At 49.0% G+C, this 57,671-nt stretch carries 54 protein-coding genes, 1 riboswitch and 1 other annotated feature (1 of these 56 only partly in view); of the genes, 48 read left to right on the plus strand and 6 right to left on the minus strand.

Annotated features, from left to right (window positions below):
- The 16 genes from KNQ05_RS03355 to KNQ05_RS03430 form a co-directional block, all read left to right on the plus strand.
- Positions 1 to 314, plus strand: the 3' portion of a protein-coding gene (locus KNQ05_RS03355) for a YlmH family RNA-binding protein (RefSeq protein ID WP_029330902.1). The gene continues 460 nt to the left of window position 1, outside the view; the window shows 314 of its 774 coding nt (coding positions 461-774); the start codon falls outside the window, past its left edge; it ends in the stop codon at positions 312 to 314.
- A 23-nt stretch (positions 315 to 337) separates the two neighbouring features.
- Positions 338 to 859 (plus strand): DivIVA domain-containing protein, encoded by a 522-nt coding sequence (locus tag KNQ05_RS03360; protein ID WP_088837425.1) that lies wholly within the window; start codon positions 338 to 340, stop codon positions 857 to 859.
- Positions 860 to 1,086 (plus strand) — a binding site (T-box leader).
- Between the two features lie 58 nt (positions 1,087 to 1,144).
- Positions 1,145 to 3,880 carry an isoleucine--tRNA ligase gene (gene ileS / locus KNQ05_RS03365; protein ID WP_088837424.1) on the plus strand — a complete coding sequence of 912 codons (2,736 nt, stop codon included), beginning with the start codon at positions 1,145 to 1,147 and terminating at the stop codon, positions 3,878 to 3,880.
- A 72-nt stretch (positions 3,881 to 3,952) separates the two neighbouring features.
- Positions 3,953 to 4,426: a signal peptidase II gene (gene lspA, locus KNQ05_RS03370; protein WP_088837423.1), complete on the plus strand. Its 474-nt coding sequence runs from the start codon at positions 3,953 to 3,955 to the stop codon at positions 4,424 to 4,426.
- Positions 4,426 to 5,349: an RluA family pseudouridine synthase gene (locus KNQ05_RS03375; protein WP_088837422.1), complete on the plus strand. Its 924-nt coding sequence runs from the start codon at positions 4,426 to 4,428 to the stop codon at positions 5,347 to 5,349. Before lspA ends, KNQ05_RS03375 begins: the two co-directional genes overlap by 1 nt.
- Positions 5,350 to 5,586: 237 nt before the next feature.
- Positions 5,587 to 6,117 (plus strand): bifunctional pyr operon transcriptional regulator/uracil phosphoribosyltransferase PyrR, encoded by a 531-nt coding sequence (gene pyrR / locus KNQ05_RS03380; protein ID WP_029330897.1) that lies wholly within the window; start codon positions 5,587 to 5,589, stop codon positions 6,115 to 6,117.
- A 52-nt stretch (positions 6,118 to 6,169) separates the two neighbouring features.
- The gene (locus KNQ05_RS03385; RefSeq protein ID WP_214801892.1) at positions 6,170 to 7,486 is read left to right on the plus strand and encodes a uracil-xanthine permease family protein; all 1,317 of its coding nucleotides are present in this window, start codon (positions 6,170 to 6,172) and stop codon (positions 7,484 to 7,486) included.
- A 122-nt stretch (positions 7,487 to 7,608) separates the two neighbouring features.
- Positions 7,609 to 8,523 (plus strand): aspartate carbamoyltransferase catalytic subunit, encoded by a 915-nt coding sequence (locus KNQ05_RS03390; RefSeq protein ID WP_214801889.1) that lies wholly within the window; start codon positions 7,609 to 7,611, stop codon positions 8,521 to 8,523.
- Position 8,524: 1 nt separating this feature from the next.
- Entirely contained in the window at positions 8,525 to 9,796 is a 1,272-nt protein-coding gene (locus KNQ05_RS03395; protein WP_214804408.1) for a dihydroorotase, read from the plus strand.
- A complete protein-coding gene (locus KNQ05_RS03400; protein WP_214765207.1) occupies positions 9,789 to 10,877 on the plus strand; it encodes a carbamoyl phosphate synthase small subunit in 1,089 nt (362 codons plus the stop codon). Before KNQ05_RS03395 ends, KNQ05_RS03400 begins: the two co-directional genes overlap by 8 nt.
- Positions 10,870 to 14,082, plus strand: a complete 3,213-nt coding sequence (gene carB, locus KNQ05_RS03405; protein ID WP_214765205.1) for a carbamoyl-phosphate synthase large subunit — start codon at positions 10,870 to 10,872, stop codon at positions 14,080 to 14,082. The genes KNQ05_RS03400 and carB overlap by 8 nt, the downstream gene beginning before the upstream one ends.
- On the plus strand, positions 14,079 to 14,810 hold the full coding sequence (locus KNQ05_RS03410; protein ID WP_214765203.1) for a dihydroorotate dehydrogenase electron transfer subunit: 732 nt from the start codon (positions 14,079 to 14,081) through the stop codon (positions 14,808 to 14,810). Before carB ends, KNQ05_RS03410 begins: the two co-directional genes overlap by 4 nt.
- Positions 14,807 to 15,736: a dihydroorotate dehydrogenase gene (locus KNQ05_RS03415; RefSeq protein WP_214765201.1), complete on the plus strand. Its 930-nt coding sequence runs from the start codon at positions 14,807 to 14,809 to the stop codon at positions 15,734 to 15,736. Before KNQ05_RS03410 ends, KNQ05_RS03415 begins: the two co-directional genes overlap by 4 nt.
- Positions 15,711 to 16,409, plus strand: coding sequence for an orotidine-5'-phosphate decarboxylase (gene pyrF / locus KNQ05_RS03420; protein ID WP_214801883.1), 699 nt, complete (start codon positions 15,711 to 15,713; stop codon positions 16,407 to 16,409). The genes KNQ05_RS03415 and pyrF overlap by 26 nt, the downstream gene beginning before the upstream one ends.
- Positions 16,406 to 17,038: an orotate phosphoribosyltransferase gene (gene pyrE / locus KNQ05_RS03425; protein ID WP_214765197.1), complete on the plus strand. Its 633-nt coding sequence runs from the start codon at positions 16,406 to 16,408 to the stop codon at positions 17,036 to 17,038. The genes pyrF and pyrE overlap by 4 nt, the downstream gene beginning before the upstream one ends.
- A 152-nt stretch (positions 17,039 to 17,190) precedes the next feature.
- Positions 17,191 to 18,003 (plus strand): GNAT family N-acetyltransferase, encoded by an 813-nt coding sequence (locus KNQ05_RS03430; protein WP_214765195.1) that lies wholly within the window; start codon positions 17,191 to 17,193, stop codon positions 18,001 to 18,003.
- A gap of 206 nt (positions 18,004 to 18,209) precedes the next feature.
- Here KNQ05_RS03430 and KNQ05_RS03435 read toward each other — a convergent pair whose 3' ends face one another.
- A complete protein-coding gene (locus KNQ05_RS03435; protein WP_214765193.1) occupies positions 18,210 to 19,181 on the minus strand; it encodes a zinc-binding dehydrogenase in 972 nt (323 codons plus the stop codon).
- 2 nt (positions 19,182 to 19,183) lie between these two features.
- Positions 19,184 to 19,675, minus strand: a complete 492-nt coding sequence (locus KNQ05_RS03440; RefSeq protein WP_029330885.1) for a lactoylglutathione lyase family protein — start codon at positions 19,673 to 19,675, stop codon at positions 19,184 to 19,186.
- Positions 19,676 to 19,782: 107 nt separating this feature from the next.
- On the opposite strand from KNQ05_RS03440, the gene KNQ05_RS03445 reads away from it, so the two are divergent.
- The 4 genes from KNQ05_RS03445 (at position 19,783) to KNQ05_RS03460 (ending at position 23,350) form a co-directional block, all read left to right on the plus strand.
- Complete coding sequence (locus KNQ05_RS03445; RefSeq protein WP_214765190.1) at positions 19,783 to 20,085, plus strand: winged helix-turn-helix transcriptional regulator; 303 nt, start codon at positions 19,783 to 19,785, stop codon at positions 20,083 to 20,085.
- A 35-nt stretch (positions 20,086 to 20,120) separates the two neighbouring features.
- Entirely contained in the window at positions 20,121 to 20,810 is a 690-nt protein-coding gene (locus KNQ05_RS03450) for a metal-dependent hydrolase (RefSeq protein ID WP_214801880.1), read from the plus strand.
- 732 nt (positions 20,811 to 21,542) lie between these two features.
- Positions 21,543 to 22,442, plus strand: coding sequence for a DUF4097 family beta strand repeat-containing protein (locus KNQ05_RS03455; RefSeq protein WP_214804410.1), 900 nt, complete (start codon positions 21,543 to 21,545; stop codon positions 22,440 to 22,442).
- The gene (locus tag KNQ05_RS03460; RefSeq protein WP_214765184.1) at positions 22,439 to 23,350 is read left to right on the plus strand and encodes an FUSC family protein; all 912 of its coding nucleotides are present in this window, start codon (positions 22,439 to 22,441) and stop codon (positions 23,348 to 23,350) included. Before KNQ05_RS03455 ends, KNQ05_RS03460 begins: the two co-directional genes overlap by 4 nt.
- Before the next feature lie 112 nt (positions 23,351 to 23,462).
- Here the strand turns inward: KNQ05_RS03460 and KNQ05_RS03465 are convergent, their stop codons facing one another.
- On the minus strand, positions 23,463 to 25,157 hold the full coding sequence (locus KNQ05_RS03465) for an Rqc2 family fibronectin-binding protein (RefSeq protein WP_214804412.1): 1,695 nt from the start codon (positions 25,155 to 25,157) through the stop codon (positions 23,463 to 23,465).
- A 169-nt stretch (positions 25,158 to 25,326) separates the two neighbouring features.
- Between KNQ05_RS03465 and gmk the strand changes: the two genes are divergently transcribed.
- The 12 genes from gmk (at position 25,327) to KNQ05_RS03525 (ending at position 38,106) form a co-directional block, all read left to right on the plus strand.
- Positions 25,327 to 25,944 (plus strand): guanylate kinase, encoded by a 618-nt coding sequence (gene gmk / locus KNQ05_RS03470; protein ID WP_200872407.1) that lies wholly within the window; start codon positions 25,327 to 25,329, stop codon positions 25,942 to 25,944.
- A gap of 1 nt (position 25,945) precedes the next feature.
- Positions 25,946 to 26,149, plus strand: coding sequence for a DNA-directed RNA polymerase subunit omega (gene rpoZ, locus KNQ05_RS03475; protein WP_029330878.1), 204 nt, complete (start codon positions 25,946 to 25,948; stop codon positions 26,147 to 26,149).
- Between the two features lie 56 nt (positions 26,150 to 26,205).
- Complete coding sequence (coaBC, locus tag KNQ05_RS03480; protein ID WP_214801877.1) at positions 26,206 to 27,396, plus strand: bifunctional phosphopantothenoylcysteine decarboxylase/phosphopantothenate--cysteine ligase CoaBC; 1,191 nt, start codon at positions 26,206 to 26,208, stop codon at positions 27,394 to 27,396.
- Positions 27,393 to 29,717, plus strand: coding sequence for a primosomal protein N' (gene priA / locus KNQ05_RS03485; RefSeq protein WP_214765178.1), 2,325 nt, complete (start codon positions 27,393 to 27,395; stop codon positions 29,715 to 29,717). Before coaBC ends, priA begins: the two co-directional genes overlap by 4 nt.
- Positions 29,718 to 29,726: 9 nt before the next feature.
- Entirely contained in the window at positions 29,727 to 31,112 is a 1,386-nt protein-coding gene (gene fmt, locus KNQ05_RS03490) for a methionyl-tRNA formyltransferase (protein WP_214801874.1), read from the plus strand.
- Positions 31,109 to 32,437: a 16S rRNA (cytosine(967)-C(5))-methyltransferase RsmB gene (gene rsmB / locus KNQ05_RS03495; RefSeq protein ID WP_214801871.1), complete on the plus strand. Its 1,329-nt coding sequence runs from the start codon at positions 31,109 to 31,111 to the stop codon at positions 32,435 to 32,437. The genes fmt and rsmB overlap by 4 nt, the downstream gene beginning before the upstream one ends.
- A gap of 61 nt (positions 32,438 to 32,498) precedes the next feature.
- The gene (locus KNQ05_RS03500; RefSeq protein WP_088837400.1) at positions 32,499 to 33,233 is read left to right on the plus strand and encodes a Stp1/IreP family PP2C-type Ser/Thr phosphatase; all 735 of its coding nucleotides are present in this window, start codon (positions 32,499 to 32,501) and stop codon (positions 33,231 to 33,233) included.
- Positions 33,234 to 33,235: 2 nt separating this feature from the next.
- On the plus strand, positions 33,236 to 35,152 hold the full coding sequence (pknB, locus tag KNQ05_RS03505) for a Stk1 family PASTA domain-containing Ser/Thr kinase (protein WP_088837399.1): 1,917 nt from the start codon (positions 33,236 to 33,238) through the stop codon (positions 35,150 to 35,152).
- Between the two features lie 36 nt (positions 35,153 to 35,188).
- Complete coding sequence (gene rsgA, locus KNQ05_RS03510) at positions 35,189 to 36,094, plus strand: ribosome small subunit-dependent GTPase A (RefSeq protein WP_088837398.1); 906 nt, start codon at positions 35,189 to 35,191, stop codon at positions 36,092 to 36,094.
- A 1-nt stretch (position 36,095) separates the two neighbouring features.
- Positions 36,096 to 36,752 carry a ribulose-phosphate 3-epimerase gene (gene rpe / locus KNQ05_RS03515; RefSeq protein WP_029330870.1) on the plus strand — a complete coding sequence of 219 codons (657 nt, stop codon included), beginning with the start codon at positions 36,096 to 36,098 and terminating at the stop codon, positions 36,750 to 36,752.
- Positions 36,753 to 36,772: 20 nt separating this feature from the next.
- Positions 36,773 to 36,879, plus strand: a riboswitch (TPP riboswitch).
- A 64-nt stretch (positions 36,880 to 36,943) separates the two neighbouring features.
- Positions 36,944 to 37,504, plus strand: coding sequence for an energy-coupled thiamine transporter ThiT (gene thiT / locus KNQ05_RS03520; RefSeq protein WP_029330869.1), 561 nt, complete (start codon positions 36,944 to 36,946; stop codon positions 37,502 to 37,504).
- Positions 37,505 to 37,506: 2 nt separating this feature from the next.
- On the plus strand, positions 37,507 to 38,106 hold the full coding sequence (locus tag KNQ05_RS03525) for a thiamine diphosphokinase (protein WP_214801865.1): 600 nt from the start codon (positions 37,507 to 37,509) through the stop codon (positions 38,104 to 38,106).
- Positions 38,107 to 38,323: 217 nt separating this feature from the next.
- Here KNQ05_RS03525 and KNQ05_RS03530 read toward each other — a convergent pair whose 3' ends face one another.
- Together KNQ05_RS03530 and rpmB are read right to left on the minus strand one after the other, a co-directional pair.
- Entirely contained in the window at positions 38,324 to 39,736 is a 1,413-nt protein-coding gene (locus KNQ05_RS03530) for an amino acid permease (RefSeq protein WP_214765172.1), read from the minus strand.
- Between the two features lie 139 nt (positions 39,737 to 39,875).
- A complete protein-coding gene (gene rpmB / locus KNQ05_RS03535; RefSeq protein WP_023468758.1) occupies positions 39,876 to 40,064 on the minus strand; it encodes a 50S ribosomal protein L28 in 189 nt (62 codons plus the stop codon).
- A gap of 284 nt (positions 40,065 to 40,348) precedes the next feature.
- On the opposite strand from rpmB, the gene KNQ05_RS03540 reads away from it, so the two are divergent.
- The 11 genes from KNQ05_RS03540 to rnc all read left to right on the plus strand — a co-directional run bounded on the left by KNQ05_RS03540 (position 40,349) and on the right by rnc (position 50,525).
- Positions 40,349 to 40,711 carry an Asp23/Gls24 family envelope stress response protein gene (locus KNQ05_RS03540; protein WP_029330866.1) on the plus strand — a complete coding sequence of 121 codons (363 nt, stop codon included), beginning with the start codon at positions 40,349 to 40,351 and terminating at the stop codon, positions 40,709 to 40,711.
- A gap of 25 nt (positions 40,712 to 40,736) precedes the next feature.
- Positions 40,737 to 42,410: a DAK2 domain-containing protein gene (locus KNQ05_RS03545; RefSeq protein ID WP_369834716.1), complete on the plus strand. Its 1,674-nt coding sequence runs from the start codon at positions 40,737 to 40,739 to the stop codon at positions 42,408 to 42,410.
- 92 nt (positions 42,411 to 42,502) lie between these two features.
- Positions 42,503 to 43,165 carry an L-serine ammonia-lyase, iron-sulfur-dependent subunit beta gene (gene sdaAB / locus KNQ05_RS03550; protein WP_088837393.1) on the plus strand — a complete coding sequence of 221 codons (663 nt, stop codon included), beginning with the start codon at positions 42,503 to 42,505 and terminating at the stop codon, positions 43,163 to 43,165.
- Between the two features lie 4 nt (positions 43,166 to 43,169).
- A complete protein-coding gene (gene sdaAA, locus KNQ05_RS03555; RefSeq protein WP_088837392.1) occupies positions 43,170 to 44,066 on the plus strand; it encodes an L-serine ammonia-lyase, iron-sulfur-dependent, subunit alpha in 897 nt (298 codons plus the stop codon).
- The gene (recG, locus tag KNQ05_RS03560) at positions 44,050 to 46,080 is read left to right on the plus strand and encodes an ATP-dependent DNA helicase RecG (RefSeq protein ID WP_214765170.1); all 2,031 of its coding nucleotides are present in this window, start codon (positions 44,050 to 44,052) and stop codon (positions 46,078 to 46,080) included. The genes sdaAA and recG overlap by 17 nt, the downstream gene beginning before the upstream one ends.
- A gap of 85 nt (positions 46,081 to 46,165) precedes the next feature.
- A complete protein-coding gene (fapR, locus tag KNQ05_RS03565; protein ID WP_029330861.1) occupies positions 46,166 to 46,732 on the plus strand; it encodes a transcription factor FapR in 567 nt (188 codons plus the stop codon).
- Positions 46,732 to 47,718: a phosphate acyltransferase PlsX gene (plsX, locus tag KNQ05_RS03570; RefSeq protein ID WP_029330860.1), complete on the plus strand. Its 987-nt coding sequence runs from the start codon at positions 46,732 to 46,734 to the stop codon at positions 47,716 to 47,718. The genes fapR and plsX overlap by 1 nt, the downstream gene beginning before the upstream one ends.
- A 19-nt stretch (positions 47,719 to 47,737) precedes the next feature.
- Positions 47,738 to 48,661 (plus strand): ACP S-malonyltransferase, encoded by a 924-nt coding sequence (gene fabD / locus KNQ05_RS03575; RefSeq protein ID WP_088837390.1) that lies wholly within the window; start codon positions 47,738 to 47,740, stop codon positions 48,659 to 48,661.
- On the plus strand, positions 48,658 to 49,389 hold the full coding sequence (gene fabG, locus KNQ05_RS03580; protein WP_088837389.1) for a 3-oxoacyl-[acyl-carrier-protein] reductase: 732 nt from the start codon (positions 48,658 to 48,660) through the stop codon (positions 49,387 to 49,389). The genes fabD and fabG overlap by 4 nt, the downstream gene beginning before the upstream one ends.
- A 68-nt stretch (positions 49,390 to 49,457) precedes the next feature.
- Entirely contained in the window at positions 49,458 to 49,697 is a 240-nt protein-coding gene (gene acpP, locus KNQ05_RS03585; RefSeq protein ID WP_012370777.1) for an acyl carrier protein, read from the plus strand.
- A 57-nt stretch (positions 49,698 to 49,754) separates the two neighbouring features.
- Positions 49,755 to 50,525 (plus strand): ribonuclease III, encoded by a 771-nt coding sequence (gene rnc, locus KNQ05_RS03590; RefSeq protein WP_088837388.1) that lies wholly within the window; start codon positions 49,755 to 49,757, stop codon positions 50,523 to 50,525.
- Between the two features lie 59 nt (positions 50,526 to 50,584).
- Here rnc and KNQ05_RS03595 read toward each other — a convergent pair whose 3' ends face one another.
- Positions 50,585 to 50,785, minus strand: coding sequence for a DUF1128 family protein (locus KNQ05_RS03595; RefSeq protein ID WP_029330856.1), 201 nt, complete (start codon positions 50,783 to 50,785; stop codon positions 50,585 to 50,587).
- A 126-nt stretch (positions 50,786 to 50,911) separates the two neighbouring features.
- Here KNQ05_RS03595 and smc point away from each other — a divergent pair, with 126 nt between their 5' ends.
- The 5 genes from smc to rpsP all read left to right on the plus strand — a co-directional run bounded on the left by smc (position 50,912) and on the right by rpsP (position 57,638).
- Entirely contained in the window at positions 50,912 to 54,481 is a 3,570-nt protein-coding gene (smc, locus tag KNQ05_RS03600; RefSeq protein WP_214765168.1) for a chromosome segregation protein SMC, read from the plus strand.
- Positions 54,478 to 55,482: a signal recognition particle-docking protein FtsY gene (gene ftsY / locus KNQ05_RS03605; protein ID WP_214765165.1), complete on the plus strand. Its 1,005-nt coding sequence runs from the start codon at positions 54,478 to 54,480 to the stop codon at positions 55,480 to 55,482. Before smc ends, ftsY begins: the two co-directional genes overlap by 4 nt.
- Before the next feature lie 101 nt (positions 55,483 to 55,583).
- Entirely contained in the window at positions 55,584 to 55,904 is a 321-nt protein-coding gene (locus tag KNQ05_RS03610; protein WP_088837385.1) for a putative DNA-binding protein, read from the plus strand.
- 12 nt (positions 55,905 to 55,916) lie between these two features.
- Entirely contained in the window at positions 55,917 to 57,269 is a 1,353-nt protein-coding gene (ffh, locus tag KNQ05_RS03615; RefSeq protein ID WP_214765163.1) for a signal recognition particle protein, read from the plus strand.
- A 93-nt stretch (positions 57,270 to 57,362) separates the two neighbouring features.
- Positions 57,363 to 57,638, plus strand: a complete 276-nt coding sequence (gene rpsP, locus KNQ05_RS03620; RefSeq protein WP_012370770.1) for a 30S ribosomal protein S16 — start codon at positions 57,363 to 57,365, stop codon at positions 57,636 to 57,638.
- Positions 57,639 to 57,671: the final 33 nt, after the last annotated feature.

Below are 57,671 nucleotides of genomic sequence, written 5' to 3' on the forward strand. Positions count from 1 at the left end.
TATCTCGCGTCGAACTAGAAGACCAACTGAAGATCAAAGAACAGGAATGGCAAGAAGAACTTGGATTCGTCAGTTCGCTCCGCTTTGATACTGTCGTCAGCGAAGTGCTTGGTTTTTCGAGACAAAAAGCACAGAGTTTGATTAAACAAGGGGAAAGTAAAGTGAATTATAAAATCGTCGAAGATCCAAGCTTCATGCTTGAAGAAGGCGATTTGCTTTCGCTCCGTGGAACAGGCCGCGTCAAATTGACGGCTATTTTAGGGTCGACGAAACGCGACCGGATTAAATTACAGTACGGATTATTAAAAGGTTAAAAAATGCTGAGGAGGATTTCATCATGCCATTGACGCCACTTGATATTCATAATAAGGAATTTACACGTAAGTTTCGCGGCTATGACGAGGATGAGGTCAACGAATTTCTTGATCAAGTCATCAAGGATTTTGAAATGTTGTTGCGGGAAAACCGTCAACAGCAAGAAGTGATTCAAAACATGCAATCGCGTGTCGATTACTTCAGTTCGATGGAAGAGACGTTAAACAAGTCAATCATCGTTGCCCAAGAAGCAGGAGAAGAAGTCAAGGCCAATGCGACGAAAGAAGCAAGCTTGATTTTAAAACAAGCCGAGCGTGAAGCGGAACAACTGCAAGATTCCGCACAGCGTCGAGCGCAACGGACAGACTTTGAAGTCGAACAGATGCGTAAGAAAATCGAATTGTACCGTAATCGTTTTAAAGTCTTGATCGATGCGCAGATGGAGTTATTGGCAAGCCATGATTGGGACGCGTTTGATAGTTCGACCCGTGGTGCGCTTGACGAGATTCCGGCAGTTGCGTATAATGACGACGATGTCATATAACTTAAATCAATGACAAGGACACGTCTTAATCAGACTGCTGCAAGCGAATCGGGGACTGGTGTGAGCCCGAACAGTAAGTGAGAATGGATATCCCCTTCGAGTGTGAGACTGAACCATTAAGTAAGTCGCACCGATTCGCCCCCGTTATCGGGCTCTTAAGTGGTAGTTCGTACGGTTGAACTACTAGTAGGGTGGTACCGCGAGTTCAAGCCAAGCTCGTCCCTATACCAGGGATGTGTTTGGCTTTTTTTGTATGTTAAATTAAAAGAAGTGAGGGAATGCCAGATGGAGTACAAAGATACATTACTGATGATGAAAACTGAATTTCTAATGCGAGGTAACTTGCCGAAACGTGAGCCGGACATGCAGGCACGTTGGAACGAGATGAACTTATATCAAGCAGTTCAAGAAAAAAATGCTGGGAAACCAACCTTCATCCTTCATGATGGACCACCATACGCAAACGGTGATATCCACATGGGGCACGGATTAAACAAAGTCTTAAAAGATATCGTCGTCCGTTACAAATCGATGAATGGTTTCCGTTCACCGTACGTACCGGGTTGGGATACACACGGTTTACCGATTGAAACAGCGCTCCAAAAATCAGGTGTCGATCGGAAGACGATGTCGGTCGCTGAGTTCCGTGAGTTGTGTGCGAAATATGCGCTCGAACAAGTCGATCATCAGCGTGAACAGTTTAAGCGTTTAGGTGTTCTCGGTGATTATGATAATCCATACATCACGCTCCAACCGGAATTTGAAGCGGCGCAAATTCGCCTCTTCGGTGACATGGCGAACAAAGGCTATATCTATAAAGGAAAAAAACCAGTCTACTGGTCACCTTCTTCTGAGTCGGCACTGGCAGAAGCCGAAATCGAATACCATGATAAACGTTCTGCTGCCATCTATGTTGCGTTCCCTGTCTTAGAAGGAAATAACATCTTAGAGCCAACCGATCACTTCGTCATCTGGACGACGACGCCGTGGACGATTCCTGCAAACCTCGGAATCTCTGTCAGTGCGGAACTCACGTATGCCCGGATCGAGTACGAAGGAAAAGGTTATATCGTCGCAGAGGCGCTTGTTCCTGAAGTCATCGAGGCACTCGGATGGGAAGACGCGACAGTCGGTCGTGTCTTCAATGGAGCAGATTTCGAATACATGAAAGCCAAACACCCGCTCTATGACCGTGAATCACTCGTCATGCTCGGTGATCATGTTACGGCGGAAGCGACCGGCGTCGTGCATACGGCACCTGGACACGGGGAAGATGACTATCGCATCGGACAAGCATACGGACTCGATGTCCTCTGCCCGGTCGATGATAAAGGGGTCATGACGGCGGAAGCACCAGGATTCGAAGGCATGTTCTATGAAGATGCGAATAAAGAAGTCGGTCTTGCGTTAGAAAAAGCGGGCGCATTGTTGAAACTATCGTTCATCAAACACTCGTATCCGCACGACTGGCGGACGAAAAAACCGGTCATCTTCCGGGCAACACCACAATGGTTCGCGTCGATTAAAGACTTCCGTGCGGAAATCCTTGACGAAATCAAAGATGTGCAGTGGGTACCGGCATGGGGAGAAACACGTCTTCACAACATGTTTAAAGATCGTGGCGACTGGGTCATCTCGCGTCAACGTGCATGGGGCGTGCCCCTTCCAATCTTCTATGCAGAAGACGGAACAGAAATTGTTACACCGGAAACAATCGACCATATCGCGAACTTGTTCGCAGAGCACGGTTCGAACGTCTGGTATGAACGCGAAGCAATCGACTTATTGCCGGAAGGCTTTACGCACCCGGCAAGTCCGAATGGTCAGTTCAAAAAAGAAACAGACATCATGGATGTCTGGTTCGATTCCGGCTCGTCACATGCCGGTGTGCTGGCGACGCGTCCAGAACTAGAGCGTCCGGCTGATCTTTACCTCGAAGGTTCAGACCAATACCGTGGCTGGTTCAACTCGTCGCTTTCGACAGCTGTTGCGACAACGGGAAAAGCACCGTATAAAGCAGTCGTCAGTCATGGTTTCGTATTAGACGGTCAAGGACGGAAGATGTCGAAGTCAATCGGGAATACGATTGCCCCAATCCAAATCATGCAACAATTCGGTGCTGAGATTCTTCGTCTGTGGGTTGCGTCAGTCGATTATCAGTCAGATGTCCGGGCATCGATGGACAACTTTAAACAAGTTTCAGAATCATACCGTAAAATCCGGAACACGGTCCGTTTCCTGCTCGGGAACTTGGATCAATTCGATCACACGGCACATCGTGTTGCGTTTGAAGATTTACCGGAAGCAGACCGTTTCATGCGGACGAAGCTCGATCAATTAGTCGGTAAAGTCAAAAAAGCCTATGATGCGTATGATTTCATGGCAGTTTACCAACTGTTGCATAACTTCTGTGTCCTTGACCTGTCTTCGTTCTACCTCGACTACACGAAAGACATCTTGTATATCGAACAAGCAGATGCACCGGCGCGTCGTGCCGTTCAAACGGTCATGTATGATACCGTCGTGACATTGTTACAATTGATGGCACCTGTCTTACCGCATACGGCAGACGAAGCATGGGAATTCGTTCCTGGTGTCGAGACGGCAAGTATCTTCTTGACGGATTTACCGGAAGCAGTCGACGTATCGGAAGAAGGACTTGCACTGATCGCGAAATGGAACGCGTTCCTCGTCTTCCGCGATGATGTCTTGAAGGCGCTTGAAGAAGCACGGGCAGAGAAGCTCGTCGGGAAAACGCTCGAAGCCAAACTCGAGCTCGCACCGAACGAAGCGACGAAGAACTTGCTTGCGACAATCGACCATCTTGAACAACTGCTTCAAGTCTCACACATCGATTTTGTCGACTCGGCAGAACGTAACTATGAGACGACAGCAATCACTGTTTTGAAAGCGGACGGCGAGAAATGTGAACGTTGCTGGACATATTCGACTGAACTTGGTCAAGATCCGGCTCATCCGACACTTTGTCCTCGTTGTACTGCGGTCGTCAATTCTTTATAATGAATAAGGGGAGGGGCGGCTACTGCGACTTCGTAGCTACCCCTCATTATTTTTGATGTGGGGGAAAACAGGATGTGGCTTTACTTAGTGATTGCTGCTTTACTCGTAGGAGTGGATCAATTGACGAAATGGATCGTCGTTCAGCAGATGACGATTGGTCAAGCGATTGAAGTCATTCCAAATTTCTTTTATCTCAATTCATACCGCAACCGTGGAGCGGCATGGGGAATGCTTGAAGGAAAATTCGGCTTCTTCTTCATCGTGACGGTTCTCGTCGTTGTTGGTCTGATTTATTTTCTGTACAAAGAAGGAACAAAAAACAAAGTATTTGCTTGGAGTGTCGCTTTACTACTGAGTGGAGCGATCGGAAATTTTATTGACCGGATGGCGCGTGGGGAAGTCGTTGATTTCTTACACTTTTATCCGTTCGGCTATAATTTTCCGATCTTTAATGTCGCAGACGTCTGCTTGACATTTGGAGTGATTTTGATGCTGATTAGCGTCATGTTCGAAGAGCGTTTGACGAAGAAGGGAACGATTGATTAATGAATGAACAACAAGTATGGACGGTCGAAGCAAAAGGCGCGACAGGGCGAATCGATAAATGGTTGGCTGAACAACAAGAGTGGTCGCGTTCGCAAGTGCAAGACTGGTTAAAGGCGGGGCACGTCGAAGTAGACGGACGCATCGTGAAACCGAACTATAAGATGACGGGAACGGAAAGCATCACCGTGCATATCCCGGAAGCCGTCGAACTCGAAATCTTACCGGAAGACATTCCGCTAGATGTCGTTTACGAAGACAGCGATGTCATCGTCATCAATAAACCAAAAGGCATGGTCGTCCACCCGGCAGCAGGACATGTGTCAGGAACACTCGTTAATGCGTTGCTTCATCACTGTCAAGACCTCTCAGGCATCAATGGGGTCAAACGACCAGGAATCGTTCACCGGATCGATAAAGATACATCGGGTCTCTTGATGGTCGCTAAAAATGATTTAGCCCATGAATCGCTTGCGCAACAATTAAAAGATAAGACGACGGAACGTCTTTATATCGCGCTTGTCCATGGCGAGATTCCCCATGAACTCGGAACGATTGAAGCACCGGTCGGCCGTGATAAAAATGACCGTCAACGGATGACGGTCACGGACAAAAACTCAAAAGCAGCGGTCACGCATTTCCGTGTCCTCGATCGGTATGAAGGCTTTACGGTCGTTGAGTGTAAACTCGAAACAGGACGGACTCACCAAATTCGTGTCCACATGCGCTATATCGGATTCCCGCTCGCAGGTGACCCGAAATATGGACCGCGGAAGACGATGAAGATGAATGGTCAAGCACTCCACGCAGCGGTTCTCGGATTTGAACATCCACGGACCGGCGAATGGTTGACGTTCGAAGCACCACTCCCGGAAGAGATGACGTTTGAGATCAGTCAGTTGAAAAAACTTGAATTAGAGTCTTGACGTTTTTCTGATAAAACGGTAGAGTAACACCTAGAGAGCGATGCGAGACATCAGCCTCACCAAATCGGTCGTCCGCGTGACGATCCTACAAAATTAGAACACCTTTAATCGAGTCCGGAGAGGCTACGAAAGGGAGACACCGTAACGCGTGTAAACACATGGCTTTGCTATGTACACATCTGTCTTCAACAACCTCCTGCCGATTAAGCAGGAGGTTTTTTTATGAAAGGAGAAGCCATGAAACCAGCCATCATTTTAGATGAAGCGGCAATCAGTCGTGCCTTAACACGAATCGCCCATGAAATCATCGAGCGCAACAAAGGGATTGAAGAATTGATGATCGTCGGTATCAAGACGCGGGGCGAAACACTTGCGAGACGCCTTGCCCGGCGGATTGAAGAGATTGAAGGAAAAGCCGTGTTACTTGGTGTCGTCGACATCTCGATGTACCGCGATGATCTCTCGAAGAAAAGCCTCGAGCCGGAAATCAAAGGGTCCGAGATGCCGGAAGACGTCACAGGAAAAATCGTTGTGCTCGTCGATGATGTCCTGTACACGGGACGGACGGTCCGCGCGGCAATGGACGCACTCGTCGATCATGGTCGACCAAGCATGATTCAGTTAGCTGTCCTTGTTGACCGAGGTCACCGGGAACTCCCGATTCGACCAGATTTCATCGGCAAGAACGTTCCGACGTCACGCGAAGAACAAGTCGTCGTCGCCTTATCAGAAGTCGACGATGCTGATCAAGTATTCATTAAACGTTAAATCAAAAATACCTTTAACGTGGTCCAGAGAGACCAGAAAGGGAGATGCTCTCATGTCAAAACATAAAGCAATTCTTGAAGTCCGTGAATTACCGAAACATCCTCTTCAATGGCTGATGCTCAGCCTCCAACATGTCTTCGCGATGTTTGGTGCGACCGTGCTCGTTCCGTTACTTACGGGATTAAACACATCTGTCGCACTCGTCGCGAGCGGAGTCGGCACGTTGATTTTCCTCGCCGTCACCCGTTTCAAAGTCCCCACATACCTTGGTTCTAGTTTTGCCTACATCGTCCCAATCATCGCCGTCAGCGAACGCTGGGGTGTCGAAGATGCACTTGTCGGCGGGATGGTCGCTGGACTTGTCTACGGACTTGTCTCCTTAATCATCATGTACACAGGTGTCTCCTGGTTGATGAAACTGCTTCCGCCGGTCGTCATCGGTCCAGTCATCATGGTCATCGGTCTATCGCTTGCCCCAACGGCTGTCAGCATGGCAATGAACGGAGCGGATGGCACATATAACGGCTTGTTCTTCTTCGTCGCCTTGACGACGCTCGCTGTTACGCTCCTCGCGATGACGTACTTTAAAGGCATGTGGAGTACGGTGCCGATTTTGTTCGGTATTCTCGCCGGATACCTCGTCGCAGCAATTAGCGGGATCGTTGATTTTGCACCACTGCGCGAAGCAACATTCTTCCATCTACCTGACTTTACGATTCCGTTCCTCGACTATTCACCGACCTTGAACTGGGCAGCACTCGCCTTGATCGTCCCGGTCACACTCGTCACGTTGACGGAACATATCGGTGAACAAAAGGTCACTTCCCGCATCATTGGGCGCGAGACGCTCCTTGATCCGGGAATGCACCGGACAGTGCTTGGAGACGGGATTGCCAAGGCAGTCGCTTCGATGCTCGGTGGACCACCTGTCACGACATACGGCGAAAATAACGGTGTCATGGCGATTACGCGTGTCTACAGCGTGTTTGTCCTCGGTGGCGCAGCATTACTTGCAATCAGCTTCGGATTCCTTGGATACGTCGAAGGCTTCATTAAAACGATTCCGACACCCGTCATGGGCGGCATCAGCATCCTCTTGTTCGGGGTCATCGCCTCGAACGGTCTCCGGACGATCGTCGAAAGTAAGGTCGATTTAGCAGATAAACGAAACTTGACGATCACGGCCGTCATCTTGGTCATCGGCATCGGCGGTGCAGCTTTGAAAGTGGGGAACTTCTCGTTAGAAGGAATGGCGCTCGCCACCATCCTCGGAGTTGTCTTGAACTTGATTTTACCGAAGGCGGCACAGGAAGAAGTCGACATCGAAGAAACACCTTTACAACCGAAACGAGCAGCTAACGACTTTTAAGACGTTCCCGAGAGGACGATAAAGTGGAGGCCCTTGTAGATCGCAGATGTTCATCTGCTTTCTTCAGCGCACCTTCACATCAGAAGGTGCGCTTTTTTGCGGCCGAAAAAGGAGTGAACGAGATGAAAACCCAACCAGTGAGTCCCGATTTCGTCAGTCTCGACCAGCTCTCGATTCTAGAAATCGAGCAGTTGATTGAGCGGGCGCTTGAATTGAAACATGGACAACCGTCAAATACCTTTGCGAATAAAACGATCGCCAACCTGTTCTTTGAAAATTCGACACGGACACGCTGTTCATTCGAGATGGCGGAACATCGCTTAGGAATGCATGTCCTGCCGTTTGAGACGACGACATCGTCCGTCCAAAAAGGAGAAACGTTACTTGATACATGTAAAACACTTGAAGCACTCGGGGTCGAAGCACTTGTCATTCGCCATCACGAGACAGGTTATTACCACGCGCTGATTGAGCAGTTGACGATTCCGGTCATCAATGCGGGCGATGGGAGTGGTCAACATCCATCCCAGTCTTTACTCGATTTAATGACGATGTTTGCCGAATTCGGTCATATTCACGGCAAAACGGTTGTCATCTGTGGTGACCTGCGACACAGCCGGGTCGCCCGGTCGAACGCGGACGTGTTGCAACGGCTCGGGGCGACCGTCATCGGTTCCGGTCCATCGGAATGGTTTGACGAGACGATGGGGATTGCCTATGTCCCGATTGACGAGGCAATCGAGCAAAGTGACATCATCATGTTACTCCGGGTTCAGCAGGAACGGCACAGTCAGGCGATGGAGCTCGAAGAAACGTATCACGAACAATATGGTTTGACACTCGACCGGATGCGGCGGATTCGACCGGAAGCAATCATCTTACACCCGGCACCCGTCAATCGCGGGATCGAGATTGCGGACGAACTGGTCGAACATACCCAGTCACGAATCTTCGAGCAGATGAAAAATGGTGTGTTCGCCCGAATGGCGATTTTAGAACGTGCGTTTCATCCTAACTCAACTGAAGGAGAGATTTAATATGACACTACGTATCGATCACGCAACATGGTATCAAAACGGACAATTGCAACAATCAAGCATTCGCATCGAGGATGGCTTGATTACGGATCTCGATGCTGCGCCGCGGGCGGACGAGCAAGTCATCGATGCAAGTAACCGCTTGTTAGCACCAGGCTTCGTCGATATTCATGTCCATCTCCGCGAACCGGGTGGCGAACATAAAGAAACGATTGCAACAGGTACGGCCGCAGCCGCAGCCGGCGGATTCACGACAATCTGTCCGATGCCGAATACGCGTCCTGTTCCGGATGACCGCGAGACGTTAGACGCCTTGTTCAAGAAAATCGAAGAAACGGCGTCTGTCCGGGTTTTGCCTTATGCGGCGATTTCAAAAAATCAGCTAGGACAGGAACTCGTCGCGTTTGAAGAATTAACGAATGCCTTTGCGTTTACAGATGACGGCGTCGGCGTTCAAAGTGCCGCCGTCATGCGGGAAGCGATGCGACGCGCCGCGAAACTCGGGAAGGCGGTCGTCGCCCATTGTGAGGACGATACGTTGAAAGCCGGCTGTGTCCATGAAGGTGCGTATAGTGAACGGGAAGGACTGCAGGGGATTCCGTCACTAGCGGAAAGTATCCACATCGCGCGCGACGTCTTAATCGCAGAAGCGACCGGCTGCCATTATCATGTCTGTCATGTCTCGACAAAAGAATCAGTCCGGGTCATTCGTGACGCCAAACGGGCAGGAATCCGTGTCACGGCAGAAGTGACACCGCACCATCTCGTCCTGACGGAAGATGACATCGAGGGGCAGGATCCGAACTTTAAAATGAATCCGCCCCTTCGGAGTAAGGCAGACCGGGCGGCACTGCTCGAAGGGTTACGCGATGGCACGATTGATTGTATCGCAACGGATCATGCGCCGCACGCAGCCGATGAAAAAGCGCTCGGCATCGAGCGGGCACCATTTGGAATTACGGGCTTCGAGACAGCCTTTCCACTACTTTATACGAAACTTGTTCAAACGAACCAGATGACGCTAAGCGACTTAGTCGATGCCTTGGCACGCAAGCCGGCCGCCTTGTTCGACTTACCGTATGGTCGCTTGGAAGTCGGGGCACCGGCAGATCTCGTGTTGCTTGATTTAGAGACCGTCCGACCGGTTGAACCAGAACGCTTTTATTCAAAAGGAAAAAATACACCGTTCGCGGGGCAGTTACTGACAGGATACCCGGTCATGACACTCGTCGGTGGAAAAATCGTATTCAAGGGGGAAACGGCACATGTCTAAACGGACACTCATTTTAGAAGATGGTATGACGTTCGAAGGGACAGCATTTGGCGCAACACGCGTCACGATGGGGGAGGTCGTCTTCCAGACAGGGATGACGGGATACCAGGAAATGTTATCTGATCCATCCTATTGTGACCAGATGATCGTCTTGACGAATCCCTTGATCGGGAACTATGGCATCAACCGGGAAGATTACGAAACGACGCGACCACTTGCGAAAGCACTCATCGTCCGTGAAGTCTGCCATACTCCGTCGAACTTCCGCTCCCAATCGTCGTTAGCAGAGGCCTTAGAAGAATTCGATATTCCGGGCTTAACCGGCGTCGATACACGTCAACTGACGCGCCACTTACGATCAAAAGGCGTCATGCGGGGATTGCTCGTCGATGGTGAATTTAATCTCGCCGACCAATTAGAGCGTTTGCACAACATGCCACTCGCAACGGATCAGGTGCAACGTGCTTCGACGGAACGGGCGTACATCATCCCGGGTGCCGGTCCGCGGATTGTCCTCGTCGACTTTGGTGCAAAGCTCGGCATCGTCCGTGAACTCGTCCGCCGCGGTTGCGAAGTTGTCGTCGTACCGTACAATGTTACGGCGAAGGAAGTCTTGCGTTATAAACCGGACGGCATGATGTTATCGAACGGTCCCGGGAATCCGAAAGACGTTCCAACAGCGATTCCATTGATTCAAGAGCTGACAGGGAAAATCGTCATCTTCGGCATTTGTCTCGGTCATCAATTGATTGCGCTTGCGCACGGCGCCGATACGTTCAAGTTACCGTTCGGTCATCGCGGTGCCAATCACCCGGTTCAAGATCTTCAAACCGGTCACGTCAGCATCACCTCACAAAATCATGGCTACGCCGTCGACGAACAGTCATTGAAGGGATTCGAGTTAATCGTCACACACGTCGCGATCAATGATGGGACGGTCGAAGGTGTCAGACACCGGACGGAACCTGTCTTCTCTGTTCAATATCATCCGGAAGCATCACCCGGTCCAATGGACGCCAATGATTTATTCGATCAGTTTTTAACAGAAATCACGAACCAACAGGAGGTCACTCATGCCTAAACGTCAAGATATCCAGAAGATTCTCGTTATCGGATCAGGTCCAATCGTCATCGGACAAGCAGCAGAGTTTGATTATGCCGGAACCCAAGCGTGCCAAGCACTCAAGGAAGAAGGTTACGAAGTCATCCTCGTGAACTCGAACCCCGCAACGATCATGACAGACCCGACTGTCGCGGACCGGGTTTACATCGAACCGCTCCAAGCGGAGTTCGTGTCCCGGATCATCCGCAAGGAACGTCCGGATGCCTTGCTTGCGACACTCGGTGGGCAGACTGGATTGAATCTAGCGGTCGAACTCGACCGACTCGGCGTTTTGGCTGAATATGGTGTCGAACTGCTCGGAACGAAACTGTCCGCGATTGAAGAGGCAGAAGATCGTGATTTGTTCAGAAAATTGATGTTCAGACTGGGACACGGTGTCCCGGAGAGTGAAATCGTTCATACAGTAGAAGAAGCGGAACAATTTTGCGCGAAAATCGGTCTGCCGATCATCATTCGACCGGCTTACACGCTCGGTGGTACAGGCGGCGGGATTGCTGAGACGATGGACGAGTTCGTCCGAATCGTCGAGGGCGGTATCAAAGCGAGTCCGGCGAACCAAGTATTGCTCGAGAAATCGATTGCCGGGATGAAAGAAGTTGAGTTCGAAGTCATGCGTGACGCGACGAACCAAGCGATCATCGTCTGTGCGATGGAAAACTTTGACCCGGTCGGCGTCCATACGGGCGACTCGATTGTCTTTGCACCGACCCAGACACTGTCCGACCGCGATTATCAAATGATGCGAAATGTTTCACTCGACATCATCCGTGCCCTTGGCATCGAAGGCGGATGTAACATCCAGTTTGCACTTGATCCGCATAGTTTCGACTACTATGTCATCGAAGTGAACCCGCGCGTTTCGCGCTCGTCGGCCTTGGCGTCGAAGGCGACAGGCTACCCGATTGCAAAACTTGCGGCAAAAATTGCTGTCGGTTATGCCTTATCGGAACTGAAGAACCCGATCACGGAAACGAGTTTTGCCTCGTTTGAACCGGCACTCGACTATGTCGTCGCGAAGATTCCGCGCTGGCCGTTTGATAAGTTCGAATCGGCAGACCGGACGCTCGGGACGCAAATGAAGGCGACAGGTGAAGTCATGGCGATGGGACGGACGATGGAAGAAGCCTTGCTGAAGGCAGTCCGCTCGCTCGAAATCGGGATGTCGGATCTCCGGATGGACCGTTTTCTCGACATGGATGAAGTGACACTCAACCAGTACATCGTCAAAGCAACGGATGAACGGCTATTCGCCCTTTACGCGGGAATGGAGCGGGGTTATTCGGTCGAACAAATTCACGAATGGACCAGCATCGACCGGCTGTTTTTAGAGAAGTTACACCATATCTTCCGGATTGAACAGGAGTTGGCACGCGAAGAGCTGACACGCGAGCGTTTATTACACGCAAAACGTTACGGCTTCAGCGATGCGATGATTGGCCGGATCACGAAGAAAAGTGAGACCGTGATTCGCCACACGCGAAATCAAGAACAGATTCATCCCGTCTACAAGATGGTCGATACGTGTGCAGCAGAGTTCGCTTCCGATACACCGTATTACTACGGGACGTATGAAGTCGAAAATGAAGCGGCACCGACGACACGCCCGTCGATTCTCGTACTGGGTTCCGGGCCGATCCGGATTGGACAAGGGGTCGAATTCGATTATGCGACGGTCCACTCGATTCAAGCGATTCGCGAAGCGGGTTATGAAGCGATCATCGTCAACAATAACCCGGAAACGGTCTCGACGGACTTCTCGATTTCGGACCGGCTCTACTTTGAACCACTGACGACGGAAGATGTTCTCGAAGTCATCCGAAATGAACAACCGATCGGCGTCATCGTCCAGTTCGGCGGGCAAACCGCCATCAACTTAGCTGAGTCGCTCGCTGACGAAGGGGTCAAGATTCTCGGAACGGCGTTAGAAGATCTTGATATGGCAGAAGACCGGAAACAATTCGAAGCCGCTTTGACAAAACTTGAGATTCCACAACCGCCCGGAAAAACAGCGGTCACGGTCGAAGAAGCGACGGCAGCGGCAGCGGGTCTCGGCTATCCTGTCCTCGTCCGTCCGTCTTATGTCCTCGGTGGACGTGCAATGGAAATCGTCTACGGGCAACAAGAGCTCGAACATTACATGAAACATGCCGTCATCGCCTCGCCGGAACGACCGGTCCTCGTCGACCGTTACTTGACGGGAATGGAGCTTGAAGTGGATGCGATTTGCGACGGTGAAGATGTCGTCATCCCGGGTATCATGGAGCACATCGAACGTGCGGGAGTACACTCCGGGGACTCGATCGGGGTGTATCCCCCGCAACGTGTCGCACAAGCAATCAAAGATCAAATCGTTGATTACACGACGCGTATCGCAAAAGCATTCCGCATCAAAGGATTGCTCAACATCCAGTTCGTCTTCGCTGACGGGGAACTCTATGTGCTTGAAGTCAACCCGCGGGCGAGTCGGACTGTACCGTTCATCTCAAAAGTAACGGGATTACCGGTCGCACGTCTCGCGACGAACGTCATCTTAGGTGAGACACTCGCGTCTTACGGACTGATAAGCGGTCTCCTGCCGGAAGAGAAGCTCGTGTCCGTCAAAGTACCGGTCTTCTCATTCGCGAAACTGAAGGAAGTGGATCCGTCACTCGGACCGGAAATGAAGTCGACCGGTGAAGTCATCGGAACGGACCGGACGCTCGAGAAAGCACTGTATAAAGGGTTACTCGCTTCCGGAATGGCGATTCCTGAACATGGTCGTATCTTGATGACGGTCGCTGATCAAGATAAACAAGAAATGCTGGGTCTCGCCAAGCGGTTTGCAACACTCGGATTCACATTGCTCGCAACAGCCGGAACAGCAAGCTTCTTGACAGAACATGAGTTAGCCGTCCAGGTCGTCGGAAAAATTGGTTCCGATCAAGGGTCAATGCTTGATTTAATCGAAAAAGCGGAAGTCGAGTATGTCATCAACACGATGAGTCGGGACTCCCAAGTGACGAAAGATGGTTTCATCATTCGCCGGGCAGCCGCAGAAAACAATGTCGTCTGTCTGACATCGCTCGATACGGCAGAAGCGTTACTCCGAGTCATTGAAAGTCTCTCGTTCGAAGCAAGTTCGATTCAAGCATTCACGCATATGAAAAAGGCGGTGACGCGATGATTGAACTACTAACGGTCGTCTCAACGAAGAAGGTCGCAGTTAATGCGACAGAGTTGATTTGTCGGATGCCGGAGGTAAAAAAGATTGAGCCGGGTCGCTTCATGCACCTGCGTGTCGGCCCGTTATTACGGCGTCCGATTTCAATCGCAAACGTCGAAGGCGATCTAATCACTTTTTTATTCAAAGAGATTGGTCAAGGAACAAAAGAACTCGCTTCCTTACGGCCTGGGGATTTCGTCGATGCCCTCGGACCACTCGGGAACGGTTTCCCGGTGAACTTGATTGAGCCGACGAGTTGCGTTGTCCTCGTTGGTGGGGGAATCGGTGTTCCGCCACTGTATTATACGATGCGTAAACTTGTCGAACGTGGGGTGACGTGTGAAGCGATTCTAGGGTTTGATACGGCAGACAGTGTGTTTTATGAAGAGGCGTTTAAAAAGCTCGGGCCGACGACGATTACGACGGTCGACGGGACAGCGGGTGTTCAAGGATTTGTGACGGCGGCACTGACACCAGAGCGGTTCGATACGTTACTCGCGTGTGGTCCGGAACCGATGTTACGTTCCTTGCAAACGGTCCCGATTCAAGATCGTTTCCTGTCGATTGAAAACCGGATGGGTTGTGGGATTGGTGCTTGTTTCGCCTGTGTCTGTAAGACACCGGACGGAAACTACGTGAAGACATGCTCCGATGGTCCTGTCTTTCGGGCGGAAGCGGTGATTTTATGAATCGATTAGCGGTCACGTTACCGGGATTGAATTTGAAAAATCCAATTATGCCAGCATCCGGTTGCTTCGGCTTCGGGGAAGAGTTTGCCAAGTTCTACGATTTATCTGTCCTTGGCGGAATCATGATTAAGGCAGCGACAGGCGAGGAACGGTACGGAAACCCAACCCCACGCGTCGCGGAGAGCGGAATGGGGATGTTGAACGCAATCGGGTTGCAAAACCCAGGCGTCGAGGGCATCATCGAAACGAAGTTACCGTTCTTAAGCCAGTTCGACACGGAAATCATCGCGAATGTCGCCGGATCAACACCGGAAGAATACGAAACGGTCACCCGGTTAATCAGTCAAAATCCGGTCGTCAAAGCAATCGAGTTAAATATTTCTTGTCCGAACGTCAAATCCGGCGGACTGCAGTTCGGAACAGACACACGGATGGCAGCAGAATTGACGCGACGCGTCAAAGCAGTGTCGGATAAACCCGTCTACGTCAAACTGTCACCGAACGTCACGTCAATCGTCGAGATGGCACAGGCCGTCGAACAGGCAGGAGCGGACGGGCTGACGATGATCAACACGCTAGTCGGGATGCGAATTGATGTCCGGACTGGTCAACCGATTCTTGCAAATCGGATTGGCGGTCTATCTGGCCCCGCCATCAAACCCGTTGCAATCCGGATGATTCATGATGTCGCACAAGTCGTCGAGATTCCGATCATCGGGATGGGCGGCGTCATGGAGGTCGATGATGTGCTGGAAATGATTTATGCCGGTGCGTCGGCTGTAGCGGTCGGGACGGCGAACTTCGTCAATCCGTTCATTTGCCAAGAGTTGATTGCGGCACTCCCGAAACGGATGGACGAATTCGGGATCGAACATATTTTAGACATTAGGGGGAACGCATATGGGGCAGCTTTACATCGCGCTTGATTTTCCGTCAGGATTACACGTTACTCGATTTTTAGAAAAATTCGGCCCAGTCCGACCTGCCGTCAAAGTTGGCATGGAACTCTATTATGCCGAAGGTCCAACATTCGTCCGACAATTGGTCGAACGGGGACATGCCGTCTTTTTGGACTTGAAGGTCCATGATATCCCGGAAACGGCGCGACGAACACTTCGCGTCATCGGTCAGCTCGGCGTTGAGTTGACGAACGTTCATGCTGCGGGAGGACTCGAAATGATGCGCGCGGCACGGGAAGGATTAGACGAAACAGCTGCGGGCACCCGGTTGATTGCCGTGACACAATTGACGTCGACGGATCAGGCGATGGTCGAACAATTACTGATTCATGAGGAATTGGATACCGTCGTCGTCGCATATGCACAACTAGCCGAACAAGCTGGTTTAGACGGAGTTGTCTGTTCAGCACTCGATGTTGAAAAAATCAAGCCGAGTTGCCGCGACAGATTTCAACTCGTCACACCGGGGATTCGACCGGCAGGGACAGCGGCGCATGATCAAAAACGAATCGCAACGGTTGAATTTGCCCGCGATGCGGGAGCGACGGATCTTGTCATCGGACGCGCCATCACGCAGGCGGATGATCCGGCAGCGATGTACGAAGACTTACTGGCACAATGGAAGGGGATCCGACAATGAATCAATTAGCGACTGCATTACTCGAAATCGAAGCCGTCACACTTTCACCGAGTCAACCGTACACATGGGCGAGCGGACTCCGTTCACCGATCTACTGTGATAATCGTCTGACATTGTCGAGTCCGGATGTCCGTTCGATGATTGCCGATTTATTGGCGCAGCAAGTCAAATCGTTACAAGTCGACGTCATCGCAGGGACGGCGACAGCGGGTATTCCACACGCCGCGCTCGTCGCGGACCGACTCAACTTACCGATGGTCTATGTCCGCGGTAGTGCCAAACAACATGGAAAAGGGAATCAAATCGAAGGGCGCATTAAACCGGGCCAACGCGTCGTTGTCATCGAAGATTTGTTATCGACAGGTAAATCATCGATTGATGCGGCTGAAGCTTTGCAACAGGCAGGGGCGGAAGTCGTGCAGATTCAAGCCATCTTCTCCTATGGCATGAGTCGTTTGCAAGCTAATTTAACGGCAGCGAATCTGAAGGCAACATCGCTACTGAATTTTTCGGAGTTACTCGAAACGGCAGTTGCGACAAGTGCGATCTCGAGAGACGAACAGAAACAACTGCTCGCGTGGTCAATTGATCCAGTTGCTTGGAGTGACCGTTTCACAGCGACGATTTGATTGAGTGAATCAAATACCAGAGTGTAAATAGAGGCTCCTTATCCGGACGGGTAAGGAGCCTTGACGATTTTAGATGAATGTTTTTTGACTTGTCGTATGGGGTGGAAACTTTTTTTGTTACACTAGTTGTAGAACAAAGGAGGTCGCTTCAGATGGTAACGCATTATCGGGATTATGAGAGTTTTAAACGCGTGGCTGTTCCTTTCCTTGAACAGCGCAGTGAGGTCCACCAATTGCCGCTCGGTATCTTGGAACGGGGGGATACGCCACTTTTGATGGCGATCGCTGAAGAAGACGACCGAAAAATCATCATCCTACAAACGATTGAAGAACAGGCGATTTTGGCAGGTGAAGCATTTTCGGATCCAAGCATGCGAAAACTTGCCCGGATTTTTGACTGTAAGGGATATGTCGGAGAACATGCGCTCGTCAAGCCGCTTCTTGCTCCGCATACGAAATACCGTGTGAAGATGGATCAAGGAATGTATGCCTTACATCACGTGACGCGACCACCGCAACTTGAATACGCTTTTCGTATCGTTGACGAACAGGCTGTCGACCAAGCCGTCTCGTTCGGATGGGACTTCATTTGCGAGACCGGTGCATTAGCCGTGACGGAGCGGAATCGTCTTCAAAATGAACAGACGATTCGTCGTCATAGTTCAAAGCAGACGTTATTTGGTCTGTTCGACGGGGACCGTCTCATATCCATGACGTCAGCTAGTCGACCGACGGCGTCAGGCGTGACCGTCTCTTACGTCTATACGCCGCCGGAACTTAGAGGGCGAGGTCTTGCTTCTGATCTCGTGGCCCGTGTCTGTACCTATTTGCTGGAGCAAGCGTACCCGATGATCACACTCTATACGGACTGGTCGAACCCGACGTCCAATAAAATCTATCAAGCAATCGGCTTTCAACTCGTCGGTCGCTCGTTACAAATCACAAAAACCGATAAATACCGGTAGTCAAGAGTCGGTCTGTTTGTCTTTGACAACGGAACATAAGCTTTTTTCCTGTTTGGTGCGGGCGAAGCGAATGATTTTTTCAACACGGGATGAAAACTGTTGTTGCGGTGTTACAGCTATGCATCAAATCATGATAAATATAAAAACGCCGATGCTGCCGTCTGAAAAATGGAAGCATCGGCGTTTTAATTTCGGGTGTTGCCTACTTAAAACGTCGCGATGATTTTACCGCGGACGTGTCGTTCTGCCAACCGCTTTAGCCCTTCGACCAGTTGATGGGCTGGGATGATATCGGTGACGAGTGGATCGAGTTCATTCTGTTGCACGAGCAGAAGCAACGCCGATGCCATTTGACCAAGGTTACGGATGGCGCGGTCATTTTGACTCGCGTAAGCAGCGGCAAGCGCGACTTCATGGATTGACGGTGACAACGTAAACGGTTTGACGATCGACAAATCGGGACCGCCGGCGATATAAGCGAGTTGACCGGAAAAGGCGAGCCGTCCTAAATCGTCCGTCGCTTCTCTTCGGCCGACCGTATTCAAGATTAAATCGACGCCACGTCCATCCGTCCAGTCACGAATCACCTCGGTGACGTTCTCCAGTTTATAATCAATCGCTAAGTCAGCCCCTAGTTGTCTGACCCAGTCATGATTTTCAGTCGACGCGGTCGTCGCGACACGTAAGCCGAGACGTTTCGCGAGCTGGATGCCGAATCCGCCAACACCACCGGCACCGGCGTGGATGAGAATCGTCTCTTTATCCGTCGTGTTCATCTTTTGATGGATCGCTTCATAAGCCGTCATCCCGGCGCAGAGAATGGCTGCGGCATCGGTAAAGCTGACGTCTTCCGGAATGAGGGCAAGTGCCCGTGAATCGACTGCAGCGTATTCCGCGAACGCTCCATTTTTTTGAAGGTTCGTATGAATCGCGACACGGTCTCCGACCGACAAATCACCTGCGTCTGAACCGACCTGTTCGACGACTCCGGCTAAATCGACACCGGGAATGTGCGGGAACGTCCAAGCGGGATTGTTCGTCGCTTTGTAATCGACAGGATTCAGGGCGACGGCTTTAACACGAATCAACGCTTCATGTGCTTTAAGTTGCGGCATCTCGACGTCACGGTACTGCCAATTTTCAATAGATGTTCCCTCTTGATTGAGCCACGCCTTCATGATTAATAGGCGCCTTCGGAGTACGTCAATTCATATGAGTGTGAATAGAGTTCGACGAGGTTACCGAACGGATCTTCACAATATACCATGCGGTACGGTTTTTCACCCGGGTAGTATTCACGAATCGGCATCCGTTGTTTGCCGCCGTGAGCCACAATTTTTTCGACCATGCCTTCAATATCCGGGTCTTGAATCGCGTAATGGAAAATACCTGTTTTCCAGAATTCGAAGTTATTTTCCGGTTGTTCATTGTTCGGGAATTCAAAGAGCTCGATCCCGATCCGGTCGCCTGTCGCCATATGCGCGATGCGGAATTTGCCCCATCCTGCTCCAAATACGTCCGTACACATGACGCCGATTGGGGAATCGTCTTCAACGACATCAGATGGTTCCATGATGACGTACCATCCCATAACCTCCGAATAAAATGTAATAGCTGCCTCTAAATCTGGGACCGAAAGTCCGATGTGTGAAAAATTACGTGGGTAAGTCATGTTTGTTGTCTCCTTTGCTTTTTGATTTACGCTAACGGTAACTTACGATACACTCGATTGCATAGTACGCACTTTGAAGTAACTACTTGAAGGAGAGACGAAAAGTAATGACGACAGAACAATTTCCAGTTAATCGAGCGCTCGAAATCATTGGTGGAAAATGGCGTCCACAGTTATATTGCACGTTAGAGGACGGTCCTAAACGTTTTCTAGAATTGCATCGGTCGATTCCGGGCATCTCAAGGAAGGTGTTGACAGATCAATTAAAGGAACTTGAACGACTTGGCATGGTCGAACGGATTGAATTTGATGAAGCAGTCCTGCATGTCGAATACCGACTGACAGATGCTGCGTTTACGCTTCAACCGGCGATGAAAGGTTTATGTGCTTGGGGAGAGGGGAAAAAATAACTCGTTCCGATTATTTGTTAGGGGAGGTCTTTTAAATGAAAGTGACATATCACGGACAGTCAACGGTAACGATTGAAACGAATGGACAACACATCGTGATTGACCCGTTTTTTAGTGGGAATGACAAAGCGATGACAAAACCGGAAGACGTCAAAGCAGATTTTATTCTATTGACCCACGCCCATGCCGATCATATGGCGGATGCGGAAACGATTGCGAAGTCGACGGGCGCGACGATTGTCGCAACACATGAACTAGCGACGTATTTAAGTTTTAAAGGGTTGAATGTTCATCCGATGAATATCGGCGGTCAATTTGAATTTCCATTCGGAAAAGTAAAAATGACGCAAGCCTTCCATTCTTCAAGCATCATTGATGAAGAGAAGCAGACCATCATGTACATGGGAATGCCGGCTGGCTTCTTACTGACGATTGAAGATAAGGTACTGTACCATGCAGGAGATACGGCGTTGTTCGGCGATTTAGCATTGTATGGGGCACATCATGACATTGCTCTTGCATTTTTACCAATCGGCGACAATTTCACGATGGGACCGGAAGATGCCTTAATCGCTGCCGATATGTTGCAGGCGAACGCGGTTGTACCGATTCATTACGATACATTCGACTTAATCAAACAAGATGCAACGGCATTTTGCGAGCAACTCGAAGCACAAGAGCAGATCGGCCATGCCTTAGCAATCGATGAGTCGCTTGAACTGTAAGATGGACTACTCGTTTTAAAGAGACGGGGCTGACTCATAAGTCGGACGAACATCCATCCCTGTGACGGACGTTTCCGCCATCCTCGCTTTCCATGGGCGGAAGGTAAGCCGCGGCAGCCCACATTTCATGCGGTCATGCCGGGTCTTACCTATTCCTGACGGAAACGCGAATCACGTTTCCTTTTCCCGTAGGAGTCAACGAAATATTACACTTTTTAGGTAATACCGTGACGGAAAACGGCGCATGCAGATGGTTTAGCGCGTAATCTGTCTCGAATCGCTTTTAAAGCGAAAAGCAATCGGTCGCGATCCTGCAGCTTTGCTGTAGCGGCGCGACTGGTTGCCGCTTTGAAGACGAGGCGAGACAGGGGAGCGCGAACGGATTGCTTCTCGATAGCGCATGTTCACGTTTCATAAGAGTTCGTCTACACGCTGGAATGGCTGATGATCCCGCTTTTCACGGAATCATCGGCCATTTCTCTGTAAATTCTTCTTTTTCATGATGGTTAGTGTGTGCCTGGGACACGCATGAAAAAGTCCTAATTCAGTTTAATCGATAATCGTTCCCACCTTTGAGTCAGCCTCGTCTCTTTTTGTGACCTGCTTTTTAGCCGGCGTTCATTCTTCCGCCCGATGGCGGGTTGGGCATGTTTCTCGTATGATAAAGAGGGCATGTTGACAGGACAATCATAAATTCGGAATAATGGAAGTGAACTGGATGGAGGTAAACGGATGGACGATACAACGAGTAGATCAGAACGAAAACGAAAACAGTCGACGTTTACACGTTTAAAAGCAAAACGACGAAAACAAAATGATTCTTTTGAAAGAATTGGTCAGCGCAAGCCTGTTCGCCGTCCGTGGATACTATATGCTTCGGTCGGATCAGCCCTTATTCTTCTATACGCGGTGACACTCTTACTTACGACAGATTCTTTATCTCGTGGTGAGACATTCAAGACGACGAACCGCTATAAAACATTACAAATCGAAGCACCGAACGCGAGCATCAACTTCGTTAGAAGCACGGATGGGAATGTTCAATTGAAACTGGTCGATAGTGCTTCAAGTAAAAAACGCTTAAAAGTCGGGACGTCAGGAAATACGATTACCGTGACAGGACGTGACGGCTGGCTGGCCCGATTCGGAAATCGACCGAGCTTGAAAACGGGGGATTATGAGATTGAAGTTGGTTTACCCAGCTATATGAATCGGATTGATGTCGATGCGGCCTCGTTAACAGGGATGGGCGTTTTTGCCAAGGTGATTCAGCTTGACGCGGAGACGATTCGTCTGAACAAAATTAACGCAGATGACGTGACATTGATTGGGAGCGGATCTGTTGACATCGAGGATTTGAATGCTGTTCATGCTGATATCACAGGAAAGAGTGTCAAACTCGACGAATATGGTGTGAAACTTGATTTAAGCGTCAAGACGATTGATGGAGCGATTCGATTAAATCCTGCAAAAACCGCTGGGACAATTACGGTTGAAACGGATGGAGACGTGAAAGCTGCAAAACGTTACACGAAATTAAAAGACGACAGTGCAGTTATTTATGAGCTGTCGAAACAAGAAAAGCCGGAAGTGACGGTTGAAAGTGAAGTCGGGCAGGTGACGCTCGAGTGAACATCCAATTTCGAATCGGTCTCCGTACCATTAAGACAGGGATCGCCGTCGCGATTGCGCTCAGCTTCTCTTGGTACGTCTTTGACATCTATTCTGGAATGGGAGCCGTCGCAGCAATCGTTGCGATGCAACCGACGATTCACCGCTCCTTTAAAATGTTCTTTAATCGAGTGTTCGGAACGATTTTAGGCCTTGTCTGTGGTCTCGTAGTCGTTGCGACGTTAGGGGCAAACCCCTTGACGATTGGGTTAGCCGTTATCGTGTCGCTCGTCTTCAACTCGATGATTGGTCGGACGGACATGTCGACGTTTGCTGCCTTTGCCATCGTTTTGATGTTTGAAAGTCCGACTGCCGATTATGTCCATTATGCCTTGACGCGGTCTCTGTTGACGGTCGTTGGTGTTTTATCGGCGGTCGCCGTCAACTATATCGTCTTCCCACCGCACTATGAAAACCGTTTGATGTTGCTCGTTAAAAAAACGACGCAACAATTAATGGAGGACTGGCGGAGTCTCGTTAAGGACGACGCAAAACTGCTGGCAGTCCGTAAGCAAGTGCTAAAACATGAAGAGATGATGTTGATGCTTCAAGAAGATCAAAAATATCCGCTCGTGACGAGTGGACAAAGTGAACCGTTTATTGAACTGAAGCAGCTCGTCGATTTAGAAGATAAATTACTGTTACTGCTTGAGAGTATCGCCAGTCACCGAGATATCCCGATGACGGATGAACAAGAAAAAATGCTCGGTCAAGAGATCGACTTTTTGTTGAGTCATCATTATGATGTGATTTTTTCGCATGAACGGAAACAATCAATGTTCTCGTTTGATGAAGAAGTGAATGAAGCGAAGGATATCATCAATGGGCATCTCCTTGATTACCGTGAACAGCTCGAAAAAATCAAGTAGATGTTCTCTCCGAGCGGGCGTCTCATAATATTTTCGTAAAAGAAGACGAACACGCCAAAAAAGATGGAACGTCACTTCAAAGTGATGTTCCATCTTTTTTGGCGTGTAAATATCATTTTAGGCGAAGCGTTTGTACGAGACTCGCATCCGGAGTGACGTACAACGTCGTTTGATCCGTATAGATGACGAAACCGGGTTTGGCACCACTTGGCTTCTTGACATGACGGAGTTCCGTGAAATCGACAGGGACTTGACTCGATTCACGTGCTTTTGAATAATAAGCAGCAACCATCGCGGCTTCTTTTAATGTCGTTTCATCCGGTTCATCACTCCGAATGATGACGTGCGAGCCGGGTATGTCTTTCGTATGCAACCAGGTTTCGGAGCGTCGTCCGAATTTGAACGTCGCATAGTCATTTTGTTTGTTATTCTTACCGACGAAGAAGTCGATGCCCGTTGAAGATTGATAAGCTTCAAGTTTTGGGACGAGCGGTTTCTTTTTCTTTTTACTGCGCTCGCGTAAGTAGCCTTCTTCGACGAGTTCTTCGCGCATTTCCCGGATATCATCGGGTGATGCAACCTCGAGTTGGGCGAGTAACGACTCGAAGTAATCGATTTCGAGTTGGTTCTTCGTCAATTGTTTTGCGACTTCAACTTTGGCTGTCTTTAGTTTGTTGTAGCGTTTATAGTAACGCTGTGCATTTTCGTTCGGTGAGAAACGGGGATCGAGTGCAATCGTGATTTCTTTCCCGTCCTCATCATAATAATCGACGACGGTCGCTTCTTTCATCCCGCGTTGTAATTGATACAAGTAGGTCGTCAAGAGCTCACCTTTATGCTTCAGTTCATCCATCTTCTCAGTCGCCGCAAGGTCCCGTTCGAGTTTCGTCCGTTTTAAGAGGTTCTTCTCGTATTCACTCTTAATGAAGCGTTCTAAATCCGCGGCCTGTTGTTTGACACGGTCGCGGTTCGATTTTTGATGGAAAAAGGCATCGAGGACGTCACCACTCGTCGTGAACGTTTTTTCATCGACAATCTCGCCATGCTGTAAGGCAACGGGCGAAAACCGTTCTTTCCCACTCGCGAGCCGTTGGAAATAGTACGGTCCTTCCAGTTCGTTCAAGACGGACCGGAGTGCTTCCGCGAGCGAAGTTCGATTGGCAAGTCCTGCACGCAAGACGACTTCTTCAGCGATTTGTGGGGATAGTCCACTGAACAGCCCGAGTAATTGACGGTCAATCTTACCGGCGTTCCAATCGATACGATGTAAGGCTGTTTCAATATCCCCAGTCAATGGATCGACTTTATCCTGTTGCGGGGGGAGTTGATATTGTAGTCCCGGCATGATCGTCCGGAACGTATTTTGACTGAGTGGAAGATGCTTAATCGCATCAAGGATTTTGTCCTGACCATCCGTCAATAGAATGTTCGAGTGACGTCCCATCAATTCGATGTACAATTTTTTAGCTTCTTCGTCACCGAGTTCATTGCGGGAACGAATACGCATCAAAATGACACGGTCCCGTCCTAATTGTTCAATTGATTCGATGAAGCCACCTTCTAGATGCTTCCGGAGCATCATGCAAAACATCGGGGGTTCGCTAGGATTGCTCGTCGATTCGCTCGTCATATGCAAACGTGCATACATTGCGTTCGCAGATGCGAGTAGGGTGACGTTCTTACGATCGGCCCGGATGCTAAAAATTAAATCGAGTGCGTACGGTTGATGAATCTTGTTGATCCGCCCACCGACGAGCATCTGTAGTTCGTTGACGACACGTGTCGTCATCAATCCATCAAAAGCCATGATATTACCTTCTTTCCTGATTTCGTTTCCACTTTCTAAAGGTAACAGAAACGGCTTCGTTATGGTATGATAAAGCAGTCGAGCTAGAAAAAGATTACTTGCGAACTTCCTGTCTATACTGCTAATATGAAACAATGTGAAGTTTGTTAGATGGAGGGGTTCTGAAGTGATTTTCAAAGAGCGTGGCTTATTACTCGTATTATCTGGTCCAAGTGGTGTTGGTAAAGGGACGGTTTGTCGTGCCTTACGTGAAGACGAGGACAATAATTTGCATTATTCGGTGTCATGTACGACACGGAAACCGCGTGAAGGAGAAATTGATGGTGTTCATTATTTCTTCAAAACACGTGATGAGTTCGAGCATATGATTGAAAACAATCAATTACTTGAGCATGCAGAATTTGTTGGGAATTATTACGGTACACCAGTTGACTGGGTGAACAAAATCTTAGATGAAGGCAAAGATGTCATCTTAGAAATCGAAGTACAAGGTGCGATGCAAGTGAAGGAGCACTTCCCGGAAGCGGTCTTCTTGTTCTTGGCGCCTCCGAGTCTTCAAGAATTACGCAATCGTCTCATCGGGCGAGGGACTGAATCAGAAGAAGTCATCAAACAACGTCTCCTCGTTGCAAAAGAAGAGATTGAAATGATGGATGCTTATGATTATGTCGTGACGAATGATGAAATTCACAAAGCGTGTGATCGGATTCAAGCAATCGTCACTGCGGAACATTGTAGTCGGGAACGCGTTGCGTCCCTTTATAAAAAAGCCATGGAGGTTAAATAACATGTTATATCCATCAGTAGATAAGCTACAAAAGAAAGTCCCTTCTAAATACACAATCGTGACGGTCGCTGCTAAACGAGCGCGTCAAATTCAAGACGGAAAACGTGTGAAAGTCGCGAATCCGAAATCACATAAGCCAGTCGGAAAAGCCCTTGAAGAGCTCTACTTCGGAGAGGTATTGGTCACGAACCAACCGCAAGACTAATTTTGAAGCAGCCACTCCTCATTGTGGCTGTTTTTTTCAATAAGGAGGAGTTCAATATGCTAACGAATCGTAATATCTTACTCTGCGTCGGAGGTGGAATTGCCTCCTATAAAGCAGCAGCACTCGCCTCGAAACTTGTCCAGGCGGGGGCGAACGTCCAAGTCGCAATGACGAAAAATGCGCAACAATTCGTCGGGAAGACGACGTTTGAGGCATTGACACGGAAGCCGGTCTATGATGATGTCTTCATCGAACATGATGCTTCGAAAATCGCGCATATCGATTTAGCGGACGAGGCGGATTTGATTGTCGTCGCTCCAGCGACAGCGAATTTGATTGCCAAACTCGCGACAGGCATCGCCGACGATTTCATCACGACGACGATTCTCGCTGCGAAGTGTCCTGTCGTCGTCGCACCGGCGATGAACGTCAATATGCTCGAACATCCGGCGACAGTCCGAAATCTCGATCAATTGATGGCAGACGGCGTCCAGGTGATTGCACCAGGAGTCGGTAATCTTGCTTGTGGATGGGTCGGGAAAGGACGTCTTCCGGAGCCTGAGGATTTAGTCGAGACCATCAAAGGGCTCTTCGAGACGAAACCACTTGCCGGGCGTCATGTATTAGTCAGTGCCGGTCCGACAATCGAACGGATTGATCCGGTCCGTTATCTAACAAATGATTCGTCCGGAAAAATGGGTGTTGCGCTAGCAGAAGCAGCACGTGATTTTGGCGCTACGGTGACACTCGTCCATGGACCGATTAAAGGCGAACTGCCGAGCGGGATGACGACAGTGGCGATTGAATCAGGAGACGAGATGCTCCATGAGATGCTTACGCGTTATGCGGCACAAGATTTAGTCATCATGGCGGCAGCAGTGGCCGATTATCGTCCAACGGTTCAATATACGAAAAAACAGAAAAAAATCGATGGGCCGTTACGGATTGAACTCGAAGAGACGACGGACATTTTACGGACGTTGGGTGAGCAGAAGACGCATCAAGTGCTTGTCGGGTTCGCGGCTGAGACGGAACAAGTCGAAGTTCACGCTCTGAAAAAACTAGAGCGAAAGCATGCTGATTTTATTGTCGCAAATGATGTCTCCCGTCCGGACATCGGATTTTCAAGTGACGAAAACCAAGTGACGGTTTTCGGGAAAAATGGTCCCGCTAGACACTACGGTCAACAACTGAAAACGGATTTAGCGAAAGTTTTACTGGAACAATTCGCTGAGGTCTTACGATGATTGCTGAAGTCATCGTCGACGTAGCAGCAGCGACCGTCGACCGACCGTTCGATTATGAAGTACCGGAATTGTGGCAGAATCTTGTCGTTCCCGGCATGCGAGTCGAAGTACCCTTTGGGCCACGGGCGTTACTTGGCATCGTCGTCGCGACAAAGGAAGAAAGCGATTTGACACGGATTAAACCGATTGTCCGTGTTCTTGATGAAGTTCCGACCTATACGGAGGAACTGTTAGAACTTTCCTCGTATCTGTCGGAGACGACACTTTGTTATCAAGCGACGGCGTTACTCGCGATGTTACCCGCGGCGTTAAAGGTCAGTTATGATAAACTGATTTTGACGGAAACTGCTCGATTTTCGAACTGGAACCGCAAAAAAATCAGTCAGTTCCCGAGTGAAGTCCAACAGGAAATCTTACTCGCCGCACGCCAAGGCGAGATTGAGCTCCAACCGGTCGTCAAAGAAAAAAAGACGACGAAAACGGACAAACGGATTCGCCTGCTCGATCCGTCGATTCCGTTGTCGAGTCAAGCAACGAAACAAGTATTGTTGCGGGACTATTTAATCGAACAAAAGGAGACGATGTGGAGTCACGTCATGCATGAGCTCGATTTGACATTAAGCATCGTCCATACGCTAGAACGTAAAGGTGTCCTCAGTGTCGAAACGGTGGACATCCATCGCAATCCCTACGAACATTTGACGCAGGATATCTTTACGCCTGCGATGCTGACAGACGATCAACAGGCGGCGGTCGACGCGATTACGGCGCCGGACGAAACGGCGACCTTTTTACTGCATGGTGTGACCGGCAGTGGAAAAACGGAAGTTTACCTCGAGTCGATTCACGCGATGCTTGAACGGGGACGACAGGCGATTTTGCTTGTGCCCGAAATTAGTCTGACACCGATGATGGTCAAACGATTCAAGCGTCGGTTCGGGGAACGGGTCGCCGTCTTGCATAGCGGGTTGTCGCTCGGTGAGAAGTACGATGAATGGCGCAAGATTGCGCAAGGGGAAGTCGATGTCGTCGTCGGGGCACGCTCTGCCGTGTTTGCACCACTGACGAATGTCGGCATCATCATCTTAGATGAAGAACATGAAACAACGTATAAGCAAGAAGAAAATCCAAGGTACCATACGCGAGATGTCGCCACGTGGCGGGCTGCGTTCCATCATTGTCCGGTCGTCCTCGGAAGTGCGACACCGATTCTTGAGACATACGCCCGGTCGCAAAAAGGGGTCTATCAGTATTTACCGCTCAAGGAACGATTCGGTGGCGAGTTGCCTCCGGTCGATATCATCGACATGCGTAAAGAACTCGAGCGCGGGAACCGGACACCGTTTAGCTTGCCGCTGATCGAAGGAATCAAACAACGGATTGAGCGGGGCGAACAAACAGTCCTGCTACTCAATCGACGTGGTTATACGACGTTTGTCCTGTGTCGTGATTGTGGAGAGACGTTGCAGTGTCCGCACTGTGCTGTCAACTTGACGTATCATCAACAAGCCGATCGTCTCAAATGCCATTACTGTGGTTTCGAGGCAGCGATGCCAAAAGAATGTCCATCCTGTTCGTCGAAAAAAATTCGACAGTTCGGGACGGGGACGCAAAAGATTGAAGAAGAACTGGCACATTTGATTCCGGAAGCGAAAATCATTCGAATGGATCAAGATACGACGTCGCGTAAAGGCGCACACGAAAAGTTACTCAATGCGTTTGAACGACGCGAGGGAAACATTTTACTCGGGACGCAGATGATTGCGAAAGGGCTAGATTTTCCGAATGTCACACTCGTCGGTGTCATCGCAGCAGATGCGACACTTGGAATTCCTGATTTTCGGGCGAGTGAACGGACGTTCCAGTTGATTACGCAAGTCTCCGGACGCGCCGGTCGCGGTGAACTGGCTGGGCAATCCATCATCCAAACGTACAATCCCGAGCATTACGTCATCCAAACCGCAAAGCAACATGATTATGAAACGTTTTATAAACGTGAGATGCAATTACGTAAACTAGGTGGGCATCCCCCATTTTGGTTTTTAGGACTCATAACGATTTCAGCGGCGCATCCGCTTGAAGCGCAGGCGGAAGCGGAAGCAATTGCGGCACAACTACGACATCTTGAGTCAGACGACCTCGTCGTCAATGGTCCACTCGATGCACCGCTCGCCCGACTGAAAAACATGTATCGGCAGCAAGTCATTATAAAACACAAAGGTCAAGAAGAGGTGCGGGAGGCACTCCGCGCGATGCTCGCATTACGCATCAAACAAAAGATCCAAGTAACAGTGGATTTAAATCCATTCGTATTTATGTGAGGTGGCAGTATGTATAAAGTAGTAGAAGTTCCAAATGACGTATTGCGTCAGACGTGTCAACGCGTCACGAAGTTTGATAAAAAGTTAGGCAAGATGATCGATCGAATGTTCGACACGATGTACGAGTATGACGGCGTCGGACTCGCAGCACCACAAGTTAATCAGCCGATCCGTGTCGCCGTTGTCCATACCGATGACGAGACAGGTCCGATTGAGTTGATCAACCCGGAAATCCTCGAATCAAGTGGATCGCAAATCGATGACGAAGGGTGTTTGAGTATGCCTGGTGTCTTCGGTCCTGTCGAACGATTCGACCACATCGTCGTCAAAACACAAGACCGCCTTGGACGCAGCGTTAAAATCAAAGCAAGTGGTTTTTTCGCGCGTGCAATCCAGCATGAGATGGATCATCTCGACGGCGTGTTGTTCACGGATAAACTCGTTGAGCAGGATGCGGCACCACGTGTCGTTTTCATGGGGACGCCTGAATTTGCAGCGAGTACGCTCCGTGAAGTGATTGATGCTGGGTACAATGTCGTCGGTGTCGTCTCGCAACCGGATAAACCGGTCGGACGAAAACGCGAAATTAAACCGACACCGGTCAAAGAAGTCGCACTTGCTCACGCGATTCCTGTCTTGCAACCGATGAAGATTCGCGAGGATTACCAAGACTTGCTCGACCTGAACCCGGACATCATCATCACGGCAGCTTACGGACAAATCGTTCCGTCTGCCGTACTTGAGGCTCCGAAATATGGCGCAATCAATGTCCACGCGTCCTTGTTACCAAAGTACCGTGGTGGGGCGCCGATTCATCAAGCCATCATCGATGGTGAGAAGGAGACGGGCGTGACAATCATGTATATGGTCGATCGCTTGGACGCGGGAGACATGTTATCAAAAATCATCGTCCCGATCGAAGAACGGGATACGGTCGGTACGATGTTCGAAAAATTGAGTGACGCTGGAGCACGTTTATTGATTGAAACACTCCCGCAGTTATTTGCTGGCAGACTAACACCAGAAGCGCAACGGGAAGAAGACGTGACATTTTCTCCGAATATCAGTCGGGAACGGGAACGGCTTGACTTCTCTCGCCAGGGGGAAGAACTTTACAACCACATCCGGGGGATGAACCCATTCCCGAGTGCCTATACGCTACTTGGCAAAGATCGACTTAAAGTCTACTTCGCTGAGAAGTGTGAAGGGACCGGAACACCAGGAGAAATCATTGCGCTCGACAGCGATGGTCCGGTCATTGCGACGGGCTCGGATATCGCCTTGAAACTCGTCGATCTCCAACCTGCCGGAAAGAAACGGATGGATGGTGCGACCTTCATGCGTGGGATTGGTCAGACGCTCGAAATCGGACAGAAAGTAGGCGAAGACGCATGAATGTACGCGATGCTGCAGTCACGACGTTATTGAAAATTGGACAAGGTGGTGCATTTTCGACAATCTCCGTCCACCAGATGCTTGAAAAACGAGCAATCTCGAAAGCGGATGTCGGGTTATATACGGAACTCGTCTATGGGACACTCAGCCGTGAGTTGACACTCGACTATATTCTCGATCCGTTGCTCGCGTCACAAAAAAAACTCGATCCCTTCATGCGACCGTTGCTCCGGATGAGTGTCTATCAGTTATTTTATCTAGACCGGATTCCGGATCACGCCGTCATCAACGAAGCGGTCGAAATCGCGAAAACGCGTGGAAAACCGCATATCGCAAAAGTTGTCAACGGTGTCTTACGTAACGTTTTACGTCAAGGGAAACCAGACTTCTCGACGATTCCTTCAACGAGCAAACGAATCAGCATTGAGACGAGTCACCCGGAGTGGCTTGTCGAGCGCTGGATTGAATTGTTCGGGGAAGACGAGACGTTGAAGATTTGTCAAATCAACAACGAAGCGGCACCCGTCACGGTCCGCGTCAATCGGAATAAAGCGACCGTCGAAGAAGCCGTCGAATTACTCGAAGCCCAAGGTGTCTTTGCTAAAGCAGCCGCCGTCGCCCCGGACGGACTTGAAATCATCAGTGGCAGTGTCCAACAAACGGATTTACTCGACCGTGGGTATCTCTCGCTTCAAGATGAGAGTTCGATGCTCGTTGCGCGGGCCGTCGGAGCAGAACCGTCTGACCATGTACTCGACAGTTGTGCAGCACCGGGTGGGAAAGCGATGCATATTGCTGAAGGATTGACGACAGGTTCGTTGACGGCACTTGATTTACACACACATAAAATTAAATTACTAAAAAAACAGGCAGAACGGCTTGAACTCGATACGGTAGAAGCAGAAGCCCTCGACGCACGAAAAGTCGGCGACCGGTTCGATGCAGAATCGTTTGACCGGATTCTCGTTGATGCACCGTGCTCTGGACTCGGTGTCATCCGCCGGAAACCCGACATTAAATGGACAAAGCAACCAGAAAATTTAACACAGTTACCTGTCATTCAGCGACAAATCATCGAGGCAGTTCTTCCGCTCGTCAAGCGCGGAGGGACATTCGTCTATTCGACGTGTACGATTGATCCAGTCGAAAATGAACAACAAACGGAATTTATCTTAAGCCAAGGGTTTGTTTTTGATGAGTCGTTCAAAGGGCGAATGCCAGAAAACGTGCAGGCGTTGATTTCAGAACGGGCAGAGCTCAAGTTGCTTCCGACGACGCTTGGGACCGACGGATTTTACATCGCAGCCTTTAAAAAGCAAGGATGACACGCACGCTGAATTTTCTTAAATGCATCAACAGTAGGTGAGATAGAAGAGGAGGACGGTCATGGAGTTAGCTTATCTGACGACGACTGGAAAAGTGCGATTGCAAAACGAGGATACGGTGTTACTCGTTGGTGATGAAAAACAAGGGCTTGCCGTCGTCGCTGACGGAATGGGTGGTCACGCGGCAGGTGAGAAGGCAAGCGCGATTGTGCATCAAGTATTTGCTGATGCCTATGCGGACATGCCAAGCCGACCAGCTGAATTATCTTCTTGGATTGAACAGCAAGTGCAGGAAGCCAATTCTAAAATCTTACAGTACTCCAAGACAGAAAACTTGGCCGTCGTCGGAACGACGATGGCGTGTGTCTGTTGGTCGGACGAACTCCTCGTTATCGGTCATGTCGGGGATAGTCGAGTCTATGCGATTGAAGAAGGTCAACTGAAGCAACTGACAGATGATCATTCTTATGTCAATATGCTTAAGCAATTAGGTGAACTGTCGGAAGAAGAAGTCGAAAATCATCCACGTCGAAACGTCATCACGCGCTCGATTGGCTCGAACGAACTCGTCGACGTCGACGTCCAAGTCCGGGATGCACCAGATTATGAAATTGTCCTCGTCTGTAGTGACGGATTAACGGATGAAGTCCCTTATGAAGTAATACAACAGCTGCTACAAGAAGATGCGCCACTCGAGCAAATCGTTGAACGATTAGTTTTTGAGGCGAATGAGCGGGGTGGAGCAGACAACATCACCGTTGCTGCCATCCGTTTCAAAGAAAGAAAGAGGGGCTGAATATGCGATACGGAGATCGATTAAATGACCGCTACCGCATAGAACGGCTAGTTGGAAATGGCGGGATGGCGAATGTCTATCAAGCTTATGATGAAATCTTAAAACGGAATGTCGCAATCAAAATTTTACGGACTGAATTTTCGCATGATGAACAATTCATCCGGCGCTTTGAGCGCGAAGCTCATGCTGCGACAAGTTTGAACCATCCGAATATCGTTGCCGTCTATGATGTCGGTGAAGAGGATTCGATTTACTATATCGTGATGGAGTTCATCGATGGGATGACGTTGAAAACCTACTGTGAAGGACGACCGCTCGCAATCAATAAAGCGGTTGAAATCATCAGTCAGATTTGTGACGCGATTGATCATGCCCATGCCCATCGCATCATCCACAGAGATATAAAACCACAAAATATGCTCGTCCGAGAGGATGGTACGGTCAAGGTGACGGACTTCGGTATTGCCGTCGCGATGTCGAACGCGACATTGACACATACGATGTCCGTTCTTGGTTCAGTGCATTACTTCTCACCTGAGCAGGCAAAAGGAAAATTTGCCGATGAAAAATCGGATATTTATTCGCTCGGTGCTGTCCTTTATGAACTCGTGACAGGACACGTCCCGTTCGAAGGAGATTCACCCGTTGCCGTGGCATTAAAACACTTGCAAGATACAGCGCGGCGGCCATCCGTCTTGAATCCTTCCGTGCCGCAAGCGCTAGAAAACTGTATCATGCAGGCACTAGCGAAGGCCCCGCACGATCGGCAACAATCCGTTGCTGAATTTCGGGAAGATATGGTGACGGCATTATCTGTTGAACGAGCAGATGAAGGGGTTCGCGGGGAAGATCCGATGGAGCAAACGATGGTGTTAAGTCCAGTCTCGGCTCCGTCCGGAACTCCGGTCAAGGAAGAAGAAGCTACGGTCGCGACAGTTGTACCGAAGCAAAAGAAAAAAAAGCGATGGTGGATTGTGCTCGTATTCCTCCTCCTACTCGGAGGTGCCGCGACAACGTTCGCGATGTGGCCGGATCCGACAGTCGTTGTGCCGGATGTCGCAAAAGAAGATGCGGACGAGGCCGAAAAACAACTTGAGAAACTCGGTTTTATCGTCGAATCGACTAAGCGATCGAGTGATACGATTGATGAAGGACTTGTCATCAGTCAAGCACCGCGGGCAAAAGTGACCGTCAAAAAAGGTTCGACGGTCAATCTTGTTGTCTCGACGGGCAGTGATCCGGTCGAAGTGCCGGATGTAACGGACGAAACAGAGAAAAAAGCGACCTCGATCTTGAAGGATGCTGGGTTCTCAAAAGTAGATGTCGAAAAAGAAGAGTCGGAAGACATTAAACAAGGCAATGTCATCCGGCAATCGATTTCAGCCGGAACAGAAGTGATTGCAAAGGAACAGACGATTACAATCACGGTATCCGAAGGTTCGTCAGCGTTTGAATTGAAGGATTTGACGAACATGTCGAGTGCTGAAGCAAAAGCGTACTTGGACGCGACAGGTCTCGACGGTACATTCGAACAAGAATTTTCGAGTGAAGTCGAACTGGACCAAGTCATTCGTCAATTTCCGCAAGCGGGTGTCAAAGTCGAGCCGAACGATTCCGTGACGGTCTTTATTTCAAAAGGGGAGGAAGAACAAACCGTGACGGCGACCTTCCCGGAAAAAGTAGCCTACGATGCTGTAGGTGAAGGGGATGAAGATCCGCCGCGGCAAGTCATTCGAATCGAGACGGATGATGCTAAAGGGAAACGTACGGTGATTGAAGAGTCGATTGACAGTGATGAAACATTTGATGTTCCGGTGACGATTGATCCGGGCGAAGAAGGAAAAATCACAATTTATAAAGATGATGTAGTGTATCGCTCGAAAACGATTACCTATAAACAAGCGAAAGCAGAACAATGAGTGTGCTACGAACCGCAAATTGAAGGAGGGCATGGGATGGCAGAAAATCGTATCGAAGAAAATCGGGACGGGACGATCATTCGTCTACAAGGTGGGTTTTATGATGTCATGACGACGCAGGGCGAGGTGCGATCGCGCGCTCGGGGAAACTTCCGAAAACGTGGTATCAGTCCTGTTGTAGGAGATGAGGTCGTATTGCATATCGAAAGCGAAACTGGATACATTTTAGAAGTGAAGGAACGGCAAAATTTCCTGGTTCGTCCACCGGTCGCAAACATCGATCAAGCTTTGCTTGTCGTCTCAGCAGCAGAACCGGACTTTTCAGCCCATTTGCTCGATCGATTTTTAGTCTTAATCGAAGCAAAAGAGATTCAACCTATCATTATCTTGACGAAGATGGATTTGTTGCAAGGAACAGCGGAAGCAGAAGTCCGGACGGCGATTGCCGGTTACCGACAAATCGGTTATCAGGTGATTGAGACGTCGAGTGAGACGCTAGAAGGGGTAGAGGAAGTCCGCCCGCTACTCAAGGAAAAAACAAGTGTGCTCGCGGGACAGTCGGGAGTCGGAAAAAGTTCATTGTTGAATGCGCTCGATGCGACGCTCGATCTCGAGACGAGCCACATCTCGAAATCGCTCGGACGCGGACGACATACGACGCGTCATGTGACGTTAATTCCGCTTGCAGAGGGCTTGATAGCTGATACGCCAGGGTTTTCGAACCTCGATTTTCCACACGAGATGGAAATCGAAGAATTACGTTGGTGTTTTCCAGAATTCGTCGCACGGCAAGATACGTGCAAATACCGTGGTTGCCTGCATTTAAACGAACCAGGCTGTGCTGTCAAAAAATCAGTTGAGGGAGAAGAAATCATGTCCTCACGCTATACGAATTATGGTATGTTTGTAGAGGAAATCAAGAATCGAGCGCGGAGGTATTGAAATGATTAAAATCGCACCATCTATTTTATCAGCAGATTTCGCCAACCTAGAACGAGACGTTAAAGCTGTCGAGGCGGCAGGAGCAGATTACATCCATTTCGACGTCATGGACGGCCAGTTCGTCCCGAACATTTCATTTGGTCTACCCGTCCTCAGTAGTCTTCGTCAAAAGACGGACATGGTCCTTGACGTTCATTTAATGATCGATCGACCAGAAAACTTCGTCGAAGCGTTTGTAGCGGCAGGAGCGGATATCGTCACCTTCCATGTCGAAGCGACGAATCATGTCCATCGTGTCTTGCAACAAATTAAAGGGGCTGGAGCAAAGGCCGGCGTCGTGCTGAATCCACACACGTCACTGTCGACGATTGAACATGTCCTAGAAGAAGTCGACATGGTCTTGTTGATGACGGTCAATCCAGGATTTGGCGGACAAGCTTTCTTGCCGAGCGTCATGACGAAGCTGAAGCAATTGGCGATGATCAAAGCAGAGCGCGGTTTGACGTTCGAAATTGAAATCGATGGTGGTGTCAACGCGGAAACGGCAAAACTGTGTATCGACAATGGGGCAAACGTCCTTGTCGCAGGTTCTGCAATCTACAATGCACCAGACTATGCGGAAGCCATCACTAGTATTCGAAACGCGGCTCACGTATAATAGAGCCAAGACAATTAAATTTTGACCGCAAGGGGTGTCGCGTCAAGCGGCTGAGAGAAGTGAGTAGACTTTAACCCTTCGAACCTGTTCCGTTCAGACGGACGTAGGGATGTGGCGCACGCAGGCAGTACGGCGTCCGTCGTACTGCCTTTTTGTTGTCATCATTATTTTATTTTTAGGAGGAACACAGTATGAAACGATTACAAATGTTAATGGAGATTGCGATTTTCGCGAGTCTCGGTGTTGTATTTGATTTATTGATTCCGTTCAAAATGCCACAAGGCGGATCCATCAGCTTAGCGATGTTACCGATTTTCGTCATGGCCTTTCGTCACGGCGTCGTTGGTGGTGTCATCACGGGTGCGCTCGTCGGAACGATTCAATTGATGTTCGCTCCGCAAGTCTTGACGGTCGTCCAACCGCTGCTTGACTATACGCTTGCATATGGTGTCGTCGGTTTGAGTGGAGTGTTTGCAGGCCAAGTCAAAAAAGCAGCAACAGAAGGTCAAAAAAAGCGTCTCATGACGATTGTTTTGTTTGCGACCTTGTTAGGTGCCGGTCTACGTTACATCTGTCATGTCATCAGTGGAATCGTCTTTTTTGCAGAGTATGCCAAAGGACCGGTCGTTCCTTACTCGTTCATTTATAACGCGACGTATATGGCTCCGTCGTACGTTTTATGTGGGGTCGTTGCAGGTATTTTGCTTACGACAGCACCACGTCTTTTACGTTACTCCGCTCGCGGTATTTAAAGATGAGAGTTTTAATCGTTGCGGCAGGACCGGCAGAAGACGTCCCGACGCTCGCACCATTCGTGAAAGACAAGACGATGATTATCGGTGTTGACGGCGGGATTGCGACATTAGTGGAGCAAGGACTTGATTTTGATGTGGCAATCGGTGACTTTGATTCGCTCGGATACGTTCCGGATGGTGGATTGCTTCATCCGGCAGAAAAAGATGAAACGGACTTAGAACTAGCGTTACGTTACGCTACCGAACAGGCTGCAGGTGCTGAACTACTCATCTTTGGTGCGACGGGTGGTCGGCTCGACATGACGCTACAGAACGTCTATTTGTTAAAACAATTTCCGATGGCACGACTCGTGACGAAACGTGAGGATGTCCGGTACTGGAAAACCGGTCAGTACGAACTCGCGTCTGAAGGGTATCATTACCTGTCATTCATTCCCCTTGTCCCGTCGAACTTGACGTTACGCGGCGTCAAATACCCCTTGACGGAGCATCCTGTTCCGGTCGGTGGTTCGCTGACGGTCAGCAATGAGTGGGTTGGTGTTGCGCAAGTGACGGTCGTCGAAGGGGAAGTCCTCGTCCTGCGCACGCATGAAAAATAAAAACGCGATAGACGCGATTCCATCATATCTCGCTGATGCGACCGGGACATGCGTTCTTCAAGTACACGTCATGACGTCATGAACAAAAAGATAGGTATGGCAAACGCCGATGACTCCGTATGTAAAACGGAAGCATCGGCGTTTTGATTTATTAGTCAGTCGACTGTTTAAGTTCAACGGATTCCGGCACCCGGTGTATCCAGGGCCAGATAACAAGTCATCGTTGTTCGTTTTGAAGTGTCGAACTGGCTGCTTGTTGTTCGCTTTTTGCAGCGATATGTTTTCCTTTGACGAAAAGATGGTAACTTGCCCATGTCAGTAGGAAGAAAGGGACGCCGAGATATAAGGCGACGCGTTGATCGGCTTGAAAACCTAAACTGATTAAGACGAGCAGATTGAGTGAGAATGAGAGGATGGGTAAGACTGGGAAGAACGGTGTTTTGAACTTCAGTTCGTCAAGCGTGTGTCCTGCCTTGATGAATTGGCGTCGGAAAGCGATTTGCGAAGCGGAAATCGAGATCCAACCGACTTGTGCTCCGAGACCGGCGATGGATAATAGCCAGATGAAGACGGTATCTTCTGCGAAGAATGCCGTCAATAAGGATAACATCGCGAACAGCATCGTGAACGTTAAGGCGCGCATCGGCACACCCCGCTGATTGACGATGGCGAGTTTCTTTGAAATCATGCCTTCTTGCGACATCGACCAGAGCATGCGTGTCGCAGCATACAGTCCAGAGTTTCCGACGGATAAGAGTGCCGTCAAAACGACGATGTTCATCAAATCTGCAGCATATGGGATACCGATTGCGTCAAATACCATGATGAAGGGACTGCTGATGCCGCTCGCCGATTCATACGGAATTAAAGCCCCGATAATTGTAATCGAGAGGACGAAGAAAATAAACGTCCGCCAAACCGTATTACGAATCGCTTTCGGAATCGATTTTTCTGGATCACTCGATTCCCCGGCAGCGACACCAATCAATTCTGTTCCTTGGAAAGCGAAGTTGACGGCAATCATCGTCGTCAAGACGCCGAGAGCCCCGTTCGGAAACCAGCCGTTCGCCGTGAAGTTCGCGAACAACGTAGCTGGTCGTTCAGCCGCCATATCAATCCATCCGAACCATGCGGCTCCCCCGAGTCCGATGAAGAACAGGATGGCGAGTACTTTAAGACTTGAAAACCAAAATTCTGCTTCTCCGAATGCTTTCGCAGAGATCGCGTTCAATCCGAATAAGATGACGGTAAATAAGGCGCACCAGATGACGACGGGAACCTGTGGAAACCAGCGATCCATCAGACTACCGGCAGCTGTGATTTCAAGAGCGACGGTCACGGCCCAGCCGAGCCAATAAATCCAACCGACGGCAAAACCGATGCCTGGACCGATAAAACGTGTCGTATACGTTTGGAATGAACCGGACACAGGCATGTGGACAGCCATCTCTCCTAGACAGAGCATCGTTAAGTACATGATTGTTCCGCCGACGATGTAACTGAGGACCGCCCCGAGTGGTCCTGCTTGCGAAATCGTCAACCCTGAACCGAGAAATAACCCCGTCCCGATAATACCACCAAGCGAAATCATGAATAGATGTCGGCTTGTCATGGCTCTTTTTAACTGCATGATGAATTCCCCCTTGAGCAATAAAGTAACTGCCAACTTATTGTAAGCGTTTTCAAATGCTGCGACAATTACTTTAGGAGAAAAATAAAAAAGACGACAAAAAAACCGGAAGGGAAGATTCCCGTCCGGTTTTTGCGCCTTATACGCGTTCGACTTTACCTGATTTAAGAGCTCGAGCTGAAACCCAAACCTTTTTAGGTTTACCGTCAACGAGGATACGTACTTTTTGTACGTTGACTCCCCAAGTGCGTTTCGTTTTGTTCAATGCGTGTGAACGGTTGTTTCCCGACTTCGGCGATTTTCCAGTAACGTAGCATTTACGTGCCATGCGTTCCGCCTCCTTTTATGTTGTTTTGCGTTCGTCCTAATAGACACTTTGCTATCTTAGCATGGTGTCAGGACGGTTGCAACATAAAAAAAGTAGCTGACAAGAAAAAAACTTGACAGAGAACCTCAAAATTTAAAATAATGGATGAGGATGATGGTAAAAGTTCATTTGACCGCTACTATTTTTCACTTATTCATTGTATAGTCAGTACGGCGACTTTTCAATAGTAGGTCCTTATAGTAGAATTACGAGAAGAACACAATTAGTTAAAGGGGGCTACTCAGGTGGCGATCGAGATGAAAACGACCTATGGAAAGATTGATGTAGATAATGATGTCGTCGCGCAACTGGCGGGCGGAGCAGCAATGGAATGTTTTGGTGTCGTTGGTATGGCATCACAATCACAAATCAAAGATGGGCTAGCTGAATTATTGAAACGTGAGAATTTTGCACGTGGCGTCATCGTTCGACAATCTTCAGAACAAGTTCACATCGATATGCATATCATTGTGAGTTACGGTACGAAAATTTCTGAAGTCGCGAACAATGTTCAAAGCCGTGTTAAATATACGTTGAACCAAGCGTTAGGGTTAGAAGTGACATCTGTAAATATTTTTGTCCAAGGAGTCCGTTTGACGAATGTCTAAGACGGAAATAGAGGAGGAAACTTTAGTGAGTGTAGATCGTTTAACAGGAGCCCAATTAGTCAAGATGATTCAAAATGGCGCGGCAAATCTCTATCAAAATGCAGATTTCGTCGATTCACTGAACGTGTTCCCTGTGCCGGATGGCGATACAGGAACGAACATGAACTTGACGATGACATCTGGATCGAAAGAAGCAACAAACGCAACATCTGATTCTGTCGCAGACGTCGCATCAATATTCGCACGAGGTCTTTTAATGGGGGCACGTGGGAACTCTGGTGTTATCTTAAGTCAATTATTCCGTGGTTTCTCGAAATCGATTGAAGGAAAACAAACAATCGATACGAAGGAATTCGCAGATGCCTTGCAAAAAGGTGTTGATACAGCATACAAGGCCGTCATGAAGCCAGTCGAAGGGACGATTTTAACAGTTGCTCGTGAAACAGCAGTCGCTGCGATCGCACAATCGGAAACAACGACGGACTTACTTGAATTGATGCGCGGGATTGTCGAAGCATCAAAAGTTTCACTCGAAGGAACACCCGATCTTTTACCGGTCTTAAAAGAAGTCGGTGTCGTCGATTCTGGTGGACAGGGACTTGTTTGTATTTATGAAGGCTTCCTTGCGACACTCGAAGGAAAAGAACTTGAAAAACCGCATGCTCCTGTCATGGAAGCACTCGTCGAAGCAGAGCATCATAAATCGGCTCAAAGCTTCATGTCGACAGAGGAAATCCATTACGGTTACTGTACAGAAATCATGGTTCGTTTCCAAGATGATAAGTTAGCGAATGCACCGTTCAGTGAAGAAGCATTCCGTAACGAATTATCTGAGTTCGGAGATTCACTGCTCGTCGTCGCAGATGAAGAGTTGCTCAAAGTTCATGTCCATGTCGAGACACCAGGTGATGTCATCAACAAAGGACAAAAATTTGGTGAGCTCGTCGCGGTTAAAATCGAAAACATGCGCCAACAACACTCAACGATTTTAGAAGAAGAAGGCGTCAATCACGTAACAGCTCCAGTTGCAACGAAAGCGAAAGCGAAATCTGCACTCGTCACGGTCGCAATGGGCGAAGGGATCAGTGAGCTCTTTAAATCACTCGGTGTCAGCATCGTCATCGAAGGTGGACAGACGATGAATCCATCGACGGAAGATATCGTCAAAGCGATTGAAGACGCGCATGCGGAGCACGTCTATGTGTATCCGAACAACTCGAACATCATCATGGCGGCTGAACAAGCAGCATCTGTTGCATCATGCGGCGTGACGGTCGTGAAATCAAAAACGGTCCCACAAGGACTGGCTGCGACAATCGTCTACAACCCGGAAGCGACAGTCGATGAGAACGAGCGTCACATGATGGATGCGATTGGTGCTGTCAAGTCAGGACAAATCACATATGCTGTCCGTGATACGAGTATCGATGGTGTCGAGATTAAAAAAGATGATCACATGGCGATTGCGGAAAAACAAATCGTCGCAACGGATCACTCGAGTCTCGGTGCAGCGAAGAAACTCATCGATACGCTCGTCACGGAAGATGACGAAATCGTAACGATTTTATTTGGAGAAGGCGTAGCCCAAGATGAAGTCGACGAGTTAGTCGCTTACATCGAATCTGTCAATCCGGACGCTGAAGTCGAAGTTCACGACGGAAAGCAACCGCTCTATTCATATATTCTTAGTGTTGAATAAAGAATAAAGGTGAAGTTACCTTTTCACGAATCCCACCATCTGCGATAATAGAGGTGGGATTTTGTTTTGTTTAAAAGAGAGGGGGAAATGAAATGAAGTATCGTAGTGTATTTGATATCATCGGTCCTGTCATGGTAGGACCATCGAGTTCCCATACGGCAGGAGCAGCACGAATCGGTTTGATGGCGGGTAAGTTGTTCGGGGAAACGCCAACAGACATTTATATCACGTTTTATGGATCATTTGCCGATACGTACCGGGGGCACGGAACCGACGTAGCGATCATTGGTGGGGTGCTTGGTTATGATACGTTTGATGATCGGATTCCTGAGTCGATTAAAATCGCCGAAGGGAAAGGGATTCGGATTCATTTTGAAACGAGTGAAGCACTGACGGACCATCCGAACACGGCGCGAGTCCATTTGACTGACGGAGAAAATCAATTTGAACTCGTCGGCATTTCAATTGGCGGAGGAACGATTGAAATTACAGAATTGAATGGTGTACCGTTGCGCCTCTCAGGTGGCGGGCCGGCACTTGTCGTCCTGCACCACGACCGTTTCGGGGCGATTGCGGCAGTCACAAGTATTCTCGCAGACTATGAAATTAACATTGGTCACATGGAAGTGTCGCGCCACGAAAAAGGACGTCAAGCCTTGATGGCGATTGAAATCGATGATCGGATGCCTAAAGAAGTGCTTGAAGAAATTAACCGGTTACCACAAGTCGAACGATCCGTCATGATGGGAGAGTGAAGAAATGTTTAAATCAGTAAAAGAACTCGTAGCACTCGCTACGGAAAAGAATGTACCGATTTCAGAAATCATGATTGAACAAGAAATGACGGTCCGCCACTTAGAGCGTGATGAAGTATACGCAATGATGGAACGGAATTTACAAGTCATGGAAGAAGCTGTCGAACGGTCATTGACAGGCGACGGTGTCGAATCGGTCACCGGTTTGACAGGCGGGGATGCAGTCTTACTGCAACGATATCGGGCGTCAGGGAACGGGTTATCGGGAGATCTTTTGTTAGATGCCGTCAGCAAAGCCATCGGAACGAATGAAGTCAACGCGGCAATGGGGAAAATCTGTGCGACACCAACAGCAGGGAGCGCGGGCGTCGTCCCAGGGACGTTGTTCGCCGTCAAAGAACGGCTTCAGCCTTCACGCGAGGAGATGCTCCGATACCTTTTCACATCGGGTGCGTTCGGGTTCGTTGTTGCCAATAATGCCTCCATCTCAGGTGCGGCAGGCGGATGCCAAGCGGAAGTAGGTTCGGCGACAGCAATGGCTGCAGCTGCCATCGTCGAAATGGCAGGAGGCACACCGGATCAATCGGCGCATGCGTTTGCAATTGCTTTAAAAAATATGCTTGGTCTCGTCTGTGACCCAGTCGCTGGACTTGTCGAAGTCCCGTGCGTCAAACGAAATGCGATGGGAGGAGCGAATGCGCTCGTCGCAGCAGATATGGCACTGGCTGGAATCACGTCACGTATTCCGTGTGACGAAGTCATCTCGGCAATGTATGAAATCGGTCAAATGATGCCTTCTGCCTTACGTGAAACGGCGAAAGGCGGTCTTGCGAATACACCGACTGGACGCTGGCTCGAGTCGAAGATTTTTGGAGATTTATCGAATGAATCCATCAAGTGAGGTCACGGCACTTAAGGGAGTCGGGCGTGATTTGGCAACTAAGCTTGCAGAAATGGATATCGTAACGATCTCGGACGTGCTGGAGCACGTCCCATTTCGTTACGATGATTTCGTTACGGGGAGTTTGACGGAAGCCATCCATGAAGATAAGGTCAAGTTCACAGGTCAAGTTCAATCAGAACCGCTCGTTCGTTATTACGGAAAAGGTAAGAATCGGCTAACGTTCCGGTTACTTGTCGAAGAACGGTACAGCGTCACGGTGACGATGTTTAACCGTGCCTTCTACAAAGCCCAGTTGAAGTTAGGGGAAGAAGTGACGGTCAGCGGCAAGTGGGATTTGCACCGGATGACGATTTCAGCGACGGAACTTCAATTCGGGGCGATCGAAGGTGAACTGACACCCGTCTATTCCTTAAAAGGTGACATGCGGATGAAGACGTTCCGCCGTGTCGTCGAACTCGCTTTCGCAACAGTAGAATCAGTCGGGGAGCGGGTGCCCGATTCGATTCGGACGGCGTATCGTCTTCTCGACCGGATGACGATGCTGAAGGCGCTACACTTCCCGACGCATCGAAAAGAATTGACGGCGGCGAGAAGAAGTTATGTGTATGAAGAGTGCCTCTATTTTCAGTTAAAGCTTCAGACATTACGACTTGGAAAGCGGCAGGGACAAGGCATTGCTTTACCGTTACATCAAGCAGCCGTCGACGAGTTCATTGCAGGACTGCCATTTCCGTTGACAGGCGCTCAAAAAAGAGTGACAGAAGAAATTTTGAGTGATATGCATCGAGCAGAGCGAATGAATCGGTTGCTGCAAGGAGATGTCGGAAGTGGGAAGACCGTCATCGCGGCGATTGCCCTGTTCGCGACGATTCGTGCGAACAAGCAAGGTGCCTTGATGGTTCCGACTGAAATACTAGCGGAGCAGCATGCTTCGTCACTTGCCCCGTTACTCGAACCATTCGGGATTAAAGTCGGTCTCTTAACGAGTTCTGTCAAAGGAAAGGCTCGTGTGTTATTGCTAGAAGCCTTACGGCAAGGAGAAATCGACATCCTCGTCGGCACCCATGCCTTGATTCAGGATACAGTCGTCTTCAAGGACTTACATTTAGTGATTACGGACGAACAACATCGGTTTGGTGTCGAACAACGGAAGCGCCTCCGAGCAAAAGCAGCGCAAGCAGATGTCCTCTATATGACGGCGACACCGATTCCGCGAACACTTGCGATTTCTGTGTTTGGCGATATGGATGTTTCGATCATCGACGAGATGCCAGCAGGGCGTAAAGAAATTGAAACGTACTGGGCAAAACCAGAACAGATTGAACGTGTCTTTGGTTTTGTTGAGAAGGAATTACTTCTCGGGCGGCAAGCCTATGTCATCACGCCATTGATCGAGGAATCTGAATCGCTTGATGTTCAAAATGCAATGGAATTGCATGCCGTTCTCGTCGAACGTTTCCGCGATCATCAAGTTGGTTTGATGCACGGACGTCTCGGCTCGTCTGAAAAAGACGAGGTCATGCAAGCTTTCAAGGACAATCAGGTCCAAGTCCTCGTCTCGACGACTGTCGTCGAAGTTGGGGTGAACGTCCCGAATGCCTCAATCATCGTCATTTACGATGCAGAACGATTCGGTCTCGCGCAACTGCATCAATTGCGTGGACGTGTTGGACGAGGGGATGCGCAGTCATATTGTATCTTGATTGCTGATCCGTCGTCTGACACCGGGAAAGAGCGAATTAAGACGATGACAGAGACGAACGACGGCTTCAAATTAGCGGAAAAAGACTTAGAACTACGCGGATCGGGTAATTTCTTTGGGACAGAACAAAGTGGATTGCCACGTTTCGTCCTGACAGATCCTGCTCTTGATATTCAAATCATGGAAACAGCCCGGAACGACGCCGTCCGTTTGTTACGTTCGGATGCCTTTTGGCAAACATCGGACTACGACGTGTTACGCCATTATATCGAAGAGCAAGGACTGCTTGACGGAGAAAGAATTGAATAATACTTGAAAGTGAACAACGGGGGATATATACTACTATTAGTACCAGGTGATAATAGTGATTATCCTTCTTGTAGGAGGAACGTACATGCGGGTACCTAAAAAAGAACGGCAAGTAGAACTACAGCATACGATTGAACAAAACCCATTCATCACGGATGAAGCACTTGCGCTTCATTTTAACGTCAGCATTCAGACGATTCGGCTCGATCGAATGGAATTGAAAATCCCTGAATTACGGGAACGGATTAAACACGTCGCGACAGAACGACTCGATGACGTGCGTACTTTGACCGAAAGCGAAGTCATTGGTGATATGATTGACCTGAAACTTGATACATCTGCGATTTCGATTTTAGAAATTTTGCCGGAACACGCTTTTAGCCGGAACGCGATTGCACGCGGGCATATTCTGTTCGCTCAAGCCAATTCGCTCGCCATCGCGTTAATTGATGACGAGTTAGCATTGACGACACGAGCAAACGTGCAATTTACACGATCTGTCCATGTTGGAGAACGCGTCGTCGCGAAAGCGTTCGTCAGTTCCCATCGACAAGATGGACGATCAGACATCAACGTCGAAAGTTATGTCGGTGATGAGTGTGTCTTTATCGGTGAGTTTACGGTGTATCGTAGTAGTAAGGAGGAATCATGATGATTTTAGCAGTAGATGCAATGGGTGGTGACAACGCCCCCCGTGCGATTGTCGAAGGTGTGATCCAGTATTTAGGGGAGCGCCCGAAGGCGGACATTGAAATTCGATTGGTTGGAGATGAATTGAAGTTACGTTCTTACGACATCAAGGATTCCCGTGTGACGATCGTTCACGCGGCGACTGTCATTACTGGAGAAGACGAACCGGTCCGTGCGATTCGACGGAAAAAAGATAGCTCACTCGTTGTGGCTGCAAACCTGGTGAAAACAAAAGAGGCGGATGCCTTGATTTCAGCAGGCAACACGGGAGCACTGATGACTGCCGGATTGTTTGTGATTGGTCGAATCGAAGGGGTTGACCGTCCTGCGCTGGCCCCGACTTTCCCGACAAGAAACGGAAAAGGTGTCGTCATCTTAGATGTCGGTGCTAATCCGGATGCAAAAGCAGAACATTTGCTTGATTATGCCATCATGGGATCAGTCTACGCAGAACAAGTACGTGGTATCAAACAACCGAAAGTTGGTCTGCTCAATATCGGCTCAGAAGCTGGTAAAGGCAATGCACTGACGAAGGAAACATATCCCTTACTTGAGACTGCCCCTATTCATTTTATTGGGAATGTCGAGGCGAGAGAAGCGATGAGTGGTGATGTGGACGTAATCGTCACAGAAGGATTTGCAGGGAATACATTGTTGAAAAGTACGGAAGGTGCTGCAAGCATGATTATGGGTGTCATGAAGGAACAGTTCATGAGTTCATTCAGTTCGAAAATCGCGGCGTTAATTTTAAAGCCGAAACTTAAAAAAATGAAGCAATTGCTCGCGTACGAAGAATATGGTGGGGCCGGGTTGTTCGGAATTGCGGCACCTGTCATCAAAGCACACGGCTCGAGCAATGCCTATGCCTTCAGTCGTGCGCTGGCACAGGCTGAAATGATGGTCGAGCAACACGTCGTTGCGAAAATCATTGAAGCGAAGACAAAATAGAGCTAAAGGAGTGAGCGAGATGGGGAAAACGGTATGGATGTTTCCGGGGCAAGGGTCACAAATGCCCGGTATGGGACAGACACTTGTCAGTGAGGAAGAAACTAAACAAACGTTAGTCGATCTCGGAACACGAATCGGCCTAGATTTAACAACGCTGTTAACGACGGGTACAAAAGAAGAACTAAAGGCGACGGAGCTTGCTCAACCCGCAATCGTCGCACATAGTACACTTCTCGCCACTCGTTATGCGGCACTCGGTAACAAACCGGACTATGTCCTTGGGCATAGCGTCGGGGAGTACAGCGCGCTTGTCGCAGCATCGGTCCTTACGCCGAGTGAAGCCGTTTATCTTGTCCATGAACGTGGTAAGTTGATGAACCAGGTTTCAGGTGGAACGATGGCTGCCGTCATCGGATTAAACGATGTCGAAGCGGCACACCATGCCGTCGAATCGATTGCGGCGACAGGTGAAATCGTGCAAATCGCGAACTACAACTGTCCCGGCCAATTTGTCATCTCAGGGCACGTCGCAGCCGTCGAATCGGCGACAGCGAAATTAAAAGAGCTCGGTGCAAAGCGTGTCTTACCACTCGATGTCTCCGGTGCGTTCCACTCCTCTTTAATGACACCGTTCGCACCACGGTTCGAAGATTTCCTTGCTTCTTCACCATTCGAAGCGGCGCAAGCGAAGTTTATCTCAAACGTGGACGGATCGTTTCACGATCAACCGGACGACTTGAAACGTCTGCTCGTTCAACAATTGTATTCACCTGTTCGCTTTGAGGCATGTGTTGAGCAATTGATTGAAGAGGGTGTTGATACCTTCATCGAATTCGGACCGTCTTCACCACTTAGTGGGCTTGTCAAACGTATCAAAAAAGACGTTAAAATCATTAGTATCACGACACTTGAACAACTAGAAGCGGAGGGAATTCGTGGATGAGTAAGGTAGCACTCGTAACAGGCGCCTCACGAGGAATCGGTGCGGCGATCGCAACACGTCTCGCGGCAGATGGTTTTAAAGTTGTCGTCAACTATGCCGGTAGCACTGAAAAAGCAGAGGCCATCGTCGCGGATATCATCGCGACTGGTGGTGAGGCAATCGCCATCCAAGCCGACGTTGCGAACGCTGATCAAGTCAAGGCGTTGGTTAAACAGACTGTCGATGCATTCGGTCAACTGGATTGTGTCGTCAACAACGCCGGTATCACACGCGACGGTTTGTTGATGCGTATGAAAGAAGCCGATTTTGATGCTGTCGTTGATACGAACCTAAAAGGGGCGTTCCTCGTCACACAAGCGGCGTCACGCCCGTTGATGAAGACGGGTGGTCGCATCATCAATATCGCTTCGGTCGTCGGCATCACGGGTAATCCGGGGCAAGCGAACTATGTGGCCGCGAAAGCCGGTTTGATTGGGTTGACGAAATCGGTCGCCCGTGAACTCGCAAGTAAAGGGGTCACAGCGAATGCGATTTGCCCAGGATTCATCGAAACAGATATGACCGATGAATTGACGGACGATCAACGGAATCTGTCACTTGGACAAATTCCATTGAAACGGTTTGGGCAAACGCAAGACATCGCAGCACTCGTCAGCTTCATCGCTTCGGATGAAGCCCGTTACATCACAGGGCAAACGCTCGCAGTTGATGGCGGCATGACAATGTAACTGAACACCGGTAGTACTTTGCCAAATCGGCAATCATCTTATATACTCAACTCATGGAGGGATTTCAAATGACAAAAGAACAAATTTTAGTAGACGTACAAGAGGCAATCGCAGAAAAATTAGGTAAAGAGCAAAGTGAAATCACACTCGATAAATCGTTCAAAGACGATCTCGGTGCAGATTCACTTGAAGTAATGGAACTCGTTATGGATCTCGAAGATAAATTCGAAATCACAATCGAAGACGATCAAGCAGAAAACTTGAAGACTGTCGGCGATGTCGTCAGCTACATCGAAACACAAGTCTAATCATTGACGCTGACCCACCGCTCTTTTGCGGTGGGATTTAGCTGTTTAGGAGGAATTATGACGAATCAAAAAGGACGTCGTGTCCGAAAAGGACCTTACGTAAAACGTCGAAAAGATGCGCGGACGTTTGCTCAAATCGAGCAAAAATTCGAAGAGTTACAAACGCGCCTTTCGATTCATTTTTCAAATGTCGAATTGTTGAAGCAAGCGTTTACCCATTCTTCGTTCGTCAATGAACAACGTGAATCGGATGGGGATAACGAACGACTTGAATTTTTAGGGGATGCGGTCTTAGAATTGACGGTCTCAAGATATTTATTTGAACACTACCCGGAACGTTCCGAGGGGGAATTAACAAAACTGCGAGCAGCTATCGTGTGTGAACCATCGCTCGTCCAGTTTGCCAATCATTATGAATTCTCTGACATGATTTTGCTAGGTAAAGGGGAAGAACTGACAGGCGGACGAAATCGGCCAGCATTACTTGCTGACGTATTTGAAGCGTTTATCGGTGCACTTTATCTTGACCAAGGCATTGAAGCAGCAGAGCGATTCCTCGCCGAAGCGGTTTTTCCGAAAGTGGCATCTGGTTTCTTCGAAGAGCAGACAGACTTCAAGAGCCAATTACAAGAAGCGATTCAACGGGTCGGACTCGGACAAATTGAATACGAAATCATCGAAGAGCGTGGTCCCGCACATAGCCGGGAATTCATCTCGCGTGTTCAAGTCCCGGATAAGCTTGAAGGAATCGGGACCGGTCGTTCGAAAAAAGAAGCAGAACAGCAAGCAGCGAAACAAGCCTTGCTTGAGCTGAAAAAACAATTTTAAGTAAAAAAACCATATAAAAAAAGGCGCCCGATTGGGAACGCCTTTTTTTATATGGTTTCTTACACCGTCTTCAGTGATTTTAGTTCATCGACGATTGCATCGACCTCAGCGAGTGATAACGATTCACGCATCATGACGAACTCATAAATTTCTTTTAAGTCGTCATTTTTCGTGCCGTCGAACTGCTCGGCTTTGATGACGCCTTTATTAATAATATTTAATTTATCCAAGATTGCTTCAATCATTTGTTCAATTGTCATATCGTTGAATTCTCCTCTTCACGTCTTTACCGTTAACATTACCATAAAACCTACCATTTTGTAGACCTTTCGGCTATGGTAAACTAAAAGAAAATTAAAAGAAATTTAAACATACGGGTGGTAAAGATGTACTTAAAACGAATTGAAATCAACGGCTTCAAATCTTTTGCGAGCCGGACAGAACTTGACTTCCTACCGGGAGTGACGGCAGTCGTCGGACCGAACGGTAGTGGGAAGTCGAATATATCGGATGCAGTGCGCTGGGTGCTCGGTGAGCAATCGGCTAAATCATTACGCGGCGCGAAGATGGAAGATGTCATCTTCGCCGGCAGTATGTCAGAACATCGAAAGCAGTTCGCAGAAGTAACGCTTGTCCTCGATAATGAGTCGGGAACGGTTGCGTTACCTTACCAAGAGTTGAGCGTGACGCGACGCGTCAGTCGAAATGGAGACAGTGATTATTTTCTTAATAAAAAACCATGTCGCTTGAAGGACGTCCTCGATCTCTTCATGGATACGGGACTGTCCCGTGATGCCTTCGCAATCATTGGTCAAGGACGTGTCGAACAAGTCATCTCCGGGAAACCGGAAGAGCGGCGGTCCGTCATCGAAGAGGCGGCGGGTGTCTTAAAATACCGGCACCGGAAAAAACAAGCGGAGCGGAAGTTGAGTGACACGGAAACGAATCTCTCACGTGTCGATGATATTTTATTTGAACTCGGTGGACGAATCGAACCGTTACGAGAACAAGCAGCGCTTGCAAAAGAGTATCTGATTGCCCGCGACCGGTTCGACTTTTTAGAACGTGGCATCATTGCAGAAGAAATTCAAAACTATATGGAACAAATTGCCCGATTGACGACGGAAATCGAAACGTTTGAGCGTGAGTTGTCAAATGAACAGGCACGTCTTGAGAAAACGCAAACCTCGAGAGAAGAACAAGAAACAATGCTTGAAAACATTCGCCGGACAGAGACAGAGATGCAGGAACGGTTACGAACCGTCTCGACGACGCTCGTTGAAATTCAAGGTTCGCTGAACTTGGCAAAAGAACGTGAGAAACATGGGACGCAAATGAAAGAGCGTTTAGAACAAGAAGTGGCGACACTTGAAGCGCGTGTTTCCCTAATTGAGGATGAGGCGAAAAAAGCAGTTCGCTTACGAGACGAAACGAAGCAAACATACGAGGGAACTGTCAAACGTCGTGAACAAGCAGATGCCGCATTAACGTATTCGGAACGTGATTTTGAAAAAGAAGCAGAGCAACTACGGTCTGAAGCGTTTGAAGTAGCGAGTCGGCTGGCGGCGACGAATAACGCCTATAACCGAGCAAAACAAGATTTACAGAGTGCGGAAGAGTTACGCCGGACGTTCGCGGAAGGGACAGGGTCGAAACAATCGGCGCAAACAGCTTATGCGGCCGAGGTCGACCGACTAGAAGCGAGCTCTTTCAACGTGCGGCAACAGCTCGATGCTTTAGTAGCGGAAGAGACGCAAGTTGAAACGAAACAACACGAACAGCGAACGATGATGACGCAAGTCGAACGATCCATCGTCGATCTCCATCGCCGGCGTGATAAAACAGAGGACCGGATTGAATTTTTGGAGTCCGTCAAGGCAGATTACAGTGGTTATTTCGGTGCCGTCAAAACGATTTTGAAACAGCGTGATCACATTTCAGGCATATATGGAGCGGTTGCCGAATTGATTTCCGTACCGGCCCGATATGAAGCGGCGATCGAAACGGCACTCGGTGGAGCCATGCAAAACGTCGTCGTCGATACAGACGCGACGGGGCGGAAATTGATTCAGGAATTACGCCGTCTAAATGCGGGACGGGCGACGTTCATGCCGCTCAGTTCGATTCAACGGCGCGATTTGAATCAATCGGTTCGCAATCAACTATCTGCGATGCAAGGATACATCGGCGTTGCGAGTGAACTCGTGACGACGACCGATGAGCTGACGAAATTAAAACAGAACTTGCTCGGGACGACGCTTGTCGTCGAATCGCTTGAACAAGCGAACGCGATTGCCCGTGCAACGGGACATCGGTATCGTCTCGTGACGCTCGACGGAGATGTCGTCAACGTCGGTGGTTCGATGACAGGGGGGAGCCGAAAAAAAGGGACGCCACTCTTTAGTCAATCACGGGAGTTAGACGAACTCCGCGAAGGGCTGACGCAAGGGCAGGCGGTCATTCGTGAACAAGAGCGCCGCCTCGCGGAGATGAAAGTAGTAGATGAACAATTGAACGTTACGCTTGAGACGCTTGCGCAAGAAATGAAAACGACGCGAACGACACTTGAATCACTTCGGGATGAATTGACGGAGGCGAAACATGGTCTCGCAATCACAGCTTCGGAACTGTCCGTCCAAGATGGCCAGTTGCAACGGTTGGCGGAGCAAGAACGGGAAGCGAAGGCGACGATTGAACAAGCTGAGCACGATATCGCGAACTTGACGAAGCGGCAACAAGAACTCAGACGTGATCTCGATCAGCTAAAAGAGGCACAGGCACGGGGTGCTGTGACAATCGAAGACTTGAAACAACAACAAGCAGATGCCTTGCTCGAAGAACGGACAATGATCTTGAAGTTAGATCAAGTCAATCGTGAAGTCGAACGAATCGAAGAATCGTTGAATCATGCGAAACTCGAACGGAGTCATAAGCGGCGTGATTTAAAACATGTGCTCGAAGGGTTTGGTGAAGGTCAAATCGAAGCATTGCATGCAGAGCAGGCGCAGATGCTTAAAGAACAAACAACGGTTGAACAAGAATTGAAAGCAATCACGGACCAAATCCAACGTGACGGCGAAAGTTTACGACTTCTACGGATCCGTGAAGCGAAGCTGAAAGAGGAGCAACAGTCGGCGAAACAACAAGTCGATCAAGCGCGCCTCAACCACGGCAGAATCAGTACACGTCTTGAAACACGTCAAGAAATGCTCGACGAGATGGGGCTGATTCTCGAATTGATTGAACCGCTGACGATTCCATTCGAAGAGGCGAAAGAGGAAGTACACCTCCTCAAGCGTCAATTAGAAGAAATCGGAGTTGTTAATATCGGTGCGATTGAAGAGTTCGCTGAAGTCGATCAACGGTTTACGTTCCTCTCGACGCAACGTGATGACTTAGTGACGGCGAAAACGGATTTATATGCCGTCATCGATGAGATGGATCGTGAAGTCGTCCGACTCTTTAAAGAGACGTTTACGGCTGTACGGGAACACTTCCGTGAGACATTCCGCGAATTGTTCGGTGGAGGAGAAGCGGACTTGATTCTTGTCGATCCGAGCGACCTCTTGACGAGCGGGATTGACATCGTCGCGAAACCACCGGGTAAAAAACTACAGAACTTGTCACTCTTATCTGGTGGGGAACGCGCGTTGACGGCGATTGCTTTGTTGTTCGCGATTTTGAAGACGCGTCCCGTCCCGTTTTGTGTACTTGATGAGGTCGAAGCAGCTCTTGACGAAGCGAACGTTGCCCGGTTCGGTGAGTTCGTTCATCAGTTGGCGCGTGATACACAATTCATCATCATCACACACCGGAAAGGTACGATGGAGTCAGCGGATGTTTTATACGGCGTGACGATGCAACAAAACGGTATTTCGGAAGTGTTATCCGTTAAACTAGAAGAGGCACGGCGAACATTGACTGAAGAAGTAGAATCAAAGGAGCTAAAACAATGAGTTTTTTTAAGAAACTAAAAGACCGGTTGACGACGTCGACACAAGAAGTCACGTCTAAGTTTACGGAAGGGTTGTCGAAGACGCGTGACGGGCTTGCGAGTGCCGTCAATGATCTCGTCTACCGTTTCCGGGAAGTCGATGAAGAATTTTTTGAAGAGTTAGAAGAAGTGCTGATTCAAGCTGACGTCGGTGTGACGACGACGATGGATTTGGTCGAAAAATTAAAGATTGAAGTCAAACGAAAAAATGTTAAAGACACAAAAGAAGTCCGTGATGTACTCGTCGAAGTCGTCGCCAACATGTTGATTGAAGAAGAAGAAACGGAACTTGATTTAGACCACGACCTCAGTGTCATCTTATTCGTGGGTGTCAACGGTGTCGGGAAAACGACGACAATCGGGAAGCTCGCGAATCGATTGAAGAACGAAGGAAAAACCGTCATGCTCGCAGCAGGGGATACATTCCGAGCAGGCGCCATCGATCAGTTGCAAGTCTGGGGCGAGCGCTCCGGTGTACCGGTCATCCGTCAGGGAGAAGGATCGGATCCTGCTGCCGTCGTCTTCGATGCTGTTCAAGCGGCAAAAGCGCGGAAAGTCGATGTCTTGATTTGTGATACGGCAGGACGTCTGCAAAACAAAGTCAATTTGATGAATGAACTCGAAAAAGTCAAACGGGTCATTGAACGTGAAATCCCGGGGGCCCCGCATGAAGTCCTGCTTGCGCTCGACGCGACGACCGGACAAAATGCGATGGTGCAAGCCAAAGCGTTCAAACAAGCGACGAATGTCAGCGGCATCGTCTTGACGAAGCTTGACGGGACAGCAAAAGGTGGCATCGTTCTCGCGATTAAGAATGAACTGGATCTCCCCGTGAAGTTCGTTGGATTAGGTGAAAAGATTGACGATCTCCAACCGTTTAATGCCGAGCAATTCGTCCACGGTCTCTTCGGTGACGTATTCGAAGAAAAGCAAACGACGGACGAGGCATCAGAAGAGGAATAAGCTAGGTTTGCTTGTAAAGAAAAAAACTTGACAACACACTGTGAGGGCTGTACTATACTATCTGTAAAGGAATTTCACTTAACAACCGTGGAGGTGCTCGGATGACACTTGATAAAACGAACCGGATGAATTATCTGATTGACTTTTATCAGGAGCTTTTGACGCCGAAACAACGAAATTATATGTCACTCTATTATTTAGATGATTTTTCGTTAGGTGAAATCGCCGATGAGTTTGAAGTCAGCCGACAAGCAGTCTACGACAACATAAAACGTACGGAAGCGATGCTTGAGCAATATGAAGAACGACTTTCCTTGTTTCAAAAATATGAGCAGCGAAAGATCCTTCTTGATGAACTGAAGCAGCTCGACCTTCCAAGCGAGGCACTGGTGACGATTGAATCACTGGAGCAATTAGAGTAGGAGGCATCATCAATGGCATTCGAAGGATTATCGGAACGGCTTCAAGCCAGTCTCGCCAAAATGCGAGGTAAAGGTAAGATTTCTGAAGCGGACGTAAAGGAAATGATGCGTGAGGTCCGCCTCGCGTTGTTAGAAGCCGACGTCAACTTCAAAGTAGTGAAACAGTTCGTAAATGATGTGAAGGAGCGCGCCGTCGGTCAAGACGTGATGACGTCTCTAACACCCGGTCAACAAGTCGTCAAAATCGTCCATGACGAATTGACGAAATTGATGGGGGAAGAAGTATCTCCGTTGACGCTCGCTAACCGTCCGCCGACAGTCATTATGATGACTGGTCTTCAAGGGGCAGGTAAAACGACGACAACCGGAAAACTCGCCAATCATTTACGAAAAAAACACAATCGCAGTCCACTGCTCGTAGCAGCGGACATTTACCGTCCGGCTGCGATTAAACAACTTGAGACGCTAGGAAAACAACTTGAATTACCGGTCTTCTCGATGGGAGATCAGGTAAGTCCACAAGAAATCGTAACCGGCGCGCTCGACTATGCAAAAGAGCATCACCACGATATCGTGTTGATCGATACGGCGGGACGCTTACATGTCGATGAGGATCTGATGCAGGAACTTGTAGATGTGAAGGAAATCGCCAAGCCTAACGAAATCTTCCTTGTCGTCGACTCGATGACGGGTCAGGATGCGGTCAATGTCGCACAAAGCTTTAATGAAAAGCTCGGCGTGACAGGGGTCGTCCTGACGAAACTCGACGGAGATACTCGAGGCGGAGCAGCACTCTCCATCAAGGCAGTCACCGGAGCACCGATTAAGTTCGTCGGTCTTGGAGAGAAGCTAGACGCAATCGAGCCATTCTACCCAGAGCGGATGGCGTCACGGATTCTCGGTATGGGAGATATGTTAACGCTGATTGAAAAAGCAGAGTTCCAAATGGACGCAACACGCGCCAAGGAGCTCGAAGGCAAAATGCGCGATGCATCGTTCACGTTTGACGATTTCATCGAGCAGTTGCAGCAAGTGAAACAGATGGGTCCTTTGGATGAGTTGTTAGGAATGATTCCGGGTGCCGGTAAAGGAAAGATGAAGGGCTTGAAAAATGCTCAAATCGATGAGAAGCAACTTGTTTATGTCGAAGCGATTATTCAATCGATGACAAAACGGGAGCGGACTGAACCGGAAATCCTCAATGCGAGTCGTCGGAAACGGATTGCGCGCGGCAGTGGTCGTAGCATTCAAGAAGTGAACCGGTTGATCAAGCAATTTGAAGACATGCGGAAGATGATGAAACAATTCTCCGGCCAAATGGGCAAAGGGAAAAAGAAAGGCGGCTTTGGCCTCCCATTCTTCTAAAAGTCTTTTCTCTTTTGCTGTAACGTTGTATACTAGTGAAGTTGTCAATTTGACTAAACCAAAAAACTATTTAATATCTGGAGGGACTTACGAATGGCAGTTAAAATTCGTCTTAAGCGCATGGGCGCAAACAAATCACCTTTCTACCGTGTGGTAGTAGCAGACTCACGTGCACCACGTGATGGTCGTTTCATCGAGCAAATCGGATACTACAACCCGGTTGCTAAACCAGAAGCAGAAGTAAAACTTAACGAAGAGCTCGCTCTTAAATGGCTCGCTGAAGGTGCTAAACCATCAGACACAGTTCGTAACCTCTTCTCAAAAGCTGGTATCATGGAGAAATTCCACAACGCGAAACTCGCGAAGTAAGACATTTGGAGGTGAGCGAAAGCTTACCTCCTT

The organism is Exiguobacterium sp. s125, assembly GCF_018618605.1.
In the GTDB taxonomy this organism is placed as follows: domain Bacteria; phylum Bacillota; class Bacilli; order Exiguobacteriales; family Exiguobacteriaceae; genus Exiguobacterium_A; species Exiguobacterium_A oxidotolerans.

Coding starts and splice junctions, on each gene's coding strand:
- KNQ05_RS03360 (WP_088837425.1), top strand. CDS start 338: ATGCCATTGACGCCACTTGATATTCATAATAAGGAATTTACACGTAAG.
- ileS (WP_088837424.1), top strand. CDS start 1,145: ATGGAGTACAAAGATACATTACTGATGATGAAAACTGAATTTCTAATG.
- lspA (WP_088837423.1), top strand. CDS start 3,953: ATGTGGCTTTACTTAGTGATTGCTGCTTTACTCGTAGGAGTGGATCAA.
- KNQ05_RS03375 (WP_088837422.1), top strand. CDS start 4,426: ATGAATGAACAACAAGTATGGACGGTCGAAGCAAAAGGCGCGACAGGG.
- pyrR (WP_029330897.1), top strand. CDS start 5,587: ATGAAACCAGCCATCATTTTAGATGAAGCGGCAATCAGTCGTGCCTTA.
- KNQ05_RS03385 (WP_214801892.1), top strand. CDS start 6,170: ATGTCAAAACATAAAGCAATTCTTGAAGTCCGTGAATTACCGAAACAT.
- KNQ05_RS03390 (WP_214801889.1), top strand. CDS start 7,609: ATGAAAACCCAACCAGTGAGTCCCGATTTCGTCAGTCTCGACCAGCTC.
- KNQ05_RS03395 (WP_214804408.1), top strand. CDS start 8,525: ATGACACTACGTATCGATCACGCAACATGGTATCAAAACGGACAATTG.
- KNQ05_RS03400 (WP_214765207.1), top strand. CDS start 9,789: ATGTCTAAACGGACACTCATTTTAGAAGATGGTATGACGTTCGAAGGG.
- carB (WP_214765205.1), top strand. CDS start 10,870: ATGCCTAAACGTCAAGATATCCAGAAGATTCTCGTTATCGGATCAGGT.
- KNQ05_RS03410 (WP_214765203.1), top strand. CDS start 14,079: ATGATTGAACTACTAACGGTCGTCTCAACGAAGAAGGTCGCAGTTAAT.
- KNQ05_RS03415 (WP_214765201.1), top strand. CDS start 14,807: ATGAATCGATTAGCGGTCACGTTACCGGGATTGAATTTGAAAAATCCA.
- pyrF (WP_214801883.1), top strand. CDS start 15,711: ATGGGGCAGCTTTACATCGCGCTTGATTTTCCGTCAGGATTACACGTT.
- pyrE (WP_214765197.1), top strand. CDS start 16,406: ATGAATCAATTAGCGACTGCATTACTCGAAATCGAAGCCGTCACACTT.
- KNQ05_RS03430 (WP_214765195.1), top strand. CDS start 17,191: ATGGTAACGCATTATCGGGATTATGAGAGTTTTAAACGCGTGGCTGTT.
- KNQ05_RS03435 (WP_214765193.1), bottom strand. CDS start 19,181: ATGAAGGCGTGGCTCAATCAAGAGGGAACATCTATTGAAAATTGGCAG.
- KNQ05_RS03440 (WP_029330885.1), bottom strand. CDS start 19,675: ATGACTTACCCACGTAATTTTTCACACATCGGACTTTCGGTCCCAGAT.
- KNQ05_RS03445 (WP_214765190.1), top strand. CDS start 19,783: ATGACGACAGAACAATTTCCAGTTAATCGAGCGCTCGAAATCATTGGT.
- KNQ05_RS03450 (WP_214801880.1), top strand. CDS start 20,121: ATGAAAGTGACATATCACGGACAGTCAACGGTAACGATTGAAACGAAT.
- KNQ05_RS03455 (WP_214804410.1), top strand. CDS start 21,543: ATGGACGATACAACGAGTAGATCAGAACGAAAACGAAAACAGTCGACG.
- KNQ05_RS03465 (WP_214804412.1), bottom strand. CDS start 25,157: ATGGCTTTTGATGGATTGATGACGACACGTGTCGTCAACGAACTACAG.
- rpoZ (WP_029330878.1), top strand. CDS start 25,946: ATGTTATATCCATCAGTAGATAAGCTACAAAAGAAAGTCCCTTCTAAA.
- coaBC (WP_214801877.1), top strand. CDS start 26,206: ATGCTAACGAATCGTAATATCTTACTCTGCGTCGGAGGTGGAATTGCC.
- priA (WP_214765178.1), top strand. CDS start 27,393: ATGATTGCTGAAGTCATCGTCGACGTAGCAGCAGCGACCGTCGACCGA.
- fmt (WP_214801874.1), top strand. CDS start 29,727: ATGTATAAAGTAGTAGAAGTTCCAAATGACGTATTGCGTCAGACGTGT.
- rsmB (WP_214801871.1), top strand. CDS start 31,109: ATGAATGTACGCGATGCTGCAGTCACGACGTTATTGAAAATTGGACAA.
- KNQ05_RS03500 (WP_088837400.1), top strand. CDS start 32,499: ATGGAGTTAGCTTATCTGACGACGACTGGAAAAGTGCGATTGCAAAAC.
- pknB (WP_088837399.1), top strand. CDS start 33,236: ATGCGATACGGAGATCGATTAAATGACCGCTACCGCATAGAACGGCTA.
- rsgA (WP_088837398.1), top strand. CDS start 35,189: ATGGCAGAAAATCGTATCGAAGAAAATCGGGACGGGACGATCATTCGT.
- rpe (WP_029330870.1), top strand. CDS start 36,096: ATGATTAAAATCGCACCATCTATTTTATCAGCAGATTTCGCCAACCTA.
- thiT (WP_029330869.1), top strand. CDS start 36,944: ATGAAACGATTACAAATGTTAATGGAGATTGCGATTTTCGCGAGTCTC.
- KNQ05_RS03525 (WP_214801865.1), top strand. CDS start 37,507: ATGAGAGTTTTAATCGTTGCGGCAGGACCGGCAGAAGACGTCCCGACG.
- KNQ05_RS03530 (WP_214765172.1), bottom strand. CDS start 39,736: ATGCAGTTAAAAAGAGCCATGACAAGCCGACATCTATTCATGATTTCG.
- rpmB (WP_023468758.1), bottom strand. CDS start 40,064: ATGGCACGTAAATGCTACGTTACTGGAAAATCGCCGAAGTCGGGAAAC.
- sdaAB (WP_088837393.1), top strand. CDS start 42,503: ATGAAGTATCGTAGTGTATTTGATATCATCGGTCCTGTCATGGTAGGA.
- sdaAA (WP_088837392.1), top strand. CDS start 43,170: ATGTTTAAATCAGTAAAAGAACTCGTAGCACTCGCTACGGAAAAGAAT.
- recG (WP_214765170.1), top strand. CDS start 44,050: ATGAATCCATCAAGTGAGGTCACGGCACTTAAGGGAGTCGGGCGTGAT.
- fapR (WP_029330861.1), top strand. CDS start 46,166: ATGCGGGTACCTAAAAAAGAACGGCAAGTAGAACTACAGCATACGATT.
- plsX (WP_029330860.1), top strand. CDS start 46,732: ATGATTTTAGCAGTAGATGCAATGGGTGGTGACAACGCCCCCCGTGCG.
- fabD (WP_088837390.1), top strand. CDS start 47,738: ATGGGGAAAACGGTATGGATGTTTCCGGGGCAAGGGTCACAAATGCCC.
- fabG (WP_088837389.1), top strand. CDS start 48,658: ATGAGTAAGGTAGCACTCGTAACAGGCGCCTCACGAGGAATCGGTGCG.
- acpP (WP_012370777.1), top strand. CDS start 49,458: ATGACAAAAGAACAAATTTTAGTAGACGTACAAGAGGCAATCGCAGAA.
- rnc (WP_088837388.1), top strand. CDS start 49,755: ATGACGAATCAAAAAGGACGTCGTGTCCGAAAAGGACCTTACGTAAAA.
- KNQ05_RS03595 (WP_029330856.1), bottom strand. CDS start 50,785: ATGACAATTGAACAAATGATTGAAGCAATCTTGGATAAATTAAATATT.
- smc (WP_214765168.1), top strand. CDS start 50,912: ATGTACTTAAAACGAATTGAAATCAACGGCTTCAAATCTTTTGCGAGC.
- ftsY (WP_214765165.1), top strand. CDS start 54,478: ATGAGTTTTTTTAAGAAACTAAAAGACCGGTTGACGACGTCGACACAA.
- KNQ05_RS03610 (WP_088837385.1), top strand. CDS start 55,584: ATGACACTTGATAAAACGAACCGGATGAATTATCTGATTGACTTTTAT.
- ffh (WP_214765163.1), top strand. CDS start 55,917: ATGGCATTCGAAGGATTATCGGAACGGCTTCAAGCCAGTCTCGCCAAA.
- rpsP (WP_012370770.1), top strand. CDS start 57,363: ATGGCAGTTAAAATTCGTCTTAAGCGCATGGGCGCAAACAAATCACCT.